44 protein-coding genes (1 of these 44 only partly in view) are annotated in these 43,565 nt (G+C 36.1%); 6 read left to right on the forward strand and 38 right to left on the reverse strand.

Annotation, left to right across the window (positions count from 1 at the left end; all coding sequences use genetic code 11):
• The 3 genes from ACFTQ7_RS17995 to ACFTQ7_RS18005 form a co-directional block, all read right to left on the reverse strand.
• On the reverse strand, positions 1-361 hold the beginning of the coding sequence (locus ACFTQ7_RS17995) for a DUF4179 domain-containing protein (protein ID WP_386830229.1). 767 nt of this gene lie to the left of the window's left edge; only the first 361 of its 1,128 coding nucleotides appear in the window; it begins with the start codon at positions 359-361; its stop codon lies beyond the left edge, outside the window.
• Positions 333-926, reverse strand: a complete 594-nt coding sequence (locus ACFTQ7_RS18000; RefSeq protein ID WP_386830230.1) for an RNA polymerase sigma factor — start codon at positions 924-926, stop codon at positions 333-335. The genes ACFTQ7_RS17995 and ACFTQ7_RS18000 overlap by 29 nt, the downstream gene beginning before the upstream one ends.
• A 612-nt stretch (positions 927-1,538) precedes the next feature.
• Positions 1,539-1,781, reverse strand: a complete 243-nt coding sequence (locus ACFTQ7_RS18005) for an IDEAL domain-containing protein (protein ID WP_386830231.1) — start codon at positions 1,779-1,781, stop codon at positions 1,539-1,541.
• Between the two features lie 224 nt (positions 1,782-2,005).
• Here ACFTQ7_RS18005 and ACFTQ7_RS18010 point away from each other — a divergent pair, with 224 nt between their 5' ends.
• On the forward strand, positions 2,006-2,515 hold the full coding sequence (locus ACFTQ7_RS18010) for a competence protein ComK (protein ID WP_079559526.1): 510 nt from the start codon (positions 2,006-2,008) through the stop codon (positions 2,513-2,515).
• 102 nt (positions 2,516-2,617) lie between these two features.
• On the opposite strand, the gene prfB is transcribed toward ACFTQ7_RS18010, so the two are convergent.
• The 34 genes from prfB to ACFTQ7_RS18180 form a co-directional block, all read right to left on the reverse strand.
• Positions 2,618-3,722, reverse strand: a protein-coding gene (gene prfB / locus ACFTQ7_RS18015) for a peptide chain release factor 2 (protein ID WP_386830232.1) whose coding sequence is annotated in 2 segments (ribosomal slippage) — positions 2,618-3,646 and positions 3,648-3,722 — 1,104 coding nt in all. Because the reading frame shifts where the segments join, the coding sequence is not laid out codon by codon here.
• A gap of 155 nt (positions 3,723-3,877) precedes the next feature.
• Entirely contained in the window at positions 3,878-4,432 is a 555-nt protein-coding gene (locus ACFTQ7_RS18020; RefSeq protein WP_386830233.1) for a competence protein ComK, read from the reverse strand.
• Positions 4,433-4,843: 411 nt separating this feature from the next.
• Positions 4,844-7,354 (reverse strand): preprotein translocase subunit SecA, encoded by a 2,511-nt coding sequence (secA, locus tag ACFTQ7_RS18025; protein ID WP_386830234.1) that lies wholly within the window; start codon positions 7,352-7,354, stop codon positions 4,844-4,846.
• 141 nt (positions 7,355-7,495) lie between these two features.
• Positions 7,496-8,047, reverse strand: a complete 552-nt coding sequence (gene hpf / locus ACFTQ7_RS18030; protein ID WP_386830235.1) for a ribosome hibernation-promoting factor, HPF/YfiA family — start codon at positions 8,045-8,047, stop codon at positions 7,496-7,498.
• 176 nt (positions 8,048-8,223) lie between these two features.
• On the reverse strand, positions 8,224-8,607 hold the full coding sequence (locus tag ACFTQ7_RS18035) for a PilZ domain-containing protein (RefSeq protein ID WP_349661233.1): 384 nt from the start codon (positions 8,605-8,607) through the stop codon (positions 8,224-8,226).
• Between the two features lie 214 nt (positions 8,608-8,821).
• Positions 8,822-9,232 carry a flagellar export chaperone FliS gene (gene fliS, locus ACFTQ7_RS18040; RefSeq protein WP_386830236.1) on the reverse strand — a complete coding sequence of 137 codons (411 nt, stop codon included), beginning with the start codon at positions 9,230-9,232 and terminating at the stop codon, positions 8,822-8,824.
• Positions 9,233-9,265: 33 nt separating this feature from the next.
• Positions 9,266-9,628: a flagellar protein FliT gene (locus ACFTQ7_RS18045; protein WP_386830237.1), complete on the reverse strand. Its 363-nt coding sequence runs from the start codon at positions 9,626-9,628 to the stop codon at positions 9,266-9,268.
• A gap of 21 nt (positions 9,629-9,649) precedes the next feature.
• The gene (fliD, locus tag ACFTQ7_RS18050) at positions 9,650-11,533 is read right to left on the reverse strand and encodes a flagellar filament capping protein FliD (RefSeq protein ID WP_386830238.1); all 1,884 of its coding nucleotides are present in this window, start codon (positions 11,531-11,533) and stop codon (positions 9,650-9,652) included.
• A gap of 17 nt (positions 11,534-11,550) precedes the next feature.
• Positions 11,551-11,922: a flagellar protein FlaG gene (locus ACFTQ7_RS18055; RefSeq protein WP_386830239.1), complete on the reverse strand. Its 372-nt coding sequence runs from the start codon at positions 11,920-11,922 to the stop codon at positions 11,551-11,553.
• A gap of 1,054 nt (positions 11,923-12,976) precedes the next feature.
• Complete coding sequence (locus ACFTQ7_RS18060) at positions 12,977-14,059, reverse strand: DUF2920 family protein (RefSeq protein WP_386830240.1); 1,083 nt, start codon at positions 14,057-14,059, stop codon at positions 12,977-12,979.
• 208 nt (positions 14,060-14,267) lie between these two features.
• Positions 14,268-15,323, reverse strand: a complete 1,056-nt coding sequence (pseI, locus tag ACFTQ7_RS18065; protein WP_386830271.1) for a pseudaminic acid synthase — start codon at positions 15,321-15,323, stop codon at positions 14,268-14,270.
• 28 nt (positions 15,324-15,351) lie between these two features.
• Positions 15,352-16,044: a WbqC family protein gene (locus ACFTQ7_RS18070; protein WP_386830241.1), complete on the reverse strand. Its 693-nt coding sequence runs from the start codon at positions 16,042-16,044 to the stop codon at positions 15,352-15,354.
• Positions 16,041-16,565 (reverse strand): GNAT family N-acetyltransferase, encoded by a 525-nt coding sequence (locus ACFTQ7_RS18075; protein WP_386830242.1) that lies wholly within the window; start codon positions 16,563-16,565, stop codon positions 16,041-16,043. Before ACFTQ7_RS18075 ends, ACFTQ7_RS18070 begins: the two co-directional genes overlap by 4 nt.
• Positions 16,562-17,632 (reverse strand): UDP-2,4-diacetamido-2,4,6-trideoxy-beta-L-altropyranose hydrolase, encoded by a 1,071-nt coding sequence (gene pseG / locus ACFTQ7_RS18080; protein ID WP_386830243.1) that lies wholly within the window; start codon positions 17,630-17,632, stop codon positions 16,562-16,564. Before pseG ends, ACFTQ7_RS18075 begins: the two co-directional genes overlap by 4 nt.
• 8 nt (positions 17,633-17,640) lie before the next feature.
• Positions 17,641-18,369: a cytidylyltransferase domain-containing protein gene (locus ACFTQ7_RS18085; protein ID WP_386830244.1), complete on the reverse strand. Its 729-nt coding sequence runs from the start codon at positions 18,367-18,369 to the stop codon at positions 17,641-17,643.
• Positions 18,366-19,523, reverse strand: coding sequence for a UDP-4-amino-4,6-dideoxy-N-acetyl-beta-L-altrosamine transaminase (gene pseC, locus ACFTQ7_RS18090; RefSeq protein WP_386830245.1), 1,158 nt, complete (start codon positions 19,521-19,523; stop codon positions 18,366-18,368). The genes ACFTQ7_RS18085 and pseC overlap by 4 nt, the downstream gene beginning before the upstream one ends.
• Positions 19,524-19,561: 38 nt before the next feature.
• Positions 19,562-20,539, reverse strand: coding sequence for a UDP-N-acetylglucosamine 4,6-dehydratase (inverting) (gene pseB / locus ACFTQ7_RS18095; RefSeq protein ID WP_386830246.1), 978 nt, complete (start codon positions 20,537-20,539; stop codon positions 19,562-19,564).
• 44 nt (positions 20,540-20,583) lie between these two features.
• Positions 20,584-20,931 (reverse strand): DUF8042 domain-containing protein, encoded by a 348-nt coding sequence (locus ACFTQ7_RS18100; RefSeq protein WP_386830247.1) that lies wholly within the window; start codon positions 20,929-20,931, stop codon positions 20,584-20,586.
• Positions 20,924-22,618, reverse strand: coding sequence for a motility associated factor glycosyltransferase family protein (locus ACFTQ7_RS18105; protein ID WP_386830248.1), 1,695 nt, complete (start codon positions 22,616-22,618; stop codon positions 20,924-20,926). Before ACFTQ7_RS18105 ends, ACFTQ7_RS18100 begins: the two co-directional genes overlap by 8 nt.
• 100 nt (positions 22,619-22,718) lie before the next feature.
• Positions 22,719-23,654 (reverse strand): flagellin Hag, encoded by a 936-nt coding sequence (gene hag, locus ACFTQ7_RS18110; protein ID WP_386830249.1) that lies wholly within the window; start codon positions 23,652-23,654, stop codon positions 22,719-22,721.
• 203 nt (positions 23,655-23,857) lie between these two features.
• The gene (gene csrA, locus ACFTQ7_RS18115) at positions 23,858-24,076 is read right to left on the reverse strand and encodes a carbon storage regulator CsrA (protein ID WP_386830250.1); all 219 of its coding nucleotides are present in this window, start codon (positions 24,074-24,076) and stop codon (positions 23,858-23,860) included.
• The gene (fliW, locus tag ACFTQ7_RS18120) at positions 24,076-24,519 is read right to left on the reverse strand and encodes a flagellar assembly protein FliW (RefSeq protein WP_386830251.1); all 444 of its coding nucleotides are present in this window, start codon (positions 24,517-24,519) and stop codon (positions 24,076-24,078) included. Before fliW ends, csrA begins: the two co-directional genes overlap by 1 nt.
• Before the next feature lie 17 nt (positions 24,520-24,536).
• Positions 24,537-25,100: a DUF6470 family protein gene (locus ACFTQ7_RS18125; RefSeq protein WP_386830252.1), complete on the reverse strand. Its 564-nt coding sequence runs from the start codon at positions 25,098-25,100 to the stop codon at positions 24,537-24,539.
• 157 nt (positions 25,101-25,257) lie between these two features.
• Positions 25,258-26,181 carry a flagellar hook-associated protein FlgL gene (gene flgL, locus ACFTQ7_RS18130; protein ID WP_386830253.1) on the reverse strand — a complete coding sequence of 308 codons (924 nt, stop codon included), beginning with the start codon at positions 26,179-26,181 and terminating at the stop codon, positions 25,258-25,260.
• 29 nt (positions 26,182-26,210) lie between these two features.
• The gene (gene flgK, locus ACFTQ7_RS18135) at positions 26,211-27,752 is read right to left on the reverse strand and encodes a flagellar hook-associated protein FlgK (protein ID WP_386830254.1); all 1,542 of its coding nucleotides are present in this window, start codon (positions 27,750-27,752) and stop codon (positions 26,211-26,213) included.
• Positions 27,753-27,801: 49 nt separating this feature from the next.
• Positions 27,802-28,302, reverse strand: a complete 501-nt coding sequence (locus ACFTQ7_RS18140) for a flagellar protein FlgN (RefSeq protein WP_386830255.1) — start codon at positions 28,300-28,302, stop codon at positions 27,802-27,804.
• Positions 28,303-28,329: 27 nt separating this feature from the next.
• The gene (flgM, locus tag ACFTQ7_RS18145; RefSeq protein ID WP_386830256.1) at positions 28,330-28,590 is read right to left on the reverse strand and encodes a flagellar biosynthesis anti-sigma factor FlgM; all 261 of its coding nucleotides are present in this window, start codon (positions 28,588-28,590) and stop codon (positions 28,330-28,332) included.
• 300 nt (positions 28,591-28,890) lie between these two features.
• The gene (locus ACFTQ7_RS18150) at positions 28,891-29,304 is read right to left on the reverse strand and encodes a TIGR03826 family flagellar region protein (protein WP_386830257.1); all 414 of its coding nucleotides are present in this window, start codon (positions 29,302-29,304) and stop codon (positions 28,891-28,893) included.
• A gap of 255 nt (positions 29,305-29,559) precedes the next feature.
• Positions 29,560-30,150 (reverse strand): ComF family protein, encoded by a 591-nt coding sequence (locus tag ACFTQ7_RS18155; RefSeq protein WP_386830258.1) that lies wholly within the window; start codon positions 30,148-30,150, stop codon positions 29,560-29,562.
• Positions 30,147-31,514 carry an ATP-dependent helicase ComFA gene (locus ACFTQ7_RS18160; protein ID WP_386830259.1) on the reverse strand — a complete coding sequence of 456 codons (1,368 nt, stop codon included), beginning with the start codon at positions 31,512-31,514 and terminating at the stop codon, positions 30,147-30,149. The genes ACFTQ7_RS18155 and ACFTQ7_RS18160 overlap by 4 nt, the downstream gene beginning before the upstream one ends.
• Positions 31,515-31,612: 98 nt before the next feature.
• Positions 31,613-32,455, reverse strand: a complete 843-nt coding sequence (locus tag ACFTQ7_RS18165; protein ID WP_079559473.1) for a DegV family protein — start codon at positions 32,453-32,455, stop codon at positions 31,613-31,615.
• Positions 32,456-32,976: 521 nt separating this feature from the next.
• Entirely contained in the window at positions 32,977-33,519 is a 543-nt protein-coding gene (locus tag ACFTQ7_RS18170; protein ID WP_386830260.1) for a nuclear transport factor 2 family protein, read from the reverse strand.
• A 358-nt stretch (positions 33,520-33,877) separates the two neighbouring features.
• Complete coding sequence (locus tag ACFTQ7_RS18175; RefSeq protein ID WP_079559471.1) at positions 33,878-34,552, reverse strand: response regulator; 675 nt, start codon at positions 34,550-34,552, stop codon at positions 33,878-33,880.
• Between the two features lie 36 nt (positions 34,553-34,588).
• Positions 34,589-35,737 (reverse strand): sensor histidine kinase, encoded by a 1,149-nt coding sequence (locus ACFTQ7_RS18180; protein WP_386830261.1) that lies wholly within the window; start codon positions 35,735-35,737, stop codon positions 34,589-34,591.
• A 167-nt stretch (positions 35,738-35,904) separates the two neighbouring features.
• Here ACFTQ7_RS18180 and ACFTQ7_RS18185 point away from each other — a divergent pair, with 167 nt between their 5' ends.
• Together ACFTQ7_RS18185 and ACFTQ7_RS18190 are read left to right on the forward strand one after the other, a co-directional pair.
• Positions 35,905-36,543, forward strand: coding sequence for a YigZ family protein (locus ACFTQ7_RS18185; protein WP_386830262.1), 639 nt, complete (start codon positions 35,905-35,907; stop codon positions 36,541-36,543).
• Positions 36,544-36,680: 137 nt separating this feature from the next.
• Positions 36,681-37,715 carry an LCP family protein gene (locus ACFTQ7_RS18190; RefSeq protein ID WP_386830263.1) on the forward strand — a complete coding sequence of 345 codons (1,035 nt, stop codon included), beginning with the start codon at positions 36,681-36,683 and terminating at the stop codon, positions 37,713-37,715.
• An 814-nt stretch (positions 37,716-38,529) separates the two neighbouring features.
• On the opposite strand, the gene ACFTQ7_RS18195 is transcribed toward ACFTQ7_RS18190, so the two are convergent.
• Entirely contained in the window at positions 38,530-39,594 is a 1,065-nt protein-coding gene (locus tag ACFTQ7_RS18195) for a glycosyltransferase family 4 protein (RefSeq protein ID WP_386830264.1), read from the reverse strand.
• 223 nt (positions 39,595-39,817) lie between these two features.
• Here ACFTQ7_RS18195 and secA2 point away from each other — a divergent pair, with 223 nt between their 5' ends.
• The 3 genes from secA2 to ACFTQ7_RS18210 form a co-directional block, all read left to right on the forward strand.
• Positions 39,818-42,181, forward strand: coding sequence for an accessory Sec system translocase SecA2 (secA2, locus tag ACFTQ7_RS18200; RefSeq protein ID WP_386830265.1), 2,364 nt, complete (start codon positions 39,818-39,820; stop codon positions 42,179-42,181).
• Positions 42,181-43,074 carry an accessory Sec system S-layer assembly protein gene (locus ACFTQ7_RS18205; protein WP_386830266.1) on the forward strand — a complete coding sequence of 298 codons (894 nt, stop codon included), beginning with the start codon at positions 42,181-42,183 and terminating at the stop codon, positions 43,072-43,074. Before secA2 ends, ACFTQ7_RS18205 begins: the two co-directional genes overlap by 1 nt.
• Before the next feature lie 75 nt (positions 43,075-43,149).
• Positions 43,150-43,565 (forward strand): hypothetical protein (locus ACFTQ7_RS18210; protein WP_386830267.1); only part of this gene is annotated, 416 nt, incomplete at its 3' end.

Here is a 43,565-nt window from a genome sequence, read left to right on the forward strand (position 1 = left end):
TAACACTTGTATGAAGTTTCGTTGAAAGCCCTTTCTCATCAGCAGTTTGCAGACCAAGATCACCAGCAAGTTTGAAAATAGATGAAAGCACGGGAACTTGTTTGATCGTGGCAGCCAAAGTTGGTGAAACTAAGCTAGTAATAAATATAAGACTAAAAATCATTGCTGCAGAGGCTGTAATCATCACCACTCTTTGACGCATTTTTTTAGAGGTTCTAGAACTTTCTGGCTGCTTTGTATAACGAGTGCTTTCGAATTTGTTCATTGTACGATTAACTAAATCAACTTCCATTGGGGTTTCTCTGATTAATCTTTCTAACTGATCTAACTCTTTATCCTCCTGTTTTGAACGAGTGTTCATAAATTTCCCCTCCCAACTTACTCTTTTTCAACAATTTTTTACGTAATCGTTCATATTTTTTTCGAACAGTAGTTGGTTTAAGTTCCATAATAGCAGCGATTTCGTCGAAGCTATATTCCTCTATCGATCGAAGTAGCAGAATCCTTCTTTCGTCCATATGTAACTGTTCTAATAACTCATGAATGATATCGTCATATTGAAATTCTTGTTCATGAGTGTGCTTGTACGCATGATCTTTCTTAAAACTTGTCCAAAATTTATAGCCTTTACTTTTCTTTTTTATTAAATCAATACAGTGATGATGTGCAATTTTATAAAGCCATGCTGAGAAAGAAACAGTATAAGAAAACTTACTAATATTCTCTAAACCCTTTATAAAAATATCTTGTGAAGCATCCTCAGCTTCTTCTTTGTTTCCTAAAAGATAGTAGCAGTAAATATAGATTGGCTTTTGAAAACAACGAATTATTTCTGTATAGGCATGAATATCACCTGTTTGAACTTGTTCCACGATAGATTTTATATCTAATTCGGCTTTTTCCTTAGAGTTATTCTGTACAGTCAAATATCTCCCCTCCTTTCTAACCTATATAACTGAAATTAATGGGGATTTGTGACACTATAAAAAACTTTTTGGGAAAAATCTTATAAAGCGACACAACTTAGGACACTTATAACGTGGCAAGTGTGTTGATTACCTCTTTTTATCCACTCTAATTAATTTGAAGGCTCTGATTTTCGCTACGGGCTACTCGCTTTGTCGCTGACGCTTCGCTTTCGCACAGATAAAACATTTGTCGCTGACGCTTCGCTTTCGCGCAGAGCAAGGCTGCCTGCAGGAGCCGAGTCGCCCTACGCTACAATCAGTTAAAATGGGCATACATTAGCAGAATATCAACAAAAAAATTCTTTTATTAGCCAATAACAAACCTATATTTTCCTAATCAACACGCCTAATAAAGTGTATAAAATCCTTGCATAAATCATTTTCTACAAAAGAGACTTGGTTAAGTTCCTTTAAAAATCACTTTTAACCAAAAGGGTCTAGGCCCGAGTCGCAAACCATATAGGTATTTACTATACACTCCTAATGAATTCAAGGTATTCACTCATCAATCTTACAAAGAAAATCACAAAAAAATCCCACCCTCCAATAACGGAGAGCGGGCTCGTCATATTATTCAGTTGTCTCTTGGTGTAAAGCTACTAGTTCGTTTGCGTATAGATGAAATGCGTTTTCATCTTTGTCATCGAGTGCTCTATCTATCAGAACCATGAGCTGCTCTTCACGATGCTTACGCTGGATATGATTTAAAAATAAATCTAAATAAATCTCGTTTAATAATTTCTCTGCCTCATCAACTTTCTTTGTCTGACCAACGGCTTTTAGAAAATCTGTATACGAATAATATTTATCCAACGATCTCACCTCGATCCTTTTCTAAATTATAAGAAAATTGAAATTAAAATGCAATGCTTACGAACTGAAAATCACTTCGATTTACTATTATTCTCATGCTATTTTAAGCAATTTTTCTAAGCAATTGCTTGAAATAGCACGAACCTCCTTCGTTTATCTATATTTTCTGAATTTAATTTTGTGTTTTACACTTCAAGAAGAAATAGAAAAGGAGGCTTACATAGATGTCAGCAAACTACGTCAATGGATATTTACTTTCTTTTAACACCTATTTACTTCAACCAGTTCAGTACGACTCTAAAATTTTCACTCGAGTAATTGATAAGCATAATGAACTTATCGTTACACGGAGGCCAATGCATATATTACGAAAATCTTGTATTTCACTAGGAACAACCTATGAAGCAGCGAAGCATTCCGCTAAACGCTTCTTCGGTAATCAGCATAAGCTTCCTATCGTTGTTGCTTATGATTATGGTTATCCGTGTATTTTTCTACCCATCTATTCGCCAAACTCTGTCCACAACATCTGGATTGGCCTTCACGCCATTTCGAATATTGTACCAAGTAAAACGGGCTGTATCGTCACACTGAAAAACGATAAACAAATTGAATTACCCATTCAATATGCTTCGATTAGCAAGCAATTTGTCAATGCATCGATGTTATATAAGCATTACATGAATGAACGCAAGCAGATTAGTCAGGACACCCCAAATCACCCACCTTTTTAAAGCAATCAATTTCGCCTTGGCGTAATTGTAGCTGACGCTTTCTGCTGAATGAAAATAAAAACCCCTCAAAAGCACAATTTCACTGTGCTCTGAGGGGCTTCATTACCCGATTTTTGAACGTAAGTATGCATTAATGAATGGATCTAAATCGCCATCCATCACCGCACCTACATTACCTGTTTCTTCATTTGTACGATGATCCTTCACCATTGAGTAAGGATGGAATACGTATGAACGAATTTGTGAACCCCAGCCGATTTCCTTCTGTTCACCACGGATCTCATCTAGCTGCGCCTGCTGCTTTTCAATCTCTAATTGATAGAGCTTCCCTTTTAACATCGTCATAGCTTTTTCACGGTTTTTAATTTGTGAACGTTCTGCCTGACATTGTACGACAGTACCAGTAGGAGTGTGCGTAATACGAACAGCTGAATCTGTCGTATTAATATGCTGACCACCTGCTCCTGTTGCACGATACGTATCAATTTTTAAATCCTCTGTGCGGATATCAATTTCAATATTATCATCGAATTCAGGCATAACATCACAAGAAACGAATGATGTATGACGACGTCCCGAAGAGTCAAAAGGTGAAATACGTACTAAACGATGAACACCTTTTTCTGCTTGTAAATAGCCGTAAGCATTATGACCCTTAATGGACAATGTTACTGATTTAATACCTGCTTCATCACCAGGAAGATAATCAACTGTTTCCACTTTAAAGCCACGTTTTTCAGCCCAGCGTGTGTACATACGAAGTAGCATTGAGCCCCAATCCTGAGATTCCGTACCACCTGCTCCTGGGTGCAGCTCTAAAATCGCATTGTTTTGATCATAAGGGCCACTTAATAGTAATTGCAGCTCAAAATCGCCCATTTTTTGCTGGAATTCTACTAATTCATTGCCTAGCTCCTCCTGCAATTCTTCGTCAGGTTCTTCTTGCAATAACTCTAGCGTCATATCTAGGTTCTCGTGTGTTTCCACTAAATCTTTATATTCATTAACAATTGCCTTTAAGCCATTGCTCTCATTAATGACTACCTGTGCACCTTGCTGGTCATCCCAAAAGCCTGGCTCAAGCATCATTTCATCTAATTCCTGCATGCGTGCCTCTTTGTTTTCTAAGTCAAAGAGACCCCCTAAAGTCCGCCAATTTTTTGGCTGAAGTGTCTAACGCGTTACGTACATCTGCTAATTCAATCATTGTTAAATCCTCCGAACGTTTTTGATGGGGCAATATGGTAAAGATTTTATGACTTTAAAAAGCATTAAGAAATGATTTTAAAATATTTCTACCACACTTCTTTGAAACCCCGTATCTCTTTATTATAACGTTTTTACGAAGGAAAACATACTTTTTTACGGCACAGTTTTGTTTCTATCTTTATCATCGTCAAAGATAACATTGCTCGTCATTCTTGGGAATACTCTACCTTGATCATATTGAACTAGTAGCTTCGTTCGTTTTTCCAGTTTATATTTTAGTAAATATGCTCTTTGAATTCTGTATTCAAATGATCTGAAACTTAGATCCACAGTAATTTCATAGCCGTTCATAAAAATTACTTTTGTATTCTTTTTATCCATAGCTTGATAGTCCAGAATATGATGGACAGCAAACCATTGACATTCAGGTCTTATATAAGACTTACTTGGAAACCATACAATATTACTTCGTTCATGAACAACTATTGGATTTTTATTCAGCTTCCCTAGAATCATTCTCGATCCATCGAGAGCCCCTCTTAAACTTGAACCAAAATATCGTAGATTATAATCCATTAATTTTGTCGGCGCTAATTTTGAAATATATTCGTTATCCCTTTCAATTACGCGCGTGCACAAGTTTCCTAAGGTATCATACTCCGGCTTATACAGCATCGTTTCGCTACTCATAATGTCATCATACTGCATTGTTAACCCTCCTTTATTTTTTTAGAAATATATTGGTATGCTCCAATGTATTTCCTCGAGAAGGTCTTTCACGGACTGCTGTTCTCAAGGATTTTTTTATCGCCACATATCAATCACCTCCTCCATCTTTTTTCGCAACTTTCAGACTATACACTTGCATTCATAATAAATCAGAAAAAGGTTATAAACATTACCCTTTTCATTGAACTATTTACCTATTGTTGTAGTATTATGTATCTTTTTCTGAATTTTCTAATATTTTTTATTATTTAAGATGTTGTTCGCTCTCAAGATGCAATATGTGGCTTAGGGAAAGTTCCTCCTCATCCATTAAGTCGTGAAGATATTCTAAGCATAAAAAAAAGACCATTTTTAACTTATCGTTAAAATGGTCTTTTCATCATCATATTGTTATTGACCTGCACCATGGCAGTTTTTAAATTTCTTACCGCTTCCACATGGACATAAATCATTACGTCCGATATTTTCAGACTTACGGACAGGTTGCTTTTTCGGAGCTGAACCGCCATCCTCTTTCGGATTAACAGCTTGACCTTTTGCAACTTCCTCACGCTCTAAATTATTGTGGATTTCTGCTTTCATCGCATATTTTGCTACATCTTCGCGAATAGAAGCAACCATATCCTCAAACATAGCAAAGCCTTCTTGTTGATACTCACGAAGTGGGTCATTTTGACCATATGCACGAAGATGGATACCTTGACGTAGCTGATCCATAGCATCAATATGATCAATCCACTTCGTATCAATTGAACGTAATAAGATAACTTTTTCAAATTCACGCATACGTTCTGATGTAAGCTGTTCTTCTTTTTCATCATAACGTTCTTGGACAGTGTTCGAAATTAGTTGGTTAATCTCTTCTGCAGATTTACCTTGGAAATCTTCCACATTCAGAACGCCTTCATCTAGTAGGTTTGCAGCGACAAAGTCATCAATCGCTTTTAAGTTCCAATCCTTCTGCTCACCTTGCGTATACACTGCTACAATTTCATCGATTGTTTCTTGAATCATCGACTCAACAAGCACGCGCATATTTTCTGTTTCTAATACGTCGTAACGCTCTTGATAAATAATCTCACGTTGCTGACGTAGCACATCATCATATTGTAATAAACGTTTACGAGAATCAAAGTTATTACCTTCAACACGTTTTTGAGCTGATTCTACCGCTCTTGAAACAACTTTAGATTGAAGTGGCTGTGAATCATCCATCCCTAATTTCATCATCATGGATTTCATATTATCCGAGCCGAAACGACGCATTAATTCATCTTCTAGTGACAGATAGAATTGAGTAACCCCTGGGTTCCCTTGACGACCAGAACGACCACGCAGCTGATTATCGATACGACGAGATTCATGACGCTCCGTACCAATTACCGCTAAACCGCCAATCTCCATTACACCTTCTCCAGGCTTAATGTCTGTACCACGACCAGCCATGTTTGTAGCGATCGTTACGGCACCCTTCGTACCAGCATTCGCAATAATTTCTGCTTCACGCTCATGGTTCTTCGCGTTTAAAACGTTATGTGGGATTTTATGTTTATTCAATAAATCCGAAATAATTTCAGATGTTTCAATAGCAACAGTACCGACAAGAACTGGTTGTCCAGCTTTATGGCGCTCTGCAATATCTGCCGCCACCGCTTTATATTTTCCTTCCATAGAAGCAAAAATTAAGTCAGGACGGTCATCACGAGCAATCGGCTTATTCGTTGGAATCGCCACAACACTCATATTATAAATATTACGGAATTCCTCTTCCTCTGTTTTCGCTGTACCTGTCATACCTGAAAGCTTTTGATACATACGGAAATAGTTTTGGAATGTAATTGTCGCCATCGTCATCGATTCATTTTGAATCTCTACGCCCTCTTTGGCCTCGATTGCCTGATGCAGTCCATCTGAGTAGCGACGACCTTTCATTAAACGACCCGTAAAGCCGTCAACAATAATGATTTCGCCCTCTTGTACAACATAATCAATATCATTATGCATACTTACATGTGCCTTTAACGATTGGTTAATCGCATGGTTTAAACGTACATGCGTTAAATCAAATAGGTTATCAATGCCAAATGCTTTCTCTGCCTTTTCAACACCAGCATCTGTCAACGTAACACCCTTCGTCGACTCTTCATATGTGTAATCCGTTTCCGCACTTAACATACGAACAAACGCATTAGACTGTTTATAAAGCTGCGCTGATTTCCCAGCCTGACCCGAAATAATTAATGGCGTACGCGCTTCATCAATTAAAATCGAGTCAACCTCATCGATTACCGCAAAATGTAGCGGACGTTGTACACGTTCTTCTTTATAAAGCACCATATTATCACGTAAATAGTCAAAGCCTAGCTCATTGTTCGTACTATACGTAATATCAGCTTCATAAGCAGCACGTTTTTCTTCTTTTGACAGGCTGTTCAAATTTAAACCAACCGTTAAGCCTAAGAAATTATACAGATGTCCCATTTCCTCAGCATCACGACCCGCTAAATATTCATTGACTGTTACAACATGTACGCCTTTACCAGTAATGGCATTCAAGTAAACAGCCATCGTAGCCGTTAACGTTTTACCTTCACCCGTTTTCATTTCCGCAATATTACCTTCATCTAATGCCGCAGCACCCATAATTTGTACACGGAATGGGTACATCTCTAACACACGCTTTGATGCTTCACGACATACCGCAAAAGCTTCCGCACGAATCGACTCTAAAGGCTCTCCGTCCGCAAAACGTTTTTTAAATTCTTCTGTTTTCGCTTGTAATTGATCATCTGAAAGCTGTTCCACTTGAGAAGCGAATCCCTCAACCTGGTCAGCGATTTTTTCTAATTTTTTTAGTTCACGTTTATTGAAATCAAATAATTTATTTAATAGGTTTACCATGAATTTTTTCACTTCCTATATAGTCTCAACTTTCATTTTACCATTGTATAACATATTCATGCAAACAGAGTCCTTAGCATAAAAAGTAAGCTCATAAAAAAGGCTCCCGCTTTTCGCGAGAGCCCTTGTGCATATTAAAGTTTAAGTTGTTTCAATTAAGCCATATTTACCGTCTTTGCGTTTGTAGACAATATTTGTGCCGTTTGATTCCGCATCTGTAAAGATATAGAAATCATGCCCTAGCATATTCATTTGTAAGACAGCTTCTTCTTGATCCATTGGTTTTAAATCAAATTGCTTTGTACGAACAATTGAGTATTCATCTTCCTCTGTCACTGCATCAGCGGCTGCTTGAGAAGTAGCAAAATAAAGGCCTGTACCTTCACGCTCACGGAATTTACGGTTTACTTTTGTTTTATGCTTACGGATTTGACGTTCTAATTTATCAACGATTAAATCAATTGCAGCATACATATCATTATGACGCTCTTCTGCACGAAGAGTTAAGTTCTTCATTGGAATTGTAACTTCCACTTTAGTTTGCTTGTCATTATAAACCTTTAAATTTACGTTAGCGTTGGCATTAACATCTTCGTTAAAATAACGTTCAACTTTCTCGATTTTGTTCTCAACATATTCTCGAATAGCTGGAGTTACCTCAATATTTTCACCACGAATGTTAAAGTTTAACATGTAAACTCCTCCTTTATAACTGCTATACTTACTATTTCTACACAAGTGTGCGAAATTCCTCTAAAATAATTCTTTTTTTCAAAAAAAATTTTTTCCTACAATAATGTATAGCATCTGCGAAAGCAAAGAAGTTCATTAAGAGGCGAACACAATCCACCTCTTAATGAATTTTCACTTTATGAATAAATATTATTTAGTTTTGCCTCATCCGCTTCTTTTCTTCGGCGCAACTTCAACTCTTCGACAATCAAATCTTCAACCGATTCTTGATCATTGAAATTCACACCATACTGCTTACCATTACCAAAAGGCCGGCTCCAAATGACTTCTCCATAAGCTCGTACCTCTCTTGTATCCAGAATAAAGCGTAAATCCAAAGGACGAGGATTAACACCTAAATCCACCTCAGTAAACATTTTTAACCCTCGTGGACTTATATCAAGCAAATCAGCCATTGCCGTTTGCGCTTGATTAACTCTACCATTCTCGTATATCGCAAAAGTCATTTTAACAGGCTCTTCGAATTTAAATCGAAAGCCTTCTTGGCGCTTAAATATCATCTTCCCACCTCAATACTATTCTAAACATCTATTTAGCTTGATTATGACACGATGCATGTTTTACATCTAGAGGGAATAAGTAACATATTTTGCTGAGCAAAGACCTATTTTAAGAGTAATTAAAGGCTTCCCTTTTGTAAGATGATGTAAATGTAGTGTCTCACTTTTATCGAAAAGAAAAGAGACCATCATGAATTGATGGCCTCTATGTTGTCTAAATTTGTCCAGCGTTTCCCTGACCGAATTGCTGCTGTCGATTAATGCGGATAACTTCCTTCCATGTATCACGGAATTCCGTCACTAATCCCTCAACTTCTTCAATCATAGCGACATCATTTTGAATGTTTGCCTCGACTAAACGATGGTTGATATATTCATAAAGGGCAAACATATTTTTTGACACTTCGATGTCCATATTCAAAGTCGCCATCAGCTCGCTAATAATAGCCTGAGCTTTTATTAGATTTGTATTTTTTTCTTGGATATTCTTTTCTTGAATAGCTAGCTTAGCTTTGTGCAAGAACTTTAAACATCCATTATAAAGCATTAACGTCAGCTCACCAGGGGAAGCAGTGGTAACACTATTTTGCTTGTATACGTTATATGCAGTGTTTTGCAATGTCAAATGTAGACACTCCTTTAAATCAAGCTATTTTTATCATTTTTTTCCATCAAAATAACGTCCATCTAGATTCTGAAGACTTTCGTAAGGATTAATATATTGAATTTCATTTTTTTTCACATTTAAAAAATCTTTCATATCTAATTTAACAGAATCGTAGACTATATCAAGACGTTCTTGTATACCTTTGTCTAGTTCTAACATAGTAGAATGCATTTTATTTGATGAGTCGTATTGAAAATCATCTTTTTTCAATTTTTCAACGATTAGACCGCGTTCATCAAGCATATCATTTATTTTTTCAATATATTGTGTACGTTCCTCTCCTTGAGGAAACGTTATTAAATATTTAAATAGCTTAGCTGAAATTTGTAAATATTCATTAATTGTGTCCATCATACCGTCTCATACTCCATAACCTTAAGAATTTGACATAAATAAACTTGCTTGACTATTTGCCTTTTGCATGGCAGTTTCCATCGCAGAAAATTGTTTAAAATAACGTTCTTCAATTTTTTTTAATTTACTTTGCCAATCTTTAATTTTTGATTCAACTGAGATTAGATCTTTACCAAGAGTAAATGTATTATCAACAGCGCCTGCTTTCCCTGCTTTTTTTGCAATTGTATCAATCCCAGTTTTAGCAGTTTCACGAAATTGGGTAATAAGTCCCCCTTTATCATTACCCTCTGCTGATCTAGTAAATAAATCCATTACAGCTTCAGGATTTTCTTCTATAGCAGCTTTTAATTTCTTTTCATCTATCTCTAATTTCCCGCCATCACTATATGTTTTTGTTGTTGTAATACCAATGTTAAATATAGAATTATACTTCGAATCTTTATCAGTAGAAATTGAGTAAATAGCAGAGCGCATATTTGAAACAACAGTACTAACTGCTGAATCGTTACGTAAGACACCTTTCTTTGCCTTTTCCTCCCATTTTTTTATTTCATCTTCCGACATCGCAGCTTTTTGAGCATCCGTTAAAGGTTGATAACTATATTCTTTTCTCTCCTTAAGTGGGGAATTTAAAGATTCAACAAGACCGTTATAGAGCTCAACAAAAGATTTTACTTGTTTTACGATTGCGTCCGTATCATCTGTTGCTGAAACTGATACAGGTCCATCAGTAAATGTTTTATTTAATGTAATTGAATATCCCAATTCATTTATTGAATTGGTTTGTGAAGTTTTGGTAATGCCGTTTATAGTATAGACTGCATTTTCACCATTTGCTATTTGTCCTGTTGCATTAGCTGAAAAACCAATTGAAGATAATAGACTTTCTCCTGTATCGGATAAAACTTGCAGAGACCCACCAGCGGCTTCACCAGTTGCTGTTGTATTTAAAGATAATTGACCATCACTAAACAAGGCAGTTACCCCTGCACCTGAAGCATTAATTCGTTCCACTAATTGATTAACTGTATCAGTTTCCTTATATTCAATTGTAGTTGCTTTCATAGAGCCATCTTTTTGAAGAACATTAAATGTAAGCTCGCCTTTCTCTTTATCACTTAAATCAAGGCCTAAATCTTTTAGAGTTGAAGCATTATTAGCTTTATAACCACCAGGTGGAATAACTGTTTGTGAAATATCAGTACTTACTAAAGTATCACCAACACTTGCATTAAAACCAATTTGTTGTAAGAAATTCTCATTATCCGCTGTAACTTCAACATCTTGACCTAATGAAAATGATCCATTTACATATATGTTATTCGTTTCGTCGTAAAAACCATTAACAAATTTAGCATTTTCAAATCCCGCAGACTTTAATTTTGATACAATTGAATCAATAGAGTCACTTGGGTTGTACACAAACGATTTTTCTTCACCATTAATTGTAAACTTCGCTGTGCCACTTGATGAAACCCCTAAATCAGATAACTTATGACTACTATTTAGAGTATTAACACTATTTAAAGCTCCTGCTTTCGATGCACTTTTAGCTAAGTTTGTTACAGATGAAATTTCTAAAGATCCTGCAGCTGAAGAACTAGCTGTAACTGACACTTTAGTAGGATCGGATACAGAGGCAGACTTCGGTATAAAAGAACTTGGTTTGTATTTATCAAATAGCTCAGTACGGAATGATTCTAATTTCGAATTAACGCTTCGATATGAGTCACGTTGCCACTCATATTTTTGCTTTTGTTGCTGAAGCTTTTCCATTTTTGCGCTTTCAGCTTTCATTAGTTTTTCTACAATTGAGTCGATATCCATCCCAGAAGCTAACCCTGTAAATCTCTTATTTGATGTAGTTAAGTATGAAAATGATGTAGAGTTTATAGAACTCATATTTATTCCTCCTATAATTAAATTTTTTCGTCAACAATCATGCCGAGCATTTTTTGCATTTCATAAAAAGCATCTAACAGCTTTTTAGGTGGGATTTCTTTCATTACTTCATCTGTATCCTTATTTACTACTGTTACATAATAACGATCTAGTCCTTCATGGTACATAAACTTTGATGCAATATGAGTTACTTCTAGCATTTCGTTGAGAGCTTTCACTGCTAGCTGTATTTTCGATTTTGTTTCATCGCTATTATCTAGTAGCTTCGCTGGCTCTGTTGATACAATTGTAGCTTCGCTTCCTTGCTTTATCCCTTTTTCAATTGCTTGGTCAGTAGCTGGATTCGTCACAGCTATTGTATCAACAGTCGAATTTGCTGAAATACGCATCTTTCCCCATCCCCCTTGAAATTTTTCACAATCAATTACTCTCTAATAATAGTATCGGATACTATATTGTTTATTTCACTTTTTTAACATTTCATTTTAAGGAATTCTGTTAGGTTATTTATGAACTAGAAAATAATCCTTGCCACTAAAAAGGAACAATTATTTAATATAATTGAAAGAGCTTTAAAAATTCTTCAGATATGTATGTCATCTTTTAAAGGAGGAGGTTGCTTCTATAAAATTAAAAACTTAAATTATGTATATTATTTCTAAGACTCTATTCAAGTATGCTGTGTACTTGAGTATACCTTTTAACATTAATATAAACCATGACGCTAGTTGAGTGATGAAACTCAACTAGCATCATGGTTATTATTATTTCATAGATATAATAGCTTTACGATTGAGCAAATTATTTAATAATACAAAAGAATAGGAAAAACACAATGCTACGTGGAATTATCAATGCTTGTCAATTAGAACTTCAATTATTAAGTACTCCTTTAAGTATGATTTCTTCCCTCAATAAGAGCTGGAGACCTTCCTTAAGCTAATTTGCAGGACTTGAGTAAAAAGACTTTAAAAAGGGAGTTATCCCATCATTTATTAATCACAACCTGGCAGATGCTTTATTATTACTCTGACAATAATTCCAAGTGAAATATCGGTAAGTAGTTCGTATAATCCACCACAATTTTCGTATTCGAGCTTATTATTTCATAATGTATCTGCTTTTTATTAGGATTTTTATTTCTAACTTCCTTTGCTAAAACCATTTCTAGTAACTTAATATAATCAGCATCTAATCCATGATTTATAGATTTAATAGCTATACCATCTATTCAAGAATTATCCAATACTAAAAAATCGAAATAACTCTAGGGCATTCACCTTTTAGTATGTTTTAGTTTAGTCCCTACCTTTATACCGGGTTTTCGGAGATTTCTGTTTAATTTTCAGAACCTTGATACTATAGAGATTAAATTTATTAAAATAACTCAATTATGAATTCATCTCTCTATCAACAAACCTCAAATATTATAGCCTAGGCCTCTTATATAAACTGAAATACAGGTAACCCATTCGTATAATCAATACTCAGTTTCGTATGTGAAATTTTGTTATCATATTGAATTTGTTTTTCGTTTTTATTTCTATGTGCAGGACATTTACTTATTGCATAATCTACCAATTCAATGAAGTCGGCGTCTAAACCATGGTTCGTAGACTTGAATATAACTCCGTCCACATCTTTACTATCTATAACTTCAAATTCTACATTTGGTAGATTACCAATTGCCTGTTGCTTATCTTGTACACTTACTAAAAAATCTGTAGTTCCTAAACATGAGTAAATATAAGCTCCATTCTCAAACCCATTATACAAATTATGTAAGGAAAGTGACTTCTTATCGCTTATCACCTTTTTTGCTAAATAATCGAATTCGATTGATAAAATCGTATTCCCAATCTTTTTTGCAAATAAACGGTTGGTAGTTAAATATTTGGGTTCGACCCATGAAGCATTATCAATAATTTGAGAAAATAAATGAGGCGCTAACCTGTTAGCTAAAAGTAAAATATAAGCTCCTTGGGATTGTCCAAATCCTAATACACGCCCTTCGTCATATGAAAATCCATTCTCAGTTAATAGTATTTTTATAGCTTCGACAGTGGTGATTACATCAATTGCCTGCATATATCCCATATCTACAAACTCATTAATTGTTTCATCAATTACTGCTTGGACAGAAACATTGATGTTATATTTACTTATAATATTAAGTAAAATTGAGGTATCATTTTCAACTAATATCTTATCTTCAAGTGTTAACAGATTTAAAATTGATTTTATATCATTCTTCAGTTGAAATTTATCGGAAGACTGCATAAATCTACTTCCAAAGTATTCACATTGTACGGTTACAACATTATACTTTTCTGCGAAATGTTCCCGCATTTTTTTATAAATTTTAGAGTCAATATGACCACCAAACCCTGGTACAAAAATAAAGATTCCTGTATTTTCATTAGTTCCATTTTGAGGAATTGAGTAGTCAATTCGAAGTTCTCTCCCATTTACTCCATTATATATATTATGATGAGCTGGTATTTTTAAAGTATCGTTATAACTCAAAAGTTTCCTCTCCTTATTAACCAACATTTATCATTGTTTCTATCCTCTAAATTAATTTACAGAGAATTTAAATAATATTACTGTAAGATTTCTTTAAATAATGAACTCCAAATTCAGTTATACTAAAAGTCTATTTATTGATTTTTCTTTAATGTTTCAGAACTCTAGATAAATCTCCCTAATATTACTTTATATATAAAATTATCATTTAAAATAAATTTTGATACTTCAATGGGGTTCCCTTAGTCATAGATTTATTTGCTACTTTCCCTAAAATAGTTTCATAATATTTTGGCTCTAATCCATATCCTGGACGAACAATTTTTATATTATCTTTTGTGAATTCCTCACCAGCTTTAATATCTTTAGATACATAAATCGAACGTCTGAATTTTAACGATTTCTTTTCTTTTTCTGTTGGACCATAAGTAACGTTCCCCAATGCCAACCATGCGCGTTCTGTTTCTTCTACAAGCGCCTTCATTTCAGTTGGCTCCATCGAAAATGCTGCATCTACACCACCATCAGCTCGATTTAATGTGAAATGTTTCTCTATGACCGTTGCACCTAATGCAACACTTGCTACAGAAACTCCAATCCCCATTGTATGATCAGATAATCCAATTTGCACATCTTCAAATAACTGCTTCATATGTGGTATTGTTAAGATATTAGTGTTTTCAGGTGTTGCTGGATACGTACTTGTACATTTTAACAATACTAGGTCTTTACATCCAGCTTCTTTTGCCGTACAAACCAGCTCATCTAATTCGGCTAATGTTGCCATTCCAGTGGATACAATCATCGGTTTCCCTGTAGACGCTACTTTTTTTATAAGTGGTAAATCAGTATTTTCAAAAGAGGCAATTTTATAGAGTGGTACATCTAGTTCCTCTAAAAAGTCAACCGCTGTTTCATCAAAAGGCGTACTAAAAGCAATCATTCCTAATTCCTTAGCACGATCAAAGATTGGTTTATGCCATTCCCAAGGAGTGTGAGCCTCATCATATAAATCATGAAGCTTTCTACCTTTCCATAAATTCCCTTCATCTGAAATCAAAAAATCAGGTGACTCAACATCAAGTGTAATTGTGTCTGCAGTATATGTTTGGATTTTTAATGCGTGTGCACCTGTTGTAGCTGCAGCTTCTACTATTTCTAAGGCACGTTCAAGAGACTGATTATGGTTTCCTGACATTTCAGCAATAATAAATGGTTTGTTATTAATTCCTATTTTTTTATTTTCAATAATTATACTCATAATAATTTCTCCCCTATGCTCTAGAAAAACTTTAATTATTTCGTAGATATGTAATTGTTTCATTTTTACCTAAATTAAATATTACATCTATGATTGATAGATATGAAACAAAATCAGTGGTATTCAATTGAGGATATTTAAGCATTTTAAAATTTAAATATTCAACATCTATATTATTTTCACTAAAAATTTGTTCTTCTTCTAAATAATTTTTTGAACCATCCGCACTAAGATATGTTGTTGCCCCAAAGTATTTACAAATATCATAAAGGTATTGAGATTTTTTACCGTAAATATCCAAATCTCTACTCCTGATGATTTCTGTTTCTATCTCTAAATAATTAAGAGTGTCTTTTATAAAATTAATATTTATATCACACAAATTATCAACACTTTTTTCAAATGTCGATTTTACTATAGGATAAAACTCTCGAAAGTAGGGATGCTTTCTGTATGACTGTTCAATTGTCATGATATGACTCTTAACCCAATCATCATCAGTGTTAATCGATACATCTTTTATCTTTTGAAATTGTTTTCCTGAATTTAATACTGGTACAGTTAAAAGCTTTTCTTTACCATTTAAAATAATTTTATTTCTTTGTTGCCATGATCTTTTAGCAAATTGTACATCATCTAAAAATATAAATTTATCTACATCCATTATCATTTTAAAATAACCGGCCCATGGTAAATAAGTCGGTTGCATTATAGCAATCTTCAAATTTTCGAACCCCATTCCTCTTTTAAAATTGAAAATATTAATTGATTCCGGAAATTTTCACCATTGTAGAATGATTGACGTTCTACTCCTTCAAATTTGAATCCAACTTTATTATATAAATTTATTGCAATTTTATTTTCTTCAAAGACTTTTAACCATAATCGATTAAGTTTGAGCTCATTAAAAACAAAATTAATTAAACATCTAAGAGCATTTTCTCCAAATTTTTTTCCTCTATTAACTATTTCTCCGATATAAATTTGTAAAAAACCTGAGTTATGTTTTTTATTTAAAAATAACAAAATATTTCCTATATAATTATCAAACTCTTCTTCATGTATTGCCCAGATTATTGTATCTGATAAATTTTGCACCCAGTTTAGATGACCTTTATAACTTATTTCATTTCTCAGTCCAAAGCTTTCTCTGATTTCACTATTATTTAACCAATGTACAGTTTTTTCATAATGTTTTAATTGATAAGGATTTAATGAAATATTTTTATAATAAAGTTTTTTCATATATTAATATCACCTAATTCTTCAGTAATTATTTCTAATAATCTATTTACTCCTAAACCGTCCACCAAATCTCTACAATTTTTTTGAATTTCTTTTAATAAACCTGTGTCTCTTATAATAGCACTTACACTATTTACAAATTTTATTTCTTCAATGTCCCAAGCTTTACCCAAATAAACACAAAGTTTCTGTTTATTTAAATTTACTAAAATATCGTGTTGATTATTATTAGTAGCTAAATAGATTGCTGGTAAACCTATACAAGCCCTTTCCCATGTAGCCGTTCCTGGGGCACCAATTGCAAAATCAGCTTGATACATATAATACTCCATATTTTCCACATCAATATATATTTCCACTCGATTTTTATAATGTAAAATTAATCCCATTAAATCTGAAGAATTTTTATATTTACTACTAATAATTATAATTAAACTAATATTTTTAAAGTTTTCTAATAAATATTTAGTAAATTTAAAAGTAAAATTATTAAAATCCATACTTCCAAAAAAAATGTGAATGCAAGGTTTTTTTGAGGGAGTATATGTATTCTTTTGGTATTCTCTAAACTCTCTCCTAATTATTACAAACTTAGCCCCACAATATATTTTGCTCTTTGAAGGTATTAAATTTTTATAATCATCTTTTTTTCTTGTTACTGTTGGATCACACAATATATCACAATCATGTTTACGATTTGCTAGGTCATCGATAACCATAATTTTGGACACATATTTATACATAGCATTTTCCCACTGAAAATCTAATGAATAATGATCAACTATTAATAGACTAGGAATGTTATGATCTAAATTTTTTGCCGTCTCTAGCACATCCTGAGACCAGTTCTCCTTAATCCATTGTGATGTATTAGGTACATTAATTGTTGGCAAAGCTTTTACAGGGAACTGTGTTGCAATATAGTCATTCATATTACCAGGTAAATCTCTTGAAATAAAACTAATTTGCATCCCTACATCTTTTAATTGATTAGCTAGAGTTAGGCAACGCATAACATGACCCGAGCCAATTTGAAATGAAGCATCTACACGAAATACGATATTCATTTGATCACCTATAATTTCTTTTGTTCAATATGAGCATTAATATAAAACCAATCGGGATTCTCCTCCATTAACTGTACTGTATCTTTTAAAGTAAAATTAGGATTTTCACAATAAAGGTTTTCTATTATATTTTTTATAAGATTAAAATCTTCCTCAGTATCTACTGTCCATCGGTATCTACTATAATCTATTTCGCTTTTAATACTTCCAATTTTAAACATCTTGGGATTTGTATAGAAATATGCAGTTACATGCTCTCGCTCTTTTTCTAAAATAGCTTCATTATATGCCTTTTCTAATGCTGCAAATGAAAATATTTCTGTATCTTGGCCTCTTGGATAAGTTCTTTCTATCGTATTTGATATATAATCAAAATTTTTATTATCTATAAAATAGCGTATCGTCTTATCGACTACTTGTACATCAATGATTGGACAATCTGATGTAATACGAACAATTGCATCTGCATTAAATGCTTTAGCTGTCTCATAATATCTAGCTAATACATCTTGTTCTGCTCCTCTAAAATACAATACTTGATTTCTTTTACAAAAACCTACTATTAAATCATCTTGTTCTTCAATTGTCGTTGCTATTACTAAATCATTTATGTACCGACTTTGCTGTAAACGCTCTATTTGATATGATAGTAATGGTTTATTATTCACTGTCTTTAAAATTTTCCCCGGTAAGCGTGTAGATCCCATTCTTGCTTGTATTATTGCAACAATTTTCATTTCTTCACCTTTTCTAGCTCTGTCATCACTGTACTTATTACATCCTGTACATCTTTATTCGACATCTTAGGGAATAAAGGTAAAGTAATAATAGCATCATACAATTCTTCTGCCTTCGGCATAGACCCTTTCTTATAACCTAGTTCTTGATAATATGCCAAAGTATGTACTGGGATGTAGTGGACATTAACACCAATATTTCGAGCGAGTAATGCCTCAAATATTTCTTTTCGAGTCACGCTTATATTTTCAAGATTTAATCTAATGATATAAAGGTGCCAACTTGAAATCCCATCTACACATTGATTAGGTATAAATAAACATTCATTATTCTTAAATGCTTCATTGTATATTTGAGCAATTTCACGACGGCGTGTTACGAATTGATCTAACTTCCTCAATTGACTAATACCGAGAGCCGCTTGAATATCTGTCATTCGATAATTAAAACCTAAAAACTGCATATCATAGTACCAAGGACCATCATTTTTAATTATACTTTTCGTATCTCTCGTAATACCATGTGAACGAAATTGTAAAAGCTTTTTATAATAGGATTCATTGTTTGTTGTAATGACGCCACCCTCTCCTGTTGTAACATGCTTTACAGGATGAAAGCTAAACATTGTCATATCACTCAATGCACCTATTTTTTCCTCTTTATATTCAGCCCCTAGAGCATGTGCTGCATCTTCAATAACAATTAAGTTATGCTTCTTTGCGATAGCATGAATTTCATCTAAATGTACAGGCTGCCCTGTAAAATGAACAGGAATGATTGCCTTTGTCTTTGACGTAATATTTCTTTCAATTTCTAAAGGATCTATGTTATATGTATCTTCCTTAATATCTGCAAATACAACTGTCCCACCCACATAACGTACACAATTTGCACTCGCTGCAAAAGTTATTGGTGTTGTAATAACTTCGTCACCTTCACCAATACCTGCAGCAAAACACGCCCCGTGAAGTGCAGCTGTTCCATTGGAAAATGCTACTGCATATTTTGCACCTACATATTCAGCTACAGCTTCTTCAAATTCTGCAATTGTTGGACCAGTCGTTAAGTAACTGCTCTTTAAAACATCCACTACAGCCTGTATATCCTCGTCATCTAGCCATTGTTGTCCATATGGTAAATATGTATCTCTCATTTTATTTAACTCCTTTAAAGAAAAAATGCAGTCAAAGACTACATTTCTTCTACTAAATCTCCCAATTGTTCAATAGTTAACCATTCAGTATTATTATCACTTGTATAAGCAAAACCACTAGGTAAAGTCTTCCCACCATTTAATTGCCCTTGAGGCCACCAAGCGAGCTCTGGCTGAATAACATAGTAATCATCGAACTCTAATGTATGGCGTGCATCGTCTTCCATAATCATCGCTTCATGTAATTTTTCACCCGGGCGAATACCGATAATTTCTATTTTACATTCTGGAGCGATTGCTTTTGCTAAATCTGTTACTTTCATACTCGGAATTTTTGGTACAAAAATCTCGCCACCATACATTCTTTCTAAATTATCCAGAACAAATTGTACTCCTTGCTCAAGCGTAATCCAAAATCGTGTCATACGCTCATCAGTAATAGGTAAAGTGCCTGAGTCTTTTATTTTTTTAAAGAATGGCACAACACTACCGCGGCTTCCTACAACGTTACCATAGCGTACAACTGCAAAACGTGTTTTCTTTTCTCCTACATAGGCATTTGCTGCAACAAATAATTTATCAGATGCTAGTTTTGTAGCACCATATAAATTCACGGGTGAACAAGCTTTATCGGTTGATAAAGCAATAACCTTTTCTACTCCTCGATCAATGGCAGCTTCAATAATATTTTGAGCGCCATGAATATTTGTCTTTACCGCCTCAAAAGGGTTATACTCACAAGCATCAACATGCTTCATAGCAGCTGCATGAATAACAATATCCACTCCATCAAATGCACGGTATAAACGATCTTTATCGCGTACATCACCAATGAAGAAACGGACACGTGAATCTGTAAACTCCTTAGCCATTTCATATTGCTTAAGTTCATCACGGCTAAAGACAATCACTTTTTTCACACCTAATGTTAAAGCTTTTCGGATAAACTTTTTCCCGAAAGAACCTGTACCACCTGTAACTAAAACTGTTTTATTTGCTATTTCATTTTTCATCATATTTTTCACCTATTCTATTAAATAATTCCACTACTTATTATAAATTAGTTAGCTGGTATTTCATATGGCTTAACTCTTTCAAAAAAAGGTTTAATTTCATACTCGAAAATATCTGCTACGAGTAAAAAATCTTGTATTTCTAACCCACTATTAATCTCCTCTAAAAATTCATGAATTTTTTTTATATATAATGAATTTTCATAGCCTAAAATAGCCAACTTCTCATTGACCTGCGCCATCCAATCCACACCTTCACTGAAATCAAGAATATTTTTAATTGCTACTTGTATATTACCATCCCTAAGACTTTTCACTATTTTTTCAGTTTCAGTAAAAACAACATCTATATATTGATTATAGCTTTCCATTGTACTAAGTATTAATTCATCCATTTATTTTTTCCAACTCCCCATTTAAATTTTCTATTAACTGCTTCTCCATGTAAAAACTTGTTCTATTAACTGCTTCTAGCATATTGTTATAGAGATAATGACTTTGTTTATAGATTCGATTATATGCATCCTCTGCTGATTCATTTTTTTGTTCTTTAAAATATTTTAAAACTTCATAGTTAACTTGTTTTATGGATGTATCTATACATGTTTTTTGAACTAGTTTTCTAATCTCTTTATCGTTTTTTTCTATTTTGGTGATTATTGACTTCTCAAAATATGTTTTTAAAGTATTTTTTTTAAGTAACTCCATATTTTTTTTCAATAAAATCCCTAATCGGGAGTATATTTTAATTTCTGCTTTTACCTTTATTAATAGCTTTTCTAGTTTTTCCTTTTCCATCGAAATTTTTGGAGTCAATTGTATTAGTACATTTTCCTTTGCATATTTTTTACAAAAAACTTCAAAAGATATATTTTCGAAATTTTTAATCAATACACCACCTTCTGTACTATTAAAAATTTCTCTCTTACCAACAATTGATAGCGCTAATTGTTCAAATGAATTTTTCATAGTATCGAATGAATAACTAGTTAATACTGAATCTCCATTATATCCTTCAGTATAAAAAAGGTTATTTGAAGATTTAAACGTTTCATCCAATAATTTAGCATGTTTATTATTTTCAGCATGGGTCTTATTATCAGTATAGGCTAGATCCTGGCCAACTAGTGCAATTGGTCCTGAACTAATGAATGTTGCAATTGAAAATGCATAGTTTGCTACTGAACCGCCTCCCGGTACTACAACTGGATCTTCATCGACAATCTTAGCTAAGTGATTTATACTTACCGCGGCGTTCATTGGTAAAAAGTAGTATCCTTGTCGAGTAAAACTATTTCGAATTTCGGGATGGCTTTGAACACTGTACATAAATTGCGAATTTTGTAATTCTAAATTTTTGAAATGTTCAAAATTTGCATTTCCGCCATCTATTGATACAACATAATCTGGTTCTATACCGTTATGAATTAATGAATTAATTGTTGAACCTGATGCAATCAGAACAAATTTTTCTCTATACTTCTTTAATAAAGGAATTTGTTTAGTAAGTGACGGCCCCCCTGAAGCTACAACTACAGGTGTATTATAATAACTTTTCAAATTCACTATAGATTGATCTAAAGAGGCACATTTTAAATTTGAAATATAGTTTTCTTGCCATTTATCAGTAAACATCTTCATAGTACTCTCATCGACACTTGAATGTTGTAACTTTCTATTTACAACTTCTAAAAAATCTTTATACTTTTCCATTGATATCTTATCGTAGTTCGGTGCCGTTAATATATTTAAAGTATCAATCATTCGAATGTGTTGATTTAAAAATCGGGATAAATCATCTTTACTTTCAAAAGTACAAACAAAAACATTTTCAGCTTTAATATTTATAGATAGAATTGGTTCAACAACTAAAATTTTCTCTTTATTTTTCCTTACTTTTATTAATTCGTTTAAAATATATTCTTTACCAACTCCATACAATATTTGTACTGTATCCGGTTTATATTTTGAAGTCACAAACTGTTCTGCTTCTCTTTTCGGATTATATTTGCTATGTAAATAATAATCATCAATTTTTAATATAGGGTCGCCATTCTTTGCATTCAAAGACTCAATTCTCATATATTTCTTCACCTCTATACTATATATCGACAATTAGAAAAAAAAATAAAGAAAAACCCACCCTCAAATTTGAGAATGGGTTTAATATTACATATGAGAATTATTGTAATAATTGAAGAACACCTTGTGGTTGTTGGTTTGCTTGAGCTAACATAGATTGTGCAGCTTGAGTTAGGATATTGTTTTTAGTAAACGCCATCATCTCAGCAGCCATATCTGTATCACGGATACGTGATTCAGCAGCTGTTAAGTTTTCAGAAGCTGCTCCTAAGTTATTGATAGTATGCTCTAGACGGTTTTGAACAGCACCTAAAGAAGAACGTTGTGTAGATACAGTTTTAATAGCTTCGTCAATTACAGCGATTGCTGCACTTGCACCACCACCAGATGAAAGGTCAATTTTAGAAAGGCCACTATTTGCAGCTAATGCATCAGTACGCATATCTTTGATATCTAAAGTCATTGTTTGACCTTCATTCGCACCAATTTGGAATGTTAAAGTACCATTTGTTGGAGGTGTAACAGATGAAGCTACTGCTGGCGTTGAAATACCACCATCTGAATTTAATACTGATGCTTTAGCGTTAGTCACTGTTGATGCTTTAGGTGCACCATCAAGGTTACCATTTAATAATGTTTTTTCATTGAACTCAGTAGTTGTCGCAATACGATTGATTTCTTCTTTTAATTGAGAAATTTCATCTTGGACGAAAGCACGGTCAGTATTTTCATTTGTATCGTTACGAGATTGAACTGCTAATTCACGCATACGTTGTAGGATAGCGTGTGTTTCGTTAAGAGCACCCTCAGCAGTTTGGATTAAAGAGATTGAGTCTTGAGAGTTTTTAGTAGCCATGTCAAGACCTTTGATTTGAGCGCGCATTTTTTCAGAGATTGCTAAACCAGCAGCATCGTCACCAGCGCGGTTGATTTTGTAACCTGAAGATAATTTCTCAAGGTTTTTAGAAGATTGAGCGTTATTGAAAGCTAGGTTACGGTGTGTGTTTAAAGCTGAAATGTTGTGTTGAATTCTCATTTGGAATTCCTCCTTGAATGTTTGTTTTGTTATTCCACATCCGTGTGGAATTTCGGATTAGGTAGTATGTATGTACTTCCTGCCCCTTACAATCTATATATCGTATTTAGTTGGAAATGTTTAATAGTTTTTTCGAAATTTTTTTTATTTCTTTATGTAAAAGATTCTAAGTTTAGATTTTTGATACAACATATAGTTTTATTTTATTTTTTCTTTAGTTGTTCAAAGAAATTCGATGATGCCGATAGAGCTTCTTTATTCTGTGCTTGGATGGCTTCAAAAACTTCCGAACGGTGTACTTTGACTGTTTTAGGTGCGACTATACCTAACTTAATTTGCTCACCTTCTACTGCTAATATTTTTATTTCGATATGGTCGCCAATCATAATAGATTCATCTTTCTTACGTGATAAGACTAGCATTACTTCGCACTTCCTTCCAATGTTTGCATTGGGTAGCGTAATGGAAAGGCTTTATTATCTTGAAGAACAATTTGTTTACCACGTTTTTTATCCATGTTAATAACTAATGGTGCAAGTAAATTAATAGTAGAGTCCTGTAGTGTTTCCTTCATTGTAACAACAGAGTACGTTAGAACATCTTCTTCATTTTCAATTTGAAGTTGTTCTAAATCCTCTGCGCTTAAATCAAAGCTATAGTCTTTTTTGAAGGCAAATGGATAAGCAACCACAAAGCCTATTTCAACTTGTTCAACTGATTGTAATAATACTAATGGATGTTCTTCAGAAATAGGTAATAGCACGAATCTTTTATGATCCTCTAATCCGAGTAACCCTTGTTCAAACGTAAGTATGTCTTTTTCCATAATTTCGACTTCACCTAAAAATTTTGTTGCAATTTTCATCTGTTCCTTACACTCCTTTAAATGATGACATTGGTGTCAACATCCGGTCTTTGTATCATTGTACCAGTTACTTTTCCTGGTGTGTATTGATGGGTTGGTTTGTTCACTTTTGCGTCAATTATTGGCTCTTTACGCTGAATATTGACATCTGTTGTGCCTGGCGTATAGTCAATTTTCACAGAACCTATAGATGGGACAAATTTAATATTAAATGGCGTCCGGTGTGGTCCATGATTTTGTTTCGCGATATTTGGGATAGTTTCACGGCCCTGACCTTTACCAGCGTTGTCCATCATTTGACGTCCCTCACTCGCTCTACGTGCCATCCCCTTAAGTGCCTCTTGTTTTCCCTTTTCTGCGTAATTCGCACTAGATTCCAATGGACCAATCATCCCTATATCCCGTCTTGCCTGAGAAGAGTCTATTTTCAAAACACCTTTAGTCGTACGAATTTCCAAAATAGCGGCAGGCTGTTCAATATGTTGAGTAGCATTAGGTTGTTTAATATATTGTTGTGGCTTTGATATATTAAGGTCTATTTTAGCGTCTGTTGTATGAATTTGGATTTGCGGGAGCCTCATATATGCCTTTCCTTTCAATAAAAGCGCCTGAACATATTGTTCAAACGCTCTGTTATTTATTATAAAGTTTGCCCCTGTCGCTTCGCTTTCGAGGCAGAACCTTTCGCTTCGCGTTTGCCCCTGTCGCTTCGCTTTCGGGGCAGAACCTTAGTAGATTTTATCGGATAAAATCTACTAAGGTTTGTTGAATGATTTTTGCTCCTACGGAAAGAGCGGCTTGGTGAATGGATTCCTGTGTAACCATATCTGTAATCGTCTTCGCATAGTCTGTGTCTTCATTGGCAGATAGTTGTTTGGTTACATTAACTTCTTGAAGACTTAGTCGATTTCCCATCATCTCTACACGATTTTGACGAGCGCCGACATCTGCTCTTACAGTCAATGTATTTTCGTAAATACCATCTAAACCAGGAATTTTATTAGCACCACTTGTTACTTCTAAACCAAGCGCCTCCCCTATCTCCGCACTTGTTGCACCACTTTGTAAAAGTGTTGTTACTTGCGTCATAAACCCATCAATTTTCCCAAACAAATCAGTACCCGGAGTATTAATATCCATTGAGATACCATCAAAAACGTTAATATCAATTGTGTTTTTTGCTCCATCTTGAGTAATTGCTGGGTTTTGTGGTCCTGTTTCATCAGTATAAAGCGGCTGATTTGTATGCGTCCCTGAAAAGATATAGTTTTCGCCCACTTTTGTATTGGCGATATCACGCAATTGTTCCTTAATTTGTTGCATTTCTGCATTGATCTTTTGACGATCATCAGTAGTATTTGTATCGTTAGCAGCTTGTACAATAAGCTCCTTTACACGTTTTAATGCTCCGCCTACTTGATCAAGCGCTTCGTCTGTTGTATCTAACCATGTATTTGCTTCACGAAGATTTCGTTGATATTGTTGGTTTTTATCAAGATCTATACGATAGCCCATTCCCTTTACCGCAACAACTGGATCATCGGATGGTCTTGTAATTACTTTACCTGAGTTCAACATATCCTGGTATTTAGACATTTTACTATAGCTTGTATTTAAATTGCGTAGCATATTACTCGACATCATTGATTGTGTAACGCGCATAAATTTATCTCCTCTCAGTTAAGTCGCTATTATAGCCCAACTCTTCCCATACCGTTGATGATTTTATCTAATGTTTCATCTACTACTGTAATCATACGTGCATTGGCATTGTATGCTTGCTGGAATGTAATCATATTAGTCATCTCTTCATCTAAGGAAACGGAGTTCATTGAATCACGACGCTTAGAAATTTCCAAATGCATTGTTTCGGAGTTGAATGCACTACGCATAGCTTCCTGTCCCTTAACCGCTAAGTCCCCTACTAATGATTTATAATAGTTTTGGAATGTACCTTTCTTTAAGTTATCTTGAGCCTGTGATTGCAGCGCTGCTAACTTACGCATGTTTCCGTTATTACCTTCCTCACCCGCCGTATCGGATACAGCTACTTGCTTCGGATCGGTAATCACTACCTTAAAATCACGTGCAGTCGTCCCAGAGAAAAAGTTCTGACCTGTACTATCATCTAAACCAAAACCTTTACTATGAACTTCATTAAATTTTGTTATAAATTCATTTGCTAGATTATCTAAATTAGCAAGCATTTCTGGATAAGTACCTTGTCCACCGCTATGTCCATACGCATCAATTAATGCACGTAATGAACCTTTACCAGGGTCCATTTGACTGTAATCAATTGCAATTCCATTCGCTGGATCTCCTGGTGGCTCGCCAACAGCAGAAATTTTAATTTCCTTAAAGTTAGCATAGCTCCCTGTCGCTTGATCATCTACATCACCATCAATGCGCTGATTGTTCGTGTCCATCGTTGCAAGTGCAGCATATTCTCTACCATCCACTAATGTAATAGGAGTACCGTCCCCTGATACATATGTAATCGTCATTGAACCTTCAGCTACATCTTTTGCTAAACCACCTGATTTTTGCAATGAAACAGTTACAGGGATATATTCATTTAACTGATCTACTAATACATCACGTGCATCATATAAATCATTTGGCACATAACCACTCGGCTCAACTTCTTGAATTTGTTTATTAAGGGCTGCAATTTGTTTAAGAATTGAATTCACTTTATCCGTTGATACATTAATTTCATTCCCGATATTACCTTGGATCTGTTTTAGCTGTCTATCCATATAATTAAAGGACTCAGCAATTGAAATTCCTTTAGAAATTAATACCTGACGTGCAGCTGTATCTTTTGGATTGTCAATAACATCCTCCATAGACTTCCAAAAATCTGTAAATGATTGGTTAATACCAAACTCTGAAGGCTCTGACATAATATCTTCCATCTGCGAAATCGATTTTGCTGTTGAATCCCAATAGCCTAGCTTATTCGTTTCTTGACGATATTGTCGATCTGTAAATTGATCGCGGATGCGTTGAATCGAGCTTACTTCTACCCCTGTTCCAAGATGTCCTGGATAGACAGGTTGATTTAAGCCTGGACTTGGAAAACCAGGAGTTGCTTGCATATTTGCTCGTTGGCGAGTGTAACCTAATGTATTTGCATTGGAAATATTATGTCCTGTTGTGTATAAAGCTGTTTGTTGTGTAAATAAACCACGTTTACTAGCTTCTAAGCCCATAAATGTTGAGCGCATTCTTTTTCCTCCCTTAGTAACCGTTTTTCAGCAATTGATTTCTTAAAAACTATGCTTGAGAATCGAAATATGATTTTTTTGCCACTGTATTTGTGCCACGAACCTCATTGCCAGAATAGTTGATTTGCTCAGGACGAGGTTGTAAAGCGTCCAATGTAAAGTTGACAAATTGCAGTGATTGGAACACTAGTTTTTGATTTAAATCGTTTTGTTTTTTTAAATCGTTGATGATTTGCAATAATCGATTGCGAACAGCTGAGAGCATGTCTTTTTCTGTCTGCTGTCCAGCAACCTCGATGACATCAGCGACAGTTGCTTTGTCAATTGAAGCAAATCCTTTTGCCCCAAGGTAATCCGTTACCTGTTTTTGACGCTGTTGCTCGAGCTTATCGATGGCTGCTACATGTGCCTGCTCATCCTTGAGCATTTGGTCCAGTGCTTCGATATCGCCAGCTGTAATGATTTCAGTTTTCTTTACGGCTAGTTCAAGTAAGCTTTTATGCATTCTTTCTAGTTTTGTTAGTGTAGAACAGATCGTTTCTACAGACATATTGCGAAGCACCCTTTCTGAAATTCCTTAGAAACGATAATATTTCAGCATATCTTCTGCCACTTTGCGAGCGTCTACTTTGTATTCACCAGAAGCGATATCTTCTTTTAATTGTTTTACGCGGTCTGCGCGCTCTGTGTTATATGTTGAAATCCCTTGCATCTCCTGTGCAGTCTTTGAAATTTCGATTTTATCTGCGAAGGATGCCTTGTTAGTGCTTGATTTTGCATTGCGCACCTGATTGTTATAGGCGTTCACTGCATTAATACCATATGATGTAATTTTCATGTAATCCCCCCTGTCTAAAAGCTTATCTTCCTATTATTTCGGATTGTCTCACATAATGTTAAGTTTTCAAATAGAAAAAAGTGTGCTAATTTTGTTTAAAATTAACACACTTTAGACCTATCAATGATTCCTCGGTATAATTGCGATATAGGATGTTAGCCTAAAATCATCGCATCCATGCGATAACAGCTAACTGACCTGGATCACGCACAAAGCCGATTCCAGGCGTTTTCACAGGATGTGAAGCTCTTAGCCTGTGTTCCTCTATTTCAGCGGGTGTTTGGATTCTCGCTGAAAGAATTAACGTTTTCGATCTGCGTGATAGGTTACACGATCACGATCCGCCACATTGTCACGGAACTCCTTCGCTGCTTCAAATGTACGTAAATCCGCCTTTAATTCATCCTGACATTTTGTACAAAGCTTGCCTGTTGTCGTTAAGTGACCACAGTTATCACATGGGTAACCAAGATTAGGGAACATTGCAGGCTGTAAACGTCCCTTGCGTACCCATTTATACAATAGCTCCTCTTCAGCTCCTGTTGCTTCAACAATACGTTCTACTGTCGCCGCACGGTTTTCACGTTTACGTAAAAAGCGATAAACGATTTGATATAATTCTTCTTCTGATTGAGCGCATTTATGACATACTTCTCTGACCCCTATATAATTAAAAAACTCATTACATTTCGGACAATTGCGAACCTCTGCCATCTATTTCTTCCTCCTCTTAAATCAATTGCGCCTTGGCGTAATTCCGTCCGGATTTTGAATTGTGCCGGGCACAATTCATTCCTTTCAAAATCCGCGGAGGCTTTAGGCCAACGTGATGTTGGTCACTCAGTCGTTGCCACAGGACGTGGCGTTCTTAGACTGAGTTCCTCATTCAGTAAGTGTCTGAATGAAGATAATAACAGCTAAACGAACCTTATATACTCGTAATCTATTATACACAATGCATTAGCATTTTCATCCATTAATTAGTGTGAAGCTTTTGACATTTTTAGCGCCTGCATTTAATAAAACCTCAGTAGCATGCCTTAAAGTCGTCCCCGTCGTTTTTATATCGTCAAAAAGAAAGTATTCTTTATGCTCTACATGAGCTTCATCCATCAGACGGAAAAGGGATGCGGTTTGGTTTCGCTGCTCTCTATTTTTGGAGCTTTGCGTTTCTGTCGTCGTCTTTTCTAAAAGTTGTATAAAAGGAATATTCGCAGCCTTCAATAACTCCTCCATATGTGAAAAGGTACGTTCCCTTTGCTTAACGGGGTGCATAGGAATCGGTATAATGGCTGCTTTTTCATGCTTCAATCGCGCATGTAGCTCCTGCCGAAATACTTTAGCAAGTGCAACATCCTGAAGAAATTTGTATTGATGTAAAAAGTCTTTCATCGCATCGTTATATTGGTAAAGTGCTGTTGCTGTTGAGGAATATTTGAACTGAGCAGTGCACCTATCACAGATAGTCGGCTGAAATTGTTTTGTTAAAAGTAGTTTCCATGAGATTGCTGATCGCAAAGGCTGTGAGCATAATAAGCACAGTGTTTCTATTTTGTTCACGATGGAAATCCCTTCCTATTATAATAAAGAATTTTTGTACGCCCATCATCCATTTCAGCCGTAATGCCATGATGGAAAAATACGACGTCTCCCTCGGCAAAATCGGCATTTCGACCAACTCGCCCTGCAATTTGTATGAGTGCACTTGAAGTAAAAATGGTTGATTCTGCTCCAATCACTGCAACTTGTACATTCTTGATCGTAATCCCTCTTTCTAAAATGGTCGTAGTCAGCAAACCTAGAACTTCTTCATTACGTAGTTTAAGCACTTTTTCTTTACGTTCAGGATCTTCCGCATGTACAGCCATGATGCTGTCATCTAATAATTGAAAAAGAGGTGTAGCTATTTTCATTAACTCTACTTTTGGGAAAAACAATAGAAATGGCTCTTTGCGTGCAAGGCGCTCCTCTATCCATTGTTTCAGCTTTCGTGGGATTTTTCCTCGTTTCAAGCTTTTTTCATAGTTCCATAGGGAATGAAATCGAGGGACTGGTAACGGACGATCATGATAGCGCTTCGGGATAAATGAATAGCTTTCATGTTGATATTGAATAAGTAATTTAGGCGACGGGGTTGCCGTGACTAACAATAGTGGTGCATTTTCCATTTTTGCCTTTTGCACTGCGCTTTGCAACGTTTCATCAAATGTATATGGGAAGGCATCGGCCTCATCAACAATCATGACGTCAAACGCTCGTTCAAACCGATAAAGCTGGTGTGTTGTCGTCAACACGAGTTGGGCGTAGCCCTCCTGCTTTGGCGATTTACCATATAATGCATGGATCCTCGTATGCGGGAAAACTTTTTGAAAGCGTGGATATAACTCTAGCACTACATCTGTACGAGGCGTAGCAATACATACTCGCATGCCCTGCTCTAACGCATAATGAACAGTCGGGAAAAGTAGCTCTGTTTTTCCAGCCCCACATACTGCATGCAAGAGATGGGAACGCCTTGCCTTCACACTTTCTAGCATTTCATTTGCCGCCTGCTGTTGAAGCACTGTCAATTGCCCCGCCCATTCGAGTGAATGCTTTTTTGTCCTAATTGTGCGAGGGCCTGTCCAAATCATCAATTGCGTACAACTACTCACTCTACCCATATTCAGACAATGTCTACAATATATACATAGCTGCAGACACTTTGAACAATCAAACGTTGTAAATTGCTGAAGATCTTCATTATGGCAACGATTGCATTTTACATGTGGCTCTTTTTGAATTCCTTCTATTATATGGAAGTATTTATACTTGATTGATTTCTCGATATCTTCCTTGGAAAATGGGGCATGCTCCTTCAACCAAATACGTCCTTCATGGAAATCTCGTAATGCAGGTGGCAACAACCAACCTTTGTATGTCATTGCTTTGCTCCTTTCATGTGATTATTTATCGGCGATAAGAAATTCCTAAATAAAAAACAGCCTCTACACATTTACTGTAGAGACTGTCTCACTTACTATTATTTTTTTGTCCAACCTAGACCCATTGAGCCTTCACCTAAGTGTGTGCCAATGACGGGACCGAAATAGCTCATTTTAAAGTTAACGTTCGGGTAGGTTGCTGCTAGTTGTGCTAGCCATTCTTCTGCTTCAGCAAGGCAATTGCCGTGGATTACAACAGCGTCCATTGCTTCATACTTTTTAGCATCTTCAGCTAGTAGCTCTTCCGCACGCTTTAATGCTTTTTTACGTGTACGAATTTTTTCAAAAGGTACAATGACCTTGTCCGCAAAATGCAGGATCGGTTTTACTTGTAATAAGCCGCCGATTAATGCCGCTGCTGCAGACAGACGTCCCCCACGTTGTAAGTGCGCTAAGTCATCTACAATGAAGTAAGCACGAACTGATTGCTTCATGTCCTCCAATGAAGCGTGAATCTCTTTTGCAGACAAGCCCTGAGCCGCCAATTCAGCAGCTCGTAGAACGTAAAAACCCTGTACCGCACAGGATATTTCGCTATCAAAAGCGGACACATCGATGCCCTCCACCATATCGCCTGCTTGAATGGCACCTTGATATGTACCACTGATACCACTTGATAAATGAATAGATATTACCTCATCATACTCTTTTGCCAGCTCTTCAAAGAGAGCGACAAACTCTCCAATTGGAGGCTGGGTTGTTTTTGGGAATTCTTTTGCCCCACGTACTTTATCATAAAATTCAGATGCCGTGATATCTACTTCTTCTTCAAAAAGTTGACCTGAGATATTTACACTTAACGGAATCATATGAATGTTTAAGCGTGCTCGTTCCTCAGCCGAAATATATGCAGTACTATCTGTTACGATTGCTGTCCTCATCCATGTCCACTCTCCTATTCTAAATAGTTTACAATCAATTGCGCCTCAGCGCAATTGTTGTCTGGATTTTGTATTGTGCATGCACAATTTATTCCTTTCAAAATCCGTGACATCCGCCGGAGGCTTTATCTCCATTCAGCTAGCTGAATGAAGATAAAAAGAAATGAATGTGAAATGAATTACGACATAACGTAATCTTGTCTGCACGTCGAATAGGAGGAAGTTGCTTCACTCTTTCATCATTCTAGACAACTGCATTCATTTCACATTCATTTTCTATGTATAGATCTCCTCATATGATTTTCACCCTATTAATCCTTCTTTGAATGAAAAAAGGCTCATCACCATTAAGAGGGGTTGATTTCCTTTCTAATGAAGCAAGTCCAATAAGCAGCTAGGCATGATGCTTTTTGCCATTTCACTACTGCGCTCGCTCTAGGGGCTTGTCTTTGACGCTAATGCCCAGGAAATCGCCCAACCTCAACTTTTAGTGATGAGCCTGAATGAAGAGATCCTCATTTTTATTTGCCAGTACTTGATTTCGTGTCGTCCATATAAAAGACGCTAGTGACCTTCCAGTCCCCATCTTCTTTGACCAATACTGTAACTTGTTGTCCTGCACTTTCATGCTTCACATTTGTTTTAGTTTGTACTAAATGCAATGTTATATTGGAATGGACCTGTGCTTCATCTTCGTTATATTTTATGATTGTCGTATCTTTAGCATCTCGTTTAACGTCTGACTCTTTAAATACTTCTGTCGTGAATTCTTTTTCTTCATCATAGTCGAAACCTTTCGGATCCTTCGAGAGCGTTTGCATATAACGATCAATATCTTTTGAATTAAAAGCTTCAATATATTCATTAAAGGCTAGTAAGATTGCTTTTCCTTCATCAGCAGGGACATTTTCTGCCTTCGTTATTTGCCCACCATTCATTTCAAATCCTATGGTTCCATCATCAATGATTTTTTGTTGTTCTTCTGCATTCATTTCATCTTTTTTATTACCACAGGCAGTTAACATTAATAAAGTAAGAACTGCTAGAAAACTTTTCTTTAACATCAAAAAACCTCCCGCGCATATTGTAGCATATAAATCCCGTTGTAGGAATTTTGTTGTGTTTTTTCTACATTTAGGTGCTACATCTTCCTTATGACGCCTACGCTTATAAAATGTTGCACGATCTCTATGTATAAATTGTTACATTTTTCGACAATTCGTACCTATAAAAAAAACTGCTTTAAAAACTACTAAAAAATATAGTAGCCTTTAAAAACAGCTATCAATTACGCCTCGGCATAATTGCGTCCGGAATCGGTTTTGTGCTAGTGCAAAGAACTCTTTTCCGATTCCGTGACATCCGCCGGAGGCTCTAACTTCTTTCAGTTCTCCTGAAAGAAATAAAATACAATATATGCTATTAGCGTACTTCAACCCAACCATTTTTGATGGCTGTAACAACAGCTTGTGTACGGTCGTTTACATTCATTTTTTGTAAAATGCTTGAAACGTGGTTTTTAACTGTTTTTTCAGAAATGAATAGCGTCTCACCAATTGTACGGTTCGATTGCCCATCTGTTAATAATTGTAATACTTCACATTCACGCTTTGTTAACAAATGGAATGGGCGACGAATTTCTGTTTGATGGAAGTTACCTTTATTTTCATGCTCAGAAAGACGACGGAATTCCGCTACTAAATTTTTAGTTACTTTCGGATGTAAATAAGATCCACCATTGGCAACTACTTTAATAGCTTCAACAATTTCGTCCGCATCCATTTCTTTCAGCATATAGCCTAGTGAGCCAGATTTTAGTGCGTGTGTTACGTATGTTTCATCATCATGGATGGAAAGCATAATAACCTTTGCATCTGGGTACTCATTAATTAAATCTGCTGTTGCCTCTACGCCGTTTTTCCCCGGCATATTAATATCCATCAGTACAACATCAGGTTGATTTTCAGCATATAAAGATACTACATCCGTACCATCATCACCTTCTGCTACCACATCAAACGTATCTTCAAAATCTAAAATACGCTTTACTCCTTCGCGGAATAGCTGGTGATCGTCTACAATAATAATCTTCGTCATTTGTCTTTACCCCCTAAATTTCCTCAAACAATCGTTTTACTCTACTTCTAACGGAATTTTAAATAAAACCGTCGTACCTCGATTTATCTCACTTGTAATTGAGATTGTCCCATCCAAAATTTCAATACGTTCTTTCATACCTAAAATCCCAAAGGAATGGTCTTTAACTTTCTGTGAATCGAAACCTATGCCATCGTCCTTTACAACGATATTTACGGCATCTTTCAACCACTCTAGCCTCACCCAAATGTCCTTACATTTTCCGTGTTTCATGGCATTCGTTACACATTCCTGCACTAAGCGGAAAATAGATACTTCATAGTTTGATGGTATACGCTTTTCGGTGCTTCTTGATTGGAAATGAACCTCAACACCCGGATTATATTCAGTCACTGTTGATAAGTACTTTTTTAATGTCGGAACAATTCCCAAATCATCAAGTGCCATTGGTCTTAAATCATAGATGATACGTCGCACCTCTGATAATGCATTACGCACCGTTTTTTTTAAATCAGCAATTTCTGCCAAAGCATTTTCAATGCCCTTTTCACGATACGTTCTGTCTATTAAATCAGTGCGCATTAATACATTTGCGAGCATCTGAGCAGGTCCATCATGGATTTCCCTAGATAGACGTTTACGTTCCTCTTCCTGCGCCGCAATGATACGTATACCAAAATCTTGTTTCATTTTTGCTTGTTCAAGTGCTAAACCAACATTTTTTAAATCTGAAGTTAAGTAATTCAAAACGACATTTACTTGATTGACAATCTGATCTGCACGTTCAATCGTATCGAGTAATGCTTTTAATCTTCTCTCCAAATCATCTCTTTTATCACGTAGTTGCTTTTCTTGTGTTCTAATAACGGAGAGTTTCACTTGAAAATCCTGTGCAGTTTCATATGCTTCTCTAACTTGTTCTTCGGTATAATTATCAAAAGCTTTACTCACTAACACAAGTCTTTGCTTGGCAAGCTGTGTGCTTTTTTCTAAAGCATCGCCTTCATCAATAACAATTGAAACTTGTTTTCGAACAATTTCTAGCTCATTTTGCATATCTTCGAAACTTCTACGGCTTTGTTCACTTATAATAAAGATATCGTCCTTTGAGCTCATGATTGTTTCTAACATTCGATTAAATATGTCATCAAGCGACTTTAAATCGAAGGTATCATTTGAAAACATAGTATACTCCCCAGTCTAATGTCTTATGATTACTTACCATTTCAATAGACCAATTACATAGTCTATACCCATTATATCATCCCGCTGTTAAAATTTAATGCTTTTTCTTTATGAAAATTATAGAATAGAAGTCAAATAGAACTCTACCTAAAAGGAGATTGGTTCGGATGAGAGAAAACTATTTAACAGTAAAAGGATACGGCGAAAGCGAAATTGTTATTTCTAAATCTCGCTTTCTTACTTATATAGAACGCGCAGAAACGGAAGAGGATGCAATGTCTTTTATTGAACGTATAAAAAAAATGCATCATAATGCGACACACAATTGTTCCGCCTATATGATTGGTGAGCATGATCATATTCAAAAAGCAAATGATGATGGGGAACCTAGTGGCACAGCTGGCGTCCCTATGTTAGAAGTCCTAAAAAAACAAGGATTAAAAGATACGGTCGTTGTCGTCACACGCTACTTTGGTGGCATTAAACTTGGCGGTGGCGGTCTCATTCGTGCTTACGGAAAAGCGACAACAGAAGGTTTACTCGCTGCCCAGGTTGTCGAACGCAAGCTTCATCACATTATGAAAATTACCGTTGATTACACATGGCTTGGCAAAGTGGAAAATGAAATTCGAGGTTCTTCGTATACTTTAGAGGAAATTCGCTATTTGGAAGGCGTCGACATTTTTGTATCCGTGTTAAAAGAGGAGGAAGAACAGTTCCGAAACTGGGTAACAGAAATGACAAACGGACAAGCAAACATTACGTTTGAGAATGTTCAATTTATTGAATTTATTGTAGATAAATAGTTTTAATTGCCGAAACTATTTATGCATAGTATAATTTTAACGTTAAGCTATTTTATCAACTGCCTATTTATTACTTGTATTTGCATAAATTTTAGTTTAATCGTATTATAATCCCCATAACTTAGAGGAGAATATAAATGAAAAATAAAAAGTACAAAAAGAGGTCTTCTAAAGCTTCCTTAATTATAAAAGTTTCCTTACTTCTCGTTGCTAGTTTGGCCATTTGTGTTACTGCTTATGGTGTTTACCTTACTAAACAAGTGAAACACGCAGCTGACTCAGCACACGAAAAATTAGAAGGCCGCGAAGTTTCAGCACTTCGCGAAAGTAAAGTAGAGCCGATAAAGGATAATGTATCTATCTTATTTGTCGGTGTGGACGATAGTGATAATCGTGGGCAAGGTTCTGATCACTCACGTTCCGATGCACTAGTATTAGCGACATTAAATAACAAAACGCATACAATTAAAATGCTAAGCATTCCTCGTGATTCATATGTTTATATTCCTAAAGTAGAATATAAAGATAAAATTACCCATGCACATGCTATGGGTGGTACACTGACAACAATCAAGACAGTTGAAGAATTATTAGATATTCCAATTGACTATTATGTACGTATGAACTTCAATGCTTTCATTGACGTAGTTGATGCATTAGGTGGCATCGAAGCTGAAGTACCTTATGCTTTACACGAGTTAGACGAATTCGATAAATTTACAATCAACCTGGAGCCAGGTATGCAGCATTTAAACGGTAGTGAAGCACTTGCACTCGCAAGAACGCGTAAACAAGATAGCGATATTGAGCGTGGTAAACGTCAACAAGAAATTCTATCAGCTATCATCAATAAAGTTTCTTCTGTTGGTTCTATCTCAAAATACGATGATGTCATTAATGCACTTGGTAATAACATGAAGACGGATATGACATTTGATGAAATGAAATCCTTCTTATCTTATTTAACAAAAGGTGTACCACGCATTGACACTTTAAATTTAGAAGGCACTGATGATATGTCTACTGGTGTATATTATTACCAATTAGATCCAGCATCAGTTAATGAAGTAAAAGAAACTTTGCAAAACCACCTTGGCTTAGATGAAAATTCATCAAGCCTCACAAATAACGACACTGACAGTGATTCAAGTGAAGAAACTTCGGTAAATTAATTAGCTTAATAAAACTTATAGCCTTTCCACTTAAATTTGTGGAAAGGTTTTTTTATGGAATCCTATTGAGTATTGCTTTCGCCATATATCCAATCGACATTCTCTTCATCCCCTTTGCTGGTCCTATCCGTCACTTCGTTTCTCAGGCACATGCGTAGCTTCTCAACGCGCTCTGGTGACTGCACCTCTTAATGGCTCCTTCGCACAGCATTCGGATGAAGGTGCTTGTAATTGTGTTCTTTCTAGAATCAAAAAGGCTGCAGGGGTTAGGCTAATTAATTATCCATGTATTATTACTATTTTACGGATGTTCACTTCCCTTTCGCGGGTATCTCTTCCTTGCCCGGGATATCCGCTTCTCTTCCGCGGGTATTCACCTCTCTTCCGCGGGTATTCACCTTCCTTCCGCGGGTATCTCTTCCTTACCCGGGGTCCGCTTCTCTTTCGCGGGGATTCACTTTCCTTCCGCGGGTATTTGCATTCCTTTCGCGGGTATTCACCTCTCTTCCGCGGGTATTTACCTTCCTTCCGCGGGTATCTCTTCCTCGCGCGGGTATTCACCTCTCTTCCGCGGGTATTCGCCTCTCTCCCGCGGGTATTCACTTCCCTTTCGCGGGTATTCATCTTCCTTTCGCGGGTATTCACTTCCCTTTCGCGGGTATCTCTTCCTTGCCCGGGGTCCGCTTCTCTTTCGCGGGGATTCACTTTCCTTCCGCGGGTATTCGCCTTCCTTTCGCGGGTATTCACCTAAAATCGTGCAAAAAGAGTCGACAAAAAAAGCAATCACACAAAATGTATGATTGCTTTCAATTTATTATTTATTAAATATCCGCACAAAATTCAATAATGGTTTATAGTTTTTACCCGCGAGTCCAATGACTTCAACCAAAATTTCAATTGCGGTTAAAATAACTGCTACGAGTAAAATCGCACCCCATACTTTTGCCATAGAGAAAATAACTGCGGCCAAACCAAACATTATTGCAATCCCGTAAATAATGAGCACTGTTTGTCGATGTGTAAAGCCCATATCTAGTAAACGGTGATGTAAATGTGATTTATCAGGATCAGACCATTTTTTCTTCATGCGTACACGACGAACAATCGCAAAGAATGTATCAGAAATCGGCACACCTAGGATGATAACTGGGATAATTAATGAAACGACTGTAACATTTTTAAATCCAAGCAATGCGAGCACCGATATCATGAAGCCAAGGAATAAGGCTCCTGTATCTCCCATGAAGATTTTCGCTGGGTGGAAATTGTAAAATAAAAATCCGAAAGTTGCTGCTGCTAAAATGGCTGCGATTGCTAACACGAACATATTGTGCATAATAATTGCCATGACAGCTAAAGTAATAAGGGCAATCGTTGAAACGCCTGCCGCTAGACCATCTAAGCCATCAATTAAATTAATAGCATTGGTAATACCAACAATCCAAATAATTGTTAAAGGAATACTTAGCAATCCAAAGTTTAATTCACCTACAAATGGCAGGGTAATCATATCAATTTGAATGCCACCTACAAAGATAACGATAAGTGCCGCAATAAGCTGGCCAACTAATTTAGCCTTTGCGGAAATTTCACGCATATCATCTACTACACCGGTTGCTACGATAATGCAAGCACCAATAATAATTGCAAGTAAAAAGTTACTACCATTTTCATTGATTATCAAAATCGGCTGAAATATAGCTACAGCTATTAAAAAAGAAAGGAAGATCGCCAATCCCCCGAGTCTTGGCATAATTCGTGCATGTACTTTTCGGTAGTTTGGTGCGTCGACAGCACCTATTTTGAACGCTAATCGTTTAACTAGTGGAGTTAACAATATTGAAGCAACAAATGCTGCTATTATAGACACGTAGAGCATGTCTCTCCTCCTCAAAAAATAATCTACATTAAATCCAAATTGATTATAGCACGAACCGGCGCCGAAATATACTTTTTCTATTTATTTTCCACCATTTCACAAATATTTTCCATCTTTTTCAGATTGGAAGAATGCTGTATGCCAAATGTAGTCACCATACGTAAAATTTGATAGAATAATGTAGTGTCTAGCAGTTAGACAACATTAAAGGAGCGTATATTTCATGTTCTCAATTTTCAAAAGTAATAAAGAGCAAACGAGTGCTCGTCAATTAAAACGCTACTATAAAATAGTAGAACAAATTAATAGTCTCGAAGAAAAATATGTTAATAAGTCAGATGCAGAATTAAGAGAAATGACTTTTATTTTCAAAGATCGCTTACAACAAGATGAGCCTATTGCATCCATCATCCCAGATGCATTTGCGGTCGTACGCGAAGCCTCAAAACGTGTATTAGGAATGCGTCATTTTGATGTACAGCTTATTGGTGGTCTTGTTTTAACTGAAGGCAATATCGCTGAAATGCCTACAGGTGAAGGTAAAACGCTAGTTGCTTCCCTTCCCTCTTATGTACGTGCATTAGAAGGCAAAGGTGTTCATGTTATTACCGTCAATGATTACTTAGCGAAACGTGACTTTGAGCTAGTTGGACAGATTCACCGTTTCCTTGGCTTAACAGTTGGTTTAAATTTACCAATGATGGAAGCAGACGAGAAAAAGGAAGCCTATAATGCAGATATTACATATGGTGTTGGGACTGAATTCGGTTTCGATTACTTGCGTGATAATATGGCATATAGCTTAGCTGATAAAGTACAGCGTCCTTATCACTTCGCCATTATTGATGAAGTAGATAGTGTCCTGATCGATGAGGCAAAAACACCTCTGATTATCGCTGGTAAAATGCCATCTAACGATGAATTACATCGCATCGCATCTATGTTAGCAAAACGCTTCAAAGTAGATGAAGATTATGATTTTGATGATGAAACAAAAGCTACTTCCCTAACAGATAAAGGTATTGAAAAAGTTGAGGCCGCATTCAATATAGATAATCTGTATGACTTAGAGCACCAATCTCTTTTCCATTATGTTATCCAAGCCGTTCGTGCTCATGTCATGTTTGAACGTGATGTTGATTACATCGTCAAGGATGACAAAATCGAGCTTGTTGATATGTTCACAGGTCGTATTTTAGAAGGTCGTTCACTATCGAATGGCTTACATCAAGCGATTGAAGCAAAAGAAAATGTAACGATTACCGATGAAAATAAAGCACAGGCACAAATTACAATTCAGAACTATTTCCGTATGTATCCGAAGCTTTCAGGGATGACAGGTACTGCGAAAACACAGGAAAAAGAAATTCGAGAAGTGTACGGCATGGAAGTTATTCAAATTCCAACCAATCGTCCACGTCAACGTGTCGATCAGCCTGATATTATTTTCAGCAAGCAAGAAGATAAATATAAGTATGTAGCCGCTGAAGCTAAACGCCGTCACGAAAAGGGACAACCTGTCTTAATAGGAACAACGTCCATACTGCAATCTGAAACAGTTGCCGATAGCTTGAAAAAAGAAGGTTTAAAATTCCAATTGCTAAACGCTAAAACAGTTGAGCAAGAAGTTGAACTAATTTCTCAAGCAGGACAAAAAGGGCGTGTTACAGTAGCTACCAATATGGCTGGTCGTGGTACAGATATCGTGTTAGGCGAAGAAGTTCATGCTCTTGGAGGTCTATATGTTATCGGTACCGAAAAGCATGAAAGCCGCCGTGTAGATAATCAGCTACGTGGTCGTTCAGGTCGTCAAGGCGACGTAGGTGAAAGTCGCTTCATTCTCTCTATTGAAGATGATATGTTCCGTCGCTACGCAAAAGAAGAAGTTGAAAAATTCTCTGCAAAAATGGTTGTCAACGAACAAGGCATTATTCAAAATAAAGATGCTCAAGAACTCATTAACCGTACACAACGAATTGTTGAAGGTTCCCAATACGGTATGCGTGAATACAACTTAAAGTTAGATGATGTTATCAATGACCAACGTACAGTTATTTATGGCCTACGCAACAAAATTTTAGCTGAAAATGACTTGATGGGCGAGCTAAAAAAAATGCTTCGTGAAACGGTTGAATTTGCTGTTCTTGACGCTGCACCAGAAGAAGTAAATTCTGTTGAATGGAATTATGATCAAATGGAGAGTTCACTCAACTCACTTTTCATTACACCTGTCACAATTGACCGAGAAGTGGGTAGAGTAAAACAAATTTTAGCTGACATTCAACCTTCTGAACAAGAACTGCTCAATCATATTGAGAAATTCGCTGAAAATGAACAAGTACTAGAAGTTCTGCCACAAATCATGCTTAGTTTCATCGATAGTGGCTGGGTGAAACACTTGGAAGTAATGGCTCATTTAAAAGAAGGTATTGGCTTACGTCATTACCAGCAAGAAGATCCAATGCGAATTTACCAACGCGAGGGGCTTGAGTTATTCGGTAAGAATTTCCAAGAACTACGTCGTTCTATTATTATAGAAATTACCGGCTTCATGAAAACAATTGACGCACAACAGGAGGTACAATAATGGGCTTATTCTCATTCTTTAAAAAATCAGACAAAATCGTTCAAGAAAACACAATTGACTCAAAAGACTTACTAGGAAAAGCTTCTACGAATACAGGCGATAATCGCGATGTTGAAACAAAGCTTTCATTCCATCCAGATTGGGATGTACCACAGGAGCAAAAATACATTTTCAACTTCCTAGCAAACGAACTAGAACCATTAAAACCAAATCAATTATCTCTTTCTTCTATTAGTATTGAAGAAAACAAACGCAAATGGCATGTTCGCGCATTTTTCCGCTCATCTTTACCACAAGCAATCGAGCTAGGAGAAATCGAGCTTTTCATCATGGATAAAAATGACGAGCTAGTAGCATCTAAAAAATTCGATTTCAAAGCCCTTGGTACAATTCCAGCAGAAAGCGCTCGCCCATGGGTATTTGAATTCGATAAATCTGCAATTAAAGTAGACGAAATCCCTGAAGATGGCTGGAAAATCGCCTTCAACCTTGTGTCCCTTCGCGGCCACCAATTAGAACTTGACCCATCATGGGAAAAACAATTACCAGCAGCTCAAAAAGAAGAGCTAGCTAAAATCGTCGAGACTTTACCAAAACTAGGTGAAACTGAAGTAAACTTCACCGGCTTACAAGCAAAACTAGCTGACAACGGCAACCTAAATGTATCGATTTTCATCCGTAACGGACACAATAAAGCTATTAATCTAGAACAATTACCACTAGAAATTATAGATGCAACAGGCAAACAAATTGCTAACGGTTCATTCAACATGGACCCAGTATTAACTGTACAACCAAACTCAACGAAACCTTGGACATTCGTCTTCCCTGCAGAACTTGTTGACGCAAAAGACGCCGACCTATCTCGTTGGACAGCACGCGTAACACAATAATCTATCGAAATCCCTTCTTTTTTTAAAAAAGAAGGGATTTTTTTGATCTGCCTTGTGCGGGTGTTTCTGCTTCGTGTGGGTGTTCGCTCGTTTCACGGGTATTTACCTTTCTTCCGCGGGTATCTCTTCTTCGCGCGGGATTCACTTCTCTTCCGCGGGGATTCGCCTTCCTTCCGCGGGTATTCCCCTTCCTTCCGCGGGTATTTCTTCTTCACACGGGGATTCACTTCTCTTTCGCGGGTATCTCTTCTTCGCTCGGGGATCCGCTTCCCTTCCGCGGGTATTCACTTCTCTTCCGCGGGTATTTGCCTCTCTTCCGCGGGTATTCCCCTTCCTTCCGCGGGTATTCGCCTCTCTTCCGCGGGGATCCGCTTTCCTTCCGCGGGTATTCGCCTCCCTTCCGCGGGTATTTCTTCTTCACACGGGGATTCACTTCTCTTTCGCGGGTATCTCTTCTTCGCTCGGGGATCCGCTTCCCTTCCGCGGGTATT

Origin of the sequence: Lysinibacillus sp. NPDC056959, from assembly GCF_042674095.1 — a bacterium.
GTDB classification, from domain to species: Bacteria; Bacillota; Bacilli; order Bacillales_A; family Planococcaceae; genus Lysinibacillus; species Lysinibacillus zambalensis.

Coding starts and splice junctions, on each gene's coding strand:
- ACFTQ7_RS18010 (WP_079559526.1), top strand. CDS start 2,006: ATGTCAGCAAACTACGTCAATGGATATTTACTTTCTTTTAACACCTAT.
- ACFTQ7_RS18020 (WP_386830233.1), bottom strand. CDS start 4,432: ATGCAGTATGATGACATTATGAGTAGCGAAACGATGCTGTATAAGCCG.
- secA (WP_386830234.1), bottom strand. CDS start 7,354: ATGGTAAACCTATTAAATAAATTATTTGATTTCAATAAACGTGAACTA.
- hpf (WP_386830235.1), bottom strand. CDS start 8,047: ATGTTAAACTTTAACATTCGTGGTGAAAATATTGAGGTAACTCCAGCT.
- ACFTQ7_RS18035 (WP_349661233.1), bottom strand. CDS start 8,607: ATGATATTTAAGCGCCAAGAAGGCTTTCGATTTAAATTCGAAGAGCCT.
- ACFTQ7_RS18045 (WP_386830237.1), bottom strand. CDS start 9,628: ATGATGGACACAATTAATGAATATTTACAAATTTCAGCTAAGCTATTT.
- fliD (WP_386830238.1), bottom strand. CDS start 11,533: ATGAGTTCTATAAACTCTACATCATTTTCATACTTAACTACATCAAAT.
- ACFTQ7_RS18055 (WP_386830239.1), bottom strand. CDS start 11,922: ATGCGTATTTCAGCAAATTCGACTGTTGATACAATAGCTGTGACGAAT.
- ACFTQ7_RS18075 (WP_386830242.1), bottom strand. CDS start 16,565: ATGAAAAAACTTTATTATAAAAATATTTCATTAAATCCTTATCAATTA.
- pseG (WP_386830243.1), bottom strand. CDS start 17,632: ATGAATATCGTATTTCGTGTAGATGCTTCATTTCAAATTGGCTCGGGT.
- ACFTQ7_RS18085 (WP_386830244.1), bottom strand. CDS start 18,369: ATGAAAATTGTTGCAATAATACAAGCAAGAATGGGATCTACACGCTTA.
- pseC (WP_386830245.1), bottom strand. CDS start 19,523: ATGAGAGATACATATTTACCATATGGACAACAATGGCTAGATGACGAG.
- pseB (WP_386830246.1), bottom strand. CDS start 20,539: ATGATGAAAAATGAAATAGCAAATAAAACAGTTTTAGTTACAGGTGGT.
- ACFTQ7_RS18100 (WP_386830247.1), bottom strand. CDS start 20,931: ATGGATGAATTAATACTTAGTACAATGGAAAGCTATAATCAATATATA.
- ACFTQ7_RS18105 (WP_386830248.1), bottom strand. CDS start 22,618: ATGAGAATTGAGTCTTTGAATGCAAAGAATGGCGACCCTATATTAAAA.
- hag (WP_386830249.1), bottom strand. CDS start 23,654: ATGAGAATTCAACACAACATTTCAGCTTTAAACACACACCGTAACCTA.
- csrA (WP_386830250.1), bottom strand. CDS start 24,076: ATGCTAGTCTTATCACGTAAGAAAGATGAATCTATTATGATTGGCGAC.
- fliW (WP_386830251.1), bottom strand. CDS start 24,519: ATGAAAATTGCAACAAAATTTTTAGGTGAAGTCGAAATTATGGAAAAA.
- ACFTQ7_RS18125 (WP_386830252.1), bottom strand. CDS start 25,100: ATGAGGCTCCCGCAAATCCAAATTCATACAACAGACGCTAAAATAGAC.
- flgL (WP_386830253.1), bottom strand. CDS start 26,181: ATGCGCGTTACACAATCAATGATGTCGAGTAATATGCTACGCAATTTA.
- flgK (WP_386830254.1), bottom strand. CDS start 27,752: ATGCGCTCAACATTTATGGGCTTAGAAGCTAGTAAACGTGGTTTATTT.
- ACFTQ7_RS18140 (WP_386830255.1), bottom strand. CDS start 28,302: ATGTCTGTAGAAACGATCTGTTCTACACTAACAAAACTAGAAAGAATG.
- flgM (WP_386830256.1), bottom strand. CDS start 28,590: ATGAAAATTACATCATATGGTATTAATGCAGTGAACGCCTATAACAAT.
- ACFTQ7_RS18150 (WP_386830257.1), bottom strand. CDS start 29,304: ATGGCAGAGGTTCGCAATTGTCCGAAATGTAATGAGTTTTTTAATTAT.
- ACFTQ7_RS18160 (WP_386830259.1), bottom strand. CDS start 31,514: ATGACATACAAAGGTTGGTTGTTGCCACCTGCATTACGAGATTTCCAT.
- ACFTQ7_RS18165 (WP_079559473.1), bottom strand. CDS start 32,455: ATGAGGACAGCAATCGTAACAGATAGTACTGCATATATTTCGGCTGAG.
- ACFTQ7_RS18170 (WP_386830260.1), bottom strand. CDS start 33,519: ATGTTAAAGAAAAGTTTTCTAGCAGTTCTTACTTTATTAATGTTAACT.
- ACFTQ7_RS18175 (WP_079559471.1), bottom strand. CDS start 34,552: ATGACGAAGATTATTATTGTAGACGATCACCAGCTATTCCGCGAAGGA.
- ACFTQ7_RS18180 (WP_386830261.1), bottom strand. CDS start 35,737: ATGTTTTCAAATGATACCTTCGATTTAAAGTCGCTTGATGACATATTT.
- ACFTQ7_RS18185 (WP_386830262.1), top strand. CDS start 35,905: ATGAGAGAAAACTATTTAACAGTAAAAGGATACGGCGAAAGCGAAATT.
- ACFTQ7_RS18190 (WP_386830263.1), top strand. CDS start 36,681: ATGAAAAATAAAAAGTACAAAAAGAGGTCTTCTAAAGCTTCCTTAATT.
- ACFTQ7_RS18195 (WP_386830264.1), bottom strand. CDS start 39,594: ATGCTCTACGTGTCTATAATAGCAGCATTTGTTGCTTCAATATTGTTA.
- secA2 (WP_386830265.1), top strand. CDS start 39,818: ATGTTCTCAATTTTCAAAAGTAATAAAGAGCAAACGAGTGCTCGTCAA.
- ACFTQ7_RS18205 (WP_386830266.1), top strand. CDS start 42,181: ATGGGCTTATTCTCATTCTTTAAAAAATCAGACAAAATCGTTCAAGAA.